Raw genomic sequence first — 57,671 nt, 5'->3', positions numbered from 1 at the left:
CGCCTGGCAGCGCTTCGCCGAAAAGTTACCGTCCCATCTCCAGTCCCGCTTTGTGTACACCTCTAAAAAAGTGACGGTGCGGGGTTTGGGGGCGATGAAACCTCAGCAACAGTTGGATAGTCTTATCGAGTGGCTCGGCAGAATGCAGGGGGTGTTAGAGGAAGCCAAGGTATAACGGAACCATCAAAGAAAGCTAAATTTTCAAGCGCAATGGAGAAAATCAATGGTATTTCATAAATGCTTCATCCATGGCTGTAGAGCGCTGGTTTTACTCGGATTAATCTGGTTTTGTCTGACCCCAGCGGCGATCGCCTTACCAGTCCCCGCTCAACAGCCCCTCCAGGAAATGCAGATCCATCTGGGTACAACCAGTGGCGCCCTACGATTTGTCCCTGATCAGTTAGAATTTGTCGCTGGCCAACGCTACAAATTACTCCTCGACAATCCCAGCAATCAAAAACACTACTTCACGGCCAAGGATTTTGCCGATACCAGTTGGACTCAAAAAGTCGAAGCGGGCAAGGTGGAAGTAAAAGGAGCGATTCACGAACTCGAACTCAAACCAGGGGCGATCGCCGAATGGATCCTGATTCCCCAAAAGACAGGCAAATTTGAACTGCATTGTTCTGTCCCTGGCCATGCCGCAGCAGGGATGGTTGGCACCATTCAAGTCATTGCTGATTCGTAAAAAAACTCCCTCAAATCAAGAGGGAGCTGTGGGGGATAGTTGTGGACAATTTTAAAAAACTTAACTGAGCACCAGGGGCGATTTTAGACAGCTTCGAGGTCTTTTTCGCCAGTCCGGATCCGCACAATTTGATCCACAGGAGAAATAAAGATTTTCCCGTCGCCGATTTCCCCAGTCCGGGCCGCCGCAACAATTTTGTCAACGACTGCATCTACTTGATCATCATCGATGACAATCTCAATCTTGAGCTTTTGGAGGAATTCAACGGTGTACTCAGAACCGCGATATCTTTCTGTTTGTCCTTTTTGGCGACCGAAACCGCGAACTTCAGAAACGGTCATGCCGACGATGCCTGCATTGACGAGGGCGATTTTGACTTCATCGAGTTTGAAGGGGCGAATAATGGCTTCTACTTTTTTCATTGAAGTGATGACTCCTCTTAAATAGTCTGAAAATAATGAAAAATAATGAATTAAGTGCGTGAGCTACCTTGTTTTAGCATCACAGGTAAAAAGATATCGTTAGATTCAAGACAATTGTACAGGCTAAATTTTGCTGTCCTCGATTTTCGGTGCATTCCTTAACCATGTTTCGACTACCGGAGGTAGGCTACAACGCTGACGAGTTCTGGGATTGATCGCCACATGGCGGGTAAGGGCTGTGGCCAGGGGCGATTCTGGGGGGGAGTCTTGATTTTCCTTAAAAATCCGGTAAGAAATCTTAAATTGGCGAGAATTTTCAAGTTCTGGGTAAAGCTGAATGTCTAGGCGATCGCCCCAGGTAATTGGCCGAAAAAAATCGATGGCACTATGGACAATGGGCAGGGCAACGGTTCCCTCCCGGAGTAACCCAGACCAATCCATACCGTTCTCTGTGAGACATATTTCATAGGCCTCGTGGCAAATATGGAGAAGCTGGGCAAAATAGACCACCCCGGCGGCATCAGTATCCGCCAAATGAATGGTTCGTCGATAAGCGTAAGCCATAAACTTCGATTCCGAAATCTCTATGGGACAATAAAAGCGTTGTGCCGCAAAAATGACGATGTCTGCTCCAGGCCCCTACCAAAGTAAACTCTTTAACTTTCTCAATCGTCAATCGATCCAGTGGGGAAGCCGACTGACCCAGGCCGCCCGCCGCCTCAAAATTACGGTGGAGTGGGGTAGCCAAATCGCTCTGTATCCGCTGTATCTACTGGCGCAAACCAGCCGCGTTGCGGTGCGTCAAATTGCCGCCGCCCAAACAGAACGCAAACGCCTTGCCCTCGCGGAGGCAGCGACCCAAACATCGGATTTTCCCATCAGCATTTCTGGAGGTGACGGTACAACTCAGCCCCCCCTCCAAGGCATTGCCTGCGACCTCAAAACCCAGGACATTTTATTTGTCGATCAAGACAATCACACCGTTGAACCCCAGCAATCCCAAACGGAGCTACAGCGACAAATCAGTTTTCACCTCGGCAGCGTTAACTATCAAAAAAGACAGCAGGATCTCGCGAGCCAAACCCCAAATCCTCGGATTCTCCCGCCCGTGCATCACCACAATCCCCGGCTTCTCGCTCCGGTACGTTGGTTGATGCAGGGTTTAAGTTGGCTTGAACAAAGTCCGGTGGCGATCGCCATTGATCTCTTCGGTGAATCCCATTGGCACACGGCGGTGGTTCCCCCCGAAATTTATTCGCCCCAGCTTTTACCCCCGTTGCCCCTCGCCCCAGTGCTTAAGCCCCTGGATCAACGGCTAGCCCAGTTAGAACAGCGGGTTTTGGCGCCCACGGTTCCCGCCGAAGCCTTACCACCTCTGCAACGTTTTTTTCGCAACTGGTTTAAGATTCAACCCGCCACCAGTGCCATCACGGCCCCTGACCCCGTTGTTACCCCCAAGCCTTGGCTAACCTGGGCCGACCTCTTCCAAGCCAAAACAAAGTCTGCTGAGGCTATTGATCAAGCTAATCTTAATTCGCCTCAGGCTCAACTGAGTCCACTGCCGCCATTGATCACAACTTTAGACCAACCAATTTCTCGCCCTGAATCGGGGGCGATCGCCACAGTTGAATCCCAGACCCAGAGCCTCACCCAGCCGGATGCCCCCCCCAATGCGACGGAGATCGAGGCGAAACCGGAGTGGATAGAAGCGGAGGCCCTCAGCGTTGGTTACGAGCAACATTTTTTGGAGCGGCTTTTAAAGGCGGTGGATCACCTTTTGGCTTGGGTTGAACATACGGCCAGCCAACTCTTTAAAAAACTAAATCAGCTTAGGAAATAAACAAAACCAGTCAATAGCGCTGCGACAAGTAAATGTCATCAGGATCGGTAGCCCAGCAAGCTAAAATTGGAGTGTTTTCAAAAACCTTAGCACTCTCGGATTATGGTGGCGATCGCACTTGTGGGTAAAGGACTAAAAAGTCTAGGGCTAGGCGCGTTAGCATTGGCTTCTGGAGCCGCAATTATTACCCTGCAACAGTTCCGTCTCAATAATTTGAAGCAAGCCACCGACTTAACCCCAGAAATTGTCGAGCGTCAGGCACAAACGGAAGCGGCCAGTTTAGACCTGTGGCAACAACTGCCCACCTACGGTTACGACAATTTAATTTCTGATTGGATTTTTCTGCGATTTTTACAATACTTTGGGGATGATGAGGCGCGAAAATTGGGGAATTATCGCCTCAGTGCGGATTATTTTGAGGTCATCGTCGATCTCGATCCTTGGTTTAAGGAAGGCTATTACTATCTATCGGGGAGCAGTTCCCTCTACGCTGGTACCCCAGACCGCACCGTCGAGTTGTTAAATCGTGGCCTGGCCGAGATGACCCCTACTGTCCCGGATCAAAGTTTTTATCTCTGGCGCATGAAAGCCATTGACGAGCATCTTTTCCTCGGTGATATCCCCGCCGCTATTCAATCCTATAAAACGGCGGCAGCTTGGGCGGCCTACTATGATGACCCCGAAAGTCAAAATGCCCAACAACGCTCTGAGGCCAGTGTTGCCTTTTTGGAACGGGATCCCCGCAGTATTATGGCGCGGGTAACGGCTTGGTCGTCGATTTTGGGGCAGGCGCGGGATGTGGAAACCCAGAGACGGGCGATCGCCGAGCTAGAGGCGATGGGGGTCATTGTTCGCATTGATGAAAATGGCAGACCCCGCTTTCAGGTGCCGCCGGAGATCCTAGAGGCGGAAAAAGAAGCGTTCCAAATTGAGGAAAATTAAAGATTTGATGACCCAGAAAATTCCGCAAAGCACCGCTGGAATATTTCGATAAATCCTTGGATCTGTTGGGGGCTGTGGGTCGCCATCACCGACACGCGAATGCGGCTGGTAGGGACTGTTGGCGGGCGAATGGCGGGAGCAAAAAAACCTGCGGCTAAAAGGCGATCGCCCATGGCTAGTGCTTGCTGGGGATTAGCGAGACCAAAACAAAGTACCGCCGACTCAGAAGGCACCAATTCATGGTTCCCAAGGGCGCTTTTTAACTGACGAATGTTTTCCCAGAGTTGCTGCCGCCGTTGGGGTTCTGCCTGCAAAATATGAATCGCGGCGAGGGCGGCCGCCGTATCCGCTGGGGAGAGTCCGGTGGTGTAAATCCAAGTCGAAGCACGGTTACGGAGAAAATCAATCAGAGCTTTACTGCCCGCCACATAGCCGCCGAGACTGCCCAGGGCTTTGCTGAGGGTGCCCACTTGAATAAGCGGTTGCTGGGTACAGTGAAAATGTTCTACGACTCCGGCACCTTTTTGGCCCAAAACCCCAGTTCCGTGGGCCTCGTCCACAAGTAACATGGCGGAAAATTCCTTGGCGATCGCCAACAGTTCGGGCAGTAAACAAAGATCGCCATCCATACTAAAAACGCTATCGGTGGTGATCAGGCAACGGCGGTAGTTTTGCCGATGGGTTTCGAGGAGCTGACGTAATGCGTCTAAATTGTTGTGGTCATATTCCAGCACCGTCGCACCGCTTAATTTTGCCCCATTTTTTAAACTCGAATGGTTGTACTGATCCCCTAAAATCAGGTCTTTTTTGTTGGTAATGGCGCTAATGGTGCCGAGGTTGGCTAGGTAACCGGAGCTAAATACCAGGGCATCTTCGGTTTGTTTGAGATTGGCGATCGCCTGCTCCAAATCCCGGTGGAGTTGTCGGTGGCCACTGGTAAGCCGAGAGCCTGTACTCCCCGTCCCCAGCGTCTTGGTGGCCGCTATGGCAGCATCAATTAAGCGGCGATCGCCCGCTAAACCCAGATAGTCATTGCTGGCAAAATTAACCACCGATTGACCATTTAAGGTGACCGTCGCCCCCGATTGACTGGTGATTGTTTTCGGTTGTCGATACCAATTTGCTTTTTTGATAGTGGCCAAAGCGGTCTCTAGCCAGCCATAAATAGGATCAGAATTCGCCATGATTACTTCGCGTCGAGCCAATTTTTACCGCAGTGAATATCAACCACTAAAGGAATAGATAAAGGTATCGCTTGCTCCATTGTGGTTTTAATTTTAGGGCCTAATTCTTCCCATTCTTCTGGGGGCATTTCAAAAACTAATTCATCGTGAACTTGGAGTAACAAACGAGCCTGATAATCCTTTAATAATTCGTGAATTTGGATCATCGCCACTTTGATAATATCAGCACTGGAACCCTGGATCGGTGCATTAGCCGCTGCCCGTAATAATTGGGCATCGTTGTAGGCATAATCGAGGCTATCTAAATCAATCGCTTTGGGATCGCTGCCTTTTAGTTCAATTAAACAGTTACTGATAAAGTCAAAGTTGCGTCGTCGCTGCAAAATTGTACTCACGTAACCCTGGGCGATCGCCTGCTTTTTAACCAGTTCTAAATACTCAAAGACCTTAGCATAGCGTTCATGGTAGCGGTCAATAAAAGCCCGTCCTTCTTCCTTAGAAACGCCCGCTTCCCGGGCAAACCGCTGGGCACCCATTCCGTAGATCACACCAAAATTGATAATCTTACCAATCCGTCGTTCTGCAGCAGTGACGGCCTGGGGCGAGTCCCGATCAAAAATCATTTGTGCCGTGACCCGGTGGACATCTTCTCCGGCTTGGTAGGCCTGTAATAAAATGGGTTCTTGACTTAAGTGGGTCAGGATTCTGAGTTCAATTTGTGAATAATCTGCCGCAACAAGTACCCAGTTTTCCTTAGGGATAAATGCCCGCCGAATCCGTTGGGAAAATTCAGTGCGTACCGGAATATTTTGCAAGTTTGGATTTGATGAAGAAAGTCGCCCTGTACTGGTCAAAGTTTGATTGAAATCTGTATGGATTCTGTTCGTTTTTGGGCTAACAAGAGTCGGCAAAGCATCAATATAGGTGGATTTTAATTTTGCAAGGGTACGATATTCAAGAATGTAATCAATGATTGGGTGATCCCCTTGTAATTTTTCGAGGACAGCATGGTTTGTTGAATAGCCTGTTTTAGTTTTTCGTGTTTTCTTTGTGTTTAAACCCAACTTTTCAAAAAGGATTTCTCCTAATTGCTTGGTAGAATTGAGATTAAATCGTTCATCTGCTGCGTTGTAAGCTTTGGTTTCTAGGTCTGTTAAATCAGCCCCCAATTCTTCGGCTAATTGCTGAAGATAGTCTTGATCAATGCGAATACCTGTATTCTCCATGGCACAGAGTACTGGTTCTAGGGGCATTTCAACTTCTTCTAGAAGTTTTTCTAAATCGGGGTAATCTTTAAGCTCGACTTTTAATTTTTGGCAGACTAAATAAGTTGTATAAACATCTAAGCCACAGTATTCTGCTGCAACGGAAATCTCTAAATCTGCAATGGTTTGTTTTTTGGTTAACCCTAAATCTTTATAGCTTTTAGCAATGATATTTCCCAGATAACGTAGGCTCAAATCCGTTAAATTATGTTTCATCTCTGGATGTAAAACATAACTTGCTAACATCGTATCGAACACTACCCCAGCTAGAGTGATTCCCTGGTGGGTAAAAATAGCGCGGTCAAACTTCGCATTTTGAAAAACTTTTGGATATTTTTCTGTTTCCAAAATCGGTTTTAGGGCCTGAAAAATTTGTGTTTTCTCTAGTTGATTTCCGTCATGGTGGGCGATGGGAATGTAGGCAATATTGCCTGGGTCTCTACCCCAACAGCACCCAATACCCACGAGATCGACTTCCCGGGGATCTAAACCAGTGGTTTCTGTATCCCAGGCCACGGGGTGATTGACATCGGTTTGGGTTTTGAGTTGATCAACCAACTGGGCGAGCTTTTCTGTCGTGTCAATAATCAGGGGCTGGATCGGCGAGATAGTTGCAGTTGGGGGCGTCTGGGCTTGATTTTGGTCGGGATCTGAGGGAGCAAAAATAGATAATTGTGCGTTACCTGCTTCGTCAACGATTGTATTATTGGACTGGACAGATTCTAGGGTAAGAATTTCAATTGTTTCTGCGCCAAAAATTTGCTGGATTCTACCAATATCTTGAATAAATTTTTTGAGTTCTAATTTCGTTAAAATCCCGATTGCTTGCTCTAGATTAAAGCCAGTTAAATGAAGCTCATTTAAGAGAATATCAAGGGGCGCATCCTGGGCAATTTTTGCTAATTTTTGACAATGATAGGCGGCGTCTTTGTCGGCTTCTAGGCGTTTTTTAGTGGCGCCTTTAATATTATCGAGGTTGGCATAAATATTATCTAAACTGCCAAATTCATGGATGAGCTTAATGGCAGTTTTCTCACCAATGCCCTGGACACCTTTGTAATTATCGGAGGAATCACCCGCGAGGGCTTTGAAGTCTACGACTTGCTCTGGTTTTACACCTAATTTTGCTTCGACAAGCTCTGGGGTGAATTCTTCATAGCTACCGCTTTTGACGCCCTTGGTATCGAGGTAAAGAATGCTGATTTTTTTGTCAGGGTTTACCAACTGAAAAAGATCGCGATCGCCTGTCAAAATTTTTACCTGTTGGCCCGCTTCACTGGCTTGTCGGGCGAGGGTCGCAAGCACATCATCGGCTTCATAACCCACGGCAGTCACCCGGGACACATTTAAGCTATCGAGCAGGTCGAGGAGATTTTCAAAATCGGGCCGGAAATCGTCTGGGGCAGGCTTACGTTGGGCCTTGTAGTTCTCGTCGGCGGTGTGGCGAAAGGTGGGTTCTGGTCGGTCAAAGGCGATCGCCACCGCATCGGGTTTTTGGCGTTCGATCACCTGCACAAGGGCATTGAGAAAGCCAAAGCAAATACTCGTTGGAATTCCCGTTGAAGTCCGCAGCGCCCCTTGTCTAGACTTGGCAAAGGCGTAGTAGCAGCGAAAGGCGAGGGAGTGACCATCAATTAGAAGCAGCAGCGGCGTTGTCATTAATACTTACGGAACAATTCAAGGAGCAATCGACTATGATGATCTTCCCATAATCCCGCCATTTCATCACCCCAGGGATTTGTTTTATTGTAAAAAGGAGGTTGGTTTTTTACTTCCTTAATTTCAATCATCAAGAAAATAACTAATATTAAATAACCGAAAATACTGTTCTTTTAAGCTTTTAAAATATGAAAAATTTTGACGCCTTTTTTCAAGAAATTTATTCCCAACCCATCGAAGCTCGGCAACATTGGTATGCAGAGGCAACCCAGGCCTATGACCAATATCGTGCCCCCTATGTGCCGGAAATTATTGATTTAATCTGCGAAAAAATCAAGCCGGAAAGTGTCATTCTAGAAATTGGCAGCGGCCCAGGCAATGCAACGCAACATTTTGCCCAACGGGGTTTTTCATTAATCTGTTTAGAGCCGAACCCACGAGCCTGTAAATTTGCCGCCCAACGCTTCCAAAATTACCCAATTCAAATTATTAATACCACCTTTGAAGAATGGGAACCGACCCTAGAAAAATTTGAGACAATCCTTGCCAGTACTTCTTTTCACTGGCTGCAACCAGACACCAGATGCCAAGCGATCGCCAATTTACTCAAGCCCCAGGGCAACATAGTCTTACTTTGGAATACCGTGCCCCAACCCGATCCCAGCATTTTTCAGGATCTCTTGCCTCTCTATGAAAAATATATGCCCAGCTTTGCCAGCTTTGAAAATATCGCTGTCCAAGAACAAAATCTCAAGAACATCAGCCAAGGTTTGCTTGATTCAAATTGTTTTCAAAACTTAGAACTAACCCAGGTCATTGAAACAAAAGATTATTCCCCCAACGATTACCTCAAATTACTCACAACTCTTTCTCCCTACATTGCCCTAGATTCCACCGTTCGTAGGCAACTCTTCGATGAACTAAAGGCTGTTTTTCAAGCTCGAAAAATTCAGACGATTCCCACCCAATATATTTGCGCTGCCCACATTGCCCAAGTGAAACCGCCCAATTAAGAAAAAAGGTGAGAATCACTGACTCTCACCTAATCGGTTTAACTTAATATTGTTGTTAGATATTAAATCAATCTAATTTCTCGATTAGCTTTCCTTCAACCAGCTAAACATTGCCCGCAGATCCTTACCCACAACTTCAATGGGATGTTCTGCTTCACGGCGACGAATAGCCGTAAATTGCGCTTGACCCGACTGATTTTCGAGGATGAAATTTCGTGCAAACTCACCCGTTTGGATTTCCGTCAGAATTTCCTTCATTGCGGCTTTGGTTTCAGCAGTGATCACCCGTGGCCCACTGACATAATCACCATACTCAGCGGTGGTAGAAATGCTATCCCGCATTTTCGCCAGACCACCTTCCACAACGAGGTCAACAATGAGCTTCACTTCATGGAGACACTCAAAGTAAGCCAACTCCGGCTGGTAACCCGCTTCGACGAGGGTTTCAAAACCAGCTTTAATCAGAGCACTCAGACCACCACAGAGAACTGCCTGTTCACCAAATAGATCCGTTTCAGTTTCTTCTCGGAACGTGGTTTCAAGGATGCCACCGCGAGTACCGCCGATGCCTTTCGCATAGGCCATCGCCAAATCACGGGCTTGACCTGTGGCGTCTTGGTAAACTGCGAATAATGCGGGCACCCCTTGGCCTTGTTCGTAGGTACGGCGCACGAGGTGACCAGGGCCTTTAGGGGCAACCATTACAACGTCTACATCAGCGGGGGGAACGATTTGACCGAAGTTGATATTGAAGCCGTGGGCAAAGGAAAGTACATTACCCGCTTGGAGGTTGGGGAGAATATCTTTGGTGTAGACAGATTTTTGGACATCGTCGGGTAACAAAATCATGATCCAGTCCGCCACTTTTGCTGCTTCCGCAACAGGTAAAACCTTTAGACCTTCTGCTTCGGCTTTGGCTGTGGACTTACTTCCGGCATACAGGCCGATAACGACGTTAATCCCACTGTCTTTGAGGTTGAGGGCATGGGCATGGCCCTGGGAACCATAGCCGATGATGGCAACGGTTTTGCCGTTTAACAGATCTAAGTTTGCGTCCGCATCATAATACATGCGAGCCATAGGACAATTCTCCGACGGAAATTACAAAGTTAAGAATATGTGTTAATGCATACTGCAGACTTCGTATTATAGGAGATTGTTGTCAACTGAACTTTTGCTGGGCAGGCTCCTCAGAAATTTTTAATAACTTATAGGAAAAACAACCAACCGACATCTTTGATTTCGGCAAACTCTGCTGATCATTGCGTCGAAATTTTGGCGATCGCCGAGGATCTCAGTCGCCCTCCCTGGGAACTTGACAGGCGCAGCAATGATTCGCCGAAGGCTTTTGGGGCTGTTACAATAAACCTCTGATAATTCTGTTGGTCTTACAAGCAATAAACTCCCATGGGTAAAGGTATCGTTCTGCTATCAAAACGAGAAATTGAAAAAATGCGCAATGCGGGACGGCTAGCGGCGCAACTCCTTGATTACCTAGAGCCTCTGGTTAAACCGGGAGTGACGACCCTCGAATTGAACGATGCGGCGGAGGAATGGACCCAAAAACACGGTGCAAAAAGTGCCCCCCTCGGTTATGGCAAGAGCAATCCTTACCCAAAATCCATTTGTACCAGTGTCAATGAAGTAATTTGTCACGGCATTCCCAGTAAGAAAAAAGTGCTCAAAGACGGCGACATCATCAATATCGATGTGACCCCCATTCTCGATGGCTACCATGGTGATACGTCCCGGACTTTTTTTGTGGGCACCCCAGCACCCAGGGTTAAAAAATTAGTCGAAGTAACGGAAAAATGTCTGTACATCGGCATTGAAGCGGCTCAACCCAACGGTCGCATCGGTGATATTGGGGCGGCGATCCAAGAATATGCCGAATCCCAAGGCTATTCAGTCGTGCGTGATTTTGTCGGCCATGGCATTAGTAATGTCTTCCACACAGAGCCTCAGGTTCCCCACTATGGTAAACGCGGCAAGGGCACCAAAATTCGTCCGGGGATGGTTTTTACCATTGAACCGATGATTAATGAAGGCACCTACGAGAGCCAGCTACTCGGTGATGGTTGGACAGCGGTAACTAAGGACGGTAAGCTCTCGGCCCAGTTTGAACATACCATTGCGATCACCCCAGAAGGGCCAGAAATTTTAACCCTGTCGGCATAAAGGGTGTGATGGGATAGCTTGAAAACCTGAGATACCAACAAAAAAGACCCCACTTGGGGTCTTTTCACAATTAGTTTTAGAGTTTAAACGTAAGCGTCTAAAGCTCTATTCTTCTTCGTCTGCTGCTTCAGCCTCTTCTGCTTCGAGGGTTCCGGCAGGGACAAATTCGATCTCAGACTGTTCTTCGAGCCAATCGAGGGTAGCATCAATGGTCAACTCTTCTTTGATGGCTTCCTGGAGACGCTCTTCATCAAAGCCTTCCTGGAGTTCTGCCTTAGCTTCCTCTAGGCGCTCGTTGAATTTGTCGGTATCAATTTCGATCTTCTCGACCTTGGCAATTTCCGTGAGAATCAAGGAGTTGCTGAGCCGTTGTTCTGCTTCTGGGCGAGCCGTTTCTCGCAGTTTAGGAATCATATCCTTGGTAAAGATGCGATTCACATCGATGCCCATGCGGCTAAATTCCATCATCTGCTGGGTGAGGACTGCGGTAATTTCTTCGTTGACGCTCACTTCTGGCAGTTCGGCGCTGTTGTTGGCAGCGAGTTGCTCTAGCAGATAACGACGCACGCTGTTTTTGGTGCTGATTTCAGCGTTTTCTTTTAGCTGGGCTTCTAGACTTTCTTGCCAAGCCGCGAGGGTTTCAAATTCTTCGTTGGTGGCTTCGCTGGCAAACTCATCATCGAGTTTCGGTAGTTCGCGGCTCTTGAGTTCCTTGAGGGTGACGGTGAAGGAGACTTGTTTCCCGGCCATTTCTTCGTTGCCGTAGTCTTCGGGGAAGGTAACGGTGAATTTCTTGGTTTCTTCGGGTTTCATGCCGACAAAACCATCCACAAAGCCTGGGATAAATTTGCCTTCTTCGAGGTCGAGGGAAAAGTCTTCGGCTTGGGTGCCGGGGATAATGTCTGCTTCTTCTTCACCAGCGTCGTTTACATAGCGACCTTCGTAATCGGCGATCGCCACATCTCCCATTTGGGCAGCCCGGTCTTCGACGGGGACAAGGGTAGCAAGCTCGCGTTGTTTCTGGGTGAGAAATTCATCGAGATCCGCCGGATCATATTCGCTCTTTTCGGCCTTGAAGCTGAGGCCCTTGTAGCTGTTGAGGCTGACGGTGGCGGGGACATCCACGGCGGCCTTGAAAGTGAAGGCTTCACCGGGTTTGTAGGCGCTGATCAGGTCATCGAAGGAAGATTTGAGTTGGAAATTTCCTAGGGCCTCAATGTTTTCTTGGGCGATCGCCGCTTTTAAGCTGTCGTCGATCAAATCCTCAAGGACAGACGCCTTAATGCGATTGGGGCCTAACCGTTGGATCAAAATCTGCTTAGGCACTTTCCCTTTCCGGAAACCAGGGAGGTTCACGGTACGGGCGAGTTTCCGCACTGTGTCATCATAGGCTTTTTGGGTGACGTCAGCGGGGACTTCGATTTCTAGCCCAACTTGGCTGGCAGGAAGCTTTTCCTGGATAACTTTCATCGATGTTTAAAGGTTCTAATATATAAGTTACAACTAAGGGTCTTAGGATAGTTTTGTTCGTTGGCGATCGCCCCTTTAGGGGTCTGAATTGAGCGCTCCATGATATCCTAAGGTCAGTAACCCAAACGCAGGATTACCCAGAGTATGTTTGGGTCGGTCTATTGCGTTTTTACGAGGGGTTAACCTATCTGATAATAGTATAATTAGAGCTTCGATATACAAAGTCTTGCGAAAGGGATGTCCCAGCACAGAACGACAAAAGCGGCCCTGCTTATCCTAGCCAAACCCTCGCCTCTGGGGTGATCAAGCCAGCCCCGCCACAGTGAAAAATTCCCCCTAGGCGATCGCCCCAACCAGATTTTTACTTTTTAATTTCATTACCCTTAACCCAAAGTCATTAGGAGGTTTATTCTTTGTCAAAATTAGTCAATGTCGCCATTCTTGGTGCTACCGGAGCCGTTGGCGCAGAACTCTTACAGTTGTTAGAAGAACGGGATTTCCCCCTCAACAACCTAAAACTTTTGGCCTCGCCCCGTTCTGCCGGGAAAACCCTCACCTTTAAAGGCCAACCCATTACCGTCGAAGCCGTCAGCCCAGAAGCCTTTGAAGGGATCGATATTGTCCTCGCCTCCGCCGGGGGAAGCACCTCGAAAAAATGGGCCAAGGCGATCGTCGAAGCCGGTGCCGTGATGATCGACAACTCCAGCGCCTTCCGCATGGATCCTGATGTGCCCCTCGTGGTGCCAGAAATTAACCCAGCGGCAGCCCAAAAACACCAGGGTATTATCGCGAACCCCAACTGCACAACCATTCTCATGGGGGTGGCAATTTATCCTCTCCATCAAATGCAACCCATCCAGCGGATTGTGGTTTCCACCTATCAATCTGCCAGTGGTGCTGGGGCCATGGCCATGGAAGAAGTCAAACAACAAACCCAAGCGATCTTGGCGGGTGAAGAACCCCCCACAGAATCTTTTCCTTATCCCCTCGCCTTTAATCTTTTCCCCCACAATACCCCCATCGATGACGCGGGCTATTGCGAAGAAGAGATGAAAATGGTGAACGAAACCCGGAAGATCTTTGGGGCGCCTGACCTGCGGATTAGTGCTACCTGTGTCCGGGTGCCGGTGCTGCGGGCCCATTCTGAAGCGGTTAACCTAGAGTTTGCGCAGCCCTTCGAGCCAGCCCAAGCCAAAGACATCCTCACCACGGCTCCTGGTGTTACCGTAGTAGAAGATTGGGAGAATAACTATTTCCCGATGCCCGTGGATGCAACGGGGAAAGATCCGGTGCTGGTGGGTCGTATTCGCCGGGATATTTCCCAAGACAATGGCCTGGAATTGTGGCTCTGTGGCGATCAAATTCGGAAAGGAGCAGCCCTTAATGCCGTCCAGATTGCGGAACTGCTTTGGGAAAAAGATTGGCTCCAACCAGCGGCGATCGCAACGGCGGTCTAGTCCAGTAAGATTTATGTGTGTTGTGTCGATTCGTTTATGACAAGTACAAGATTTGGTCGAGTGATCACCGCAATGGTGACCCCCTTTACGGAAGAGGGGCAGGTGGATTACGCGATGGCGGAAAAATTAGCGGCCCATCTCATTGACCAAGGGAGTGACGCCCTTGTTGTCTGCGGCACCACCGGAGAATCACCCACCCTGACTTGGGATGAGGAGTATGAGCTATTCCGGGCTGTGCAAAATGCTGCCACTGGACGGGCTAAGGTGATCGCGGGTACGGGTTCTAATTCCACCAGTGAGGCGATCGCCGCCACCCAAAAAGCCGCTAAACTGAACTTGGACGGTTCGCTGCAAGTTGTTCCTTATTACAATAAGCCCCCCCAGGAAGGACTTTATCAGCATTTCAAGGCGATCGCCGAGGCCTGCCCTGATATCCCGTTGATGCTTTACAACGTGCCGGGGCGCACCAGTTGTAATCTGTTACCCGAAACCGTGATTCGCCTCGCCACAGTGGACAACATCGTGGCCATCAAAGAAGCCAGCGGTAACCTCGACCAGGCCGCCCAAATTCGTTGTGGTGTGGATTCTACCTTTGAAATTTACTCAGGGGATGATAGTCTAACCCTACCTTTGATGAGTGTAGGAGCCCAGGGCGTTGTGAGCGTTGCCAGTCACCTTGTCGGGCCGCAGATGCAGGCGATGATCCAAGCCTTTCTTGCTGGCCGTACCCAGGAGGCGATCGCCCTCCACCTGAAGCTTTTCCCCCTATTCCGTGTCCTATTCTGTGATACCAACCCCCTCCCCGTGAAAACCGCTCTCATTCTTCAGGGATGGCGTTTAGGTAGCTTTCGTCCGCCCCTCTGTCCCCTCAGCCCTGATCGCACGAAACAACTCACCCAGGTATTGAAGGATCTGTCCCTCCTCTAAAACAAAGCATGGGACGAACAGCCCACTGCCATGGCTTTTGACAACTGAACAGTATTGCGCCAATTACCAGCACCCTGGCGATCGCTGGTCATATCTAGCCGTTGGTCTTCAAATACCAGCCTAAAAGTTTTCTATTTCAACCTTTTCTCTAGTTTTAACCACAAGCAAATCTAAGGAGTTTTATGAACAAGAGCAAACCCCAACCCACAACCCGTAGAAGAACTCGCACCAGTCAAAAACAAACGACAAAGCCAGAAAATCTCAACCCCCAGGACAGTATTAAAATTATTCCCCTGGGTGGTCTCCACGAAATTGGTAAAAACACCTGTGTTTTTGAATATGACGATGAAATCGTGCTGCTTGATGCGGGACTAGCCTTTCCGACGGATGGGATGCACGGGGTCAACATTGTTCTGCCAGATACAACCTATCTCCGGGAAAACCGCCACAAAATTAAGGGGATGATTGTCACCCACGGCCACGAAGATCACATTGGTGGCATTTCCCATCACCTCAAGCAGTTTGATATTCCCGTCATCTATGGCCCCCGCCTAGCCATGTCTCTGTTGTCCGACAAACTAGATGAAGCAGGCGTAAGCGATCGCACCAAACTCCACAGCGTTATGCCACGGGACATGGTGCGCATTGGTAAAAATTTCCTCGTAGAATACATCCGCAATACCCACTCCATTGCCGATAGCTTTACCGTGGCGATCCATACCCCCATCGGCGTGATTATTCACACAGGGGACTTCAAAGTAGACTTTACCCCCGTTGACGGTGAACAGTTTGATTTCCAACGGCTCGCTGAGCATGGCGAAAAAGGCGTTCTCTGTCTTTTAAGTGATTCGACGAACGCCGAAGTTCCTGGTCGCACCCCTTCGGAAGCCTCAGTGAAGCCGAATTTAGACCGTATCTTTGGTCAGGCCCAAGGACGACTCTTTGTGACGACCTTCGCCTCTTCTGTCCACCGGGTCAGCATTATTTTAGAACTGGCGCAAAAACACAACCGTAAGGTGGCTGTGGTAGGCCGTTCCATGCTAAACGTCATTTCCCATGCCCGCAATTTAGGCTACATGAAATGTTTGGATGAGCTGTTTATTCCCCTGCGGCAGCTGAAAAGCATGAAGGATGAGGATGTCTTGATCCTGACAACGGGTTCCCAAGGTGAAACCCTATCGGCCATGACCCGGATCTCCCACGATGCCCACCGCCACATCAAAATTAAGGAAGGGGATACGGTAGTCTTTTCGGCCAATCCAATCCCTGGGAATACGATCGCCGTGGTAAATACCATTGATCGTTTGATGATGCGCGGCGCGAAAGTCATCTACGGTAAAGGGGAAGGAATCCACGTTTCTGGTCACGGCGCCCAAGACGATCACAAGTTGATGTTGGCCTTGACGAAGCCGAAGTTCTTTATTCCGTTCCACGGGGAACACCGGATGTTGGTGAAGCACGCCCAAACGGCCCAATCAATGGGGGTACCAGAAGAAAATATTGTGATTATCGATAACGGTGACATTGTGGAACTCACAGAAAATTCCATTGGTGTTACCGGGAAAGTGCCTTCGGGAATTGAATTAGTAGACCGTTCTGGTATTGTCCATGATTCGGTACTCCAGGAACGGCAACAGTTGGCCGAGGAAGGGGTGATTACGGTGGCCGTGGCGATCGCCCAGGACGGTAATCTAATTGCGCCGCCAGAAATTCATCTCCGGGGTGTGGTTACCGCAGCAAACAATAAGTTGCTCCACCAGTTAATCCAACGGAATGTCGAGAATGTGTTGGAAGACCGCCTCGCAGAGTACAAAGAACATGGCAAGCGCAGCAATGAAGACATTGATTGGACTGACATTCGTCTAGAGATTGAAGCATCCTTACAACGCCTTGCCCGTCGAGAATTACAAGGGGAACCCCTGGTGGTCTTTTTGATGCAGGTCAGCGAACAGACTGCCGTTAGAACCCAGCGCCGTCGTCGTCGTCCCACAGCATCCCTTGCTTCCTAATGAAGGAAAAGGATTTGGGATCTACTCTAAGTCTCTTGTAAGCATTTGAATTCAGAGAAATACACGAAAGGGAGCCATAATGACTCCCTTTTTTGTTTACGGATTTAGAGCATTAAAAAAATTCGAGAAAATGTTTAGCTGATAGCCAAGCTCTTAGAAAAATTAATTTTCGCTATTTTGAGCCTGGGCCGGATCTACCCAGATAATGCGCTGTTGTTTGGGATCGACTTTTATGGTGTACTCCTGCATTAGTCGATGGCTCTCGTAGGCATCGAAGTGACGGTTAAATTCTTGGCGTAGTTTGGCGACCCGTTGTTCTGCTTCGGTGACTTCGCCCTTGAGAACAGATAACTGCTGCTGTTGGGATAGTTGGGCTGGTAACAATTGGGCAATGGAGGCGATCGCCACCCCACCGAGGAGACAATTTACAGAAATCTGCGCCGCCAATTCCCAGCAGGCGAACCGATGCTGCTTATTTGCTGCTGTTGATGGGCCAGCGCTTTTTTGATCTTGCTTATGGCGACGTTTCTGGAGAGAAATGGGGGTCTGTTGCCGGGGTGATTGTGGAGGGGAGAAGCCGTACATGAACACAGGATCCAACACTAAAAAAACAAGAAATCGCGTAACCTGAAGTTATCAAAGCATTTTTCTTTGATTGATAATGCTTATAACAAGCCTTTTTAGAAAAAATGATCGATAATTTTGCCGATGTTTAAATGACAGTAGATGCGCTGAAAATGGATCGAGGCGATCGCCCAAATCATTAAGATGTAAAAAATTTCAAGACCGAAATTCACCACAATTTTTTGGAGAATTTTGATCAAGCTTTGGCCTTGATGCTAGCAGCATCTTAGCATTTGCGTTTTAAAAAATTAGAATCTCTTCAAAAAGAAGCTCTGATCCCCAAAATTCAGGCAGATATGGCCGCTATTGATAAATAAAATAAATCATAGTCACGCAGATTTTGTTGAATTCTAATAGGTTTCTGCATAGGGGCTGGGACTCTGGGCCAGATTCAAAAACTTTGTTAGCTCCGGCTGGAAAATCAGCTTAACCGTCCCGGTGGGGCCATTACGGTGTTTCGCAATAATCACCTCGGCAATATCTCGCTCCGGAGTATCTGGATTGTAATAACTGTCGCGGTAGAGCATTAAAACCAGGTCGGCATCCTGCTCGATGGAACCTGATTCGCGCAGGTCAGACATCATCGGGCGTTTGCTGTTGCGGGCCTCAACCCCTCGACTTAACTGGGATAGGGCAAAAATGGGTACATCTAATTCCCTGGCGAGCCCTTTGAGCGATCGCGTAATTTTTGAGAGTTCTTGGACACGATTGTCTCCACCGCCTTCCATGAGTTGCAGATAGTCAATGAGGATTAACCCTAACTTTCCCCCCTGTTCTGCCTGAAGTTTCCGGGCCTGCGATCGCATCTGACCTACCGTGATATTCGCCGTATCATCGATAAATAAAGGCACATCCGACAAAAATTCCACCGCTTTGAGGAGAGGACGCATATCAACCTCATCGAGGCGTCCGGCCCGGAGACGATTACTTTCAATCTGAGCCTCCCCAGCCAAGAGGCGCTGCACCAATTGCTCCTTCGACATTTCTAAACTAAAAATGGCCACGGGAAGCCGTTCCTTTTTAGCGATATTAGTGGCCACATTGAGCGAAAAACTGGTTTTCCCCATGGCGGGACGTCCGGCAATAATCACCAGATCAGAGCGTTGGAAGCCATTGGTCATCGCATCGAGATCATAAAACCCACTCGAAAGCCCCGACAGCATCTCTTTTTCCTGCTGCTTGGCCTGGCGTTCTTCGATATTGCTAAAGGCTTCGGCAATGGTTTCGGCAATGGCGGTTAGGCCATCCTGGGGACGGGTCTGGGTGAGCCGAAAGATTTTTTGCTCAGATTCATCGAGGACATCGGGTAGAGTTTTAACGGTGTCATAGCCCAGATCAATAATTTCATGGCCCCCGGCAATGAGTTGTCGCCGCACGTATTTATCCATGACCAGTTCCGCATAGTGGTCAATATTCACCGCGGATACGGTGCGATCCACCAATTGGGAAAGCTTGGGAATACCGCCGACTTTTTCGAGACGTTCGTTGTCCTGGAGCCAGGTACTCAGGGCCAATAAATCCGTCGGTTTGCCTTGGTTATGGAGCACCAACAAACCTTGATAAATATCCCGGTGGGCCTGGACATAAAAAGCATTGATCACCAGAACATCCACCACCCGGCCCATGGCCTCTGGGTCCATTAAAATCCCCCCTAGAATAAATTCTTCGGCTTCGATATTTTGGGGCGGAAGGGCGTTACCGGGAAAAGCGGGAGTTGAATCGGCCATGGTTGGGGAGGAAGTGGGGCGTAAGGAAACGCTTTCTTAATAGTCTAAACGTACTGATTGAAAATGAAAATAGCGATCGCCGCTGGGACTTGCTGGAATGTCAGAGGCAATGGGAAGATCGCAGTCATTAGGCAGAGGGGATTTCATGTTTAGTTATCTTAAGGGAGAGGCGATCGCCATCCACCGGAATTTGCAGGGGCGTTTTTTTCTAATTCTCGAAGTAAGGGACATTGGCTACGAGATCCAAGTGCCAGGACGCCTCGCCCAGGAGTTGGAAGCAGTGATCGGCCAGCCCCAACACATTTTTGTCCACAGTCAGCAACGGGAGGACGGCACCTATCTCTACGGCTTTGCCAGCGGTGCCACGCGGGATTTGTTTCGGCAACTGATTAGTGTCAGTGGCATTGGTGCCCAAGGGGCGATCGCCCTCCTCGATACCCTAACCTTGCCGGAATTGGTACAGGCCATTGTCACCGCCGATCATCGCCAGCTAGCCAAAGCGCCGGGCATTGGCAAAAAAACCGCCGAACGGCTTGCCCTCGAACTGCGCAGCAAACTCAGCCAATGGCGGGATCAGTTTTCGCTTCCCGACACAGCCGCTCAACCCAATGCTGCCGTCCACGAAGATTTGGAGTTAACCTTGTTGGCCTTGGGATACCAAGAAACCGAAATCCGTGGGGCGATCGCCACCCTCAGTCAAGACTCGATTCTGTTGCAAAATGACAATGCCGACGAATGGATCCGGCGGGCCATCACTCTCTTGAGCCAGACATAACAAGACAAAAACCCCCTGCAATGAGGAGGCCCAGGCTCACCTGTTCAACAAAAAAACGCTATTGAATTTCCCGGACATGGGGTTGTCCGTCAATAATTTCGCCGACCAAAATCACATCAGCCACCCCAACAAACAGACCGTTTTCCAGGACGCCAGGGATATTATTAATCTTTTGCTCTAGGGTTGCCGGGTCGTCGATGCCAGCAAATTTAAGATCCACGACTAAATTTCCTTCATCGGTCACCACGGGGCCAGCTTTTTTGACTCCCATTCGGAGTTCCGGCTTACCACCCAATGCTTCTAGTTGGCGCATCACTGGCGTAATGGCCATGGGAATAACTTCCACGGGTAATAAAAAGGTTGAACCCAAGCGATCAACCAGCTTGCCGCTATCTACCACGACGATAAACTTGTTGGCGAGGGCATCCACAACTTTTTCCCGGGTGTGGGCCGCACCGCCCCCTTTAATTAAATTTTTCTGGGGATCGACCTCATCGGCCCCATCAATGGCCACATCAATGTGATCGACGGCATCCAAACTGCTTAGGGGAATGTTGTACTGTTTTGCGAGAACTTCTGCCTGGAAGGAGGTGGGAATCCCGACAATATTCTCCAGTTCACCTGCGGCTAAACGCTCACCAATGTATTGAATTGCATAGGCCGTTGTTGACCCAGTGCCTAAACCAACCACTGAGTTGGACTGGACTAGGGCGGCGGCGGCTTTGCCCACTTCCTGTTTCATGACCGTGACGGCATCCATTGTGTATCCCTCCGAGAAAAAAGTTGAATAAAAAAATTAATGCTGAAAAATTTTTTGGCGTAAACAAAACAAATCCTGCCACACGATCTGCAGCAGGAAAATCAATGACCCAAGGCCTAAACGTTAGCGGTTTGCTGTTGGAGCATGTCTTTGAGCTTCTCCAATTCGCTGGCCCAGCGGGGGTCGGGTTGAGCGGAAGTTGCATCGCCATAGCTGGATTGCTTCTTGCTGCCACCACCACTGCGCTTGCGCTTGCCGCCTTTGGCATTACTGGCTTCGGCTGGTTTGTCATCGCCTTTGCTACGGGGGAGAGCCTTCTCAATTTTGAGGGGACTGTCCATGAAGGATTGGCCATTGTACTTTTCGATGAAAGCATCGGCTTCTTCGTCGGTGGGGACGGTAACGAAGGCGAAACCACGGCATTTGCCTGTTTTCCGGTCTTTGATCACTTTGGTGGTTGCGTTTTCGCCTGCTTCAGCAAAGAAATCAACCAGGGCTTGTTTTTCGACGACGTCTTTGGGCAGATTGCCGACATACAAACGTACGGACATAGGGAACCTCCTAGATGTTGGTTGGGTTAGATGAAAAACTGGTTTGGGGACAAACTCGTCCAGGGATCAAGTGCTGATAATGTGGCGATCGCCTTTGACCTTGCATACAAAAAAATTTAACTGTAAAAAGACTGATCATCCAGTATTGTTGTGCCCTAGGGCCTTCGGTGAAAACTGATCGGTTTGTCTGTCACAGGAGCAGTGGTGGCATACTTCACATCGTGCGGTTGCTCTGGAATTTTTACTTTACCGTGAACGTTACAGAATGTATAGCACCATCGAGTGACCCATTATGGGGTAAATGGTGCGGAAAGACAAGTCACTTAACGTTTTTTCCGTTTTCCCCAGGGGATTTATGCTATGGTGATCGCCTGAAATTTTCTCGATGCCGTGGCTTTGGTGAACGATAATCCATCGTAAACCTTGGGGGAAAAAATTGCCCCTAAACGTAACAGAGATGACGGCACCACACAACGGAATGTGAAAGATCGATCAGAAAAGTCGGTAGGATTTGCTAGAGTGGATCACCGATTTTCCAAAACATCTATGGAAAGCGAATTGTGTTTTAAGTTCGGGAGAGTGAGGCAGGTTCCATGGCAATGATCGTTCAAAAATACGGCGGTACCTCCGTCGGCTCGGTGGAAAGAATCCAAGCAGTGGCCAAGCGGGTACAGCAACGGGCCCAGGCGGGCAATCAAATTGTCGTGGTGGTCTCTGCCATGGGAAAAACCACCGATGGTTTAGTGAAATTAGCCCACGAAATTAGTGATAATCCCAACCGGCGGGAAATGGATATGCTCCTCTCCACGGGGGAACAGGTCTCGATTTCTCTGCTCAGTATGGCCCTCCAGGAACTGGGACAACCGGCAATTTCTCTCACTGGTGCTCAGGTGGGAATCGTTACTGAAGCGGAACATAGCCGTGCCCGCATCCTCGAAATTAAAACCGACCGCCTCCAACGACACCTGCAAAAGGGAGAGGTGATCGTCGTGGCGGGTTTCCAGGGCATTTCCAAAACCGAAGATCTAGAAATTACTACCCTGGGTCGGGGCGGATCGGATACTTCTGCGGTGGCGATCGCCGCCGCCCTCAAGGCCTCCTGCTGTGAAATTTATACCGATGTGCCAGGAATTTTAACCACCGACCCGCGTATCGTCCCCGAAGCGCAACTGATGGCCGAAGTCACGTCCGATGAAATGCTAGAGCTTGCCAGTTTAGGGGCGAAGGTGCTTCATCCCCGAGCTGTCGAAATTGCGAAAAATTATGGGGTGCCTTTGGTGGTACGTTCCAGTTGGACGGAGGATCCGGGGACTTGGGTGACCTCTGCCCCGGTGAGCGATCGCCCCTTGATTAACCTCGAAATTGCCAAAGCCGTCGATGCGGTGGAGTTTGATACTAACCAGGCCCGCATTGCGATGCTGCACATCCCTGATCGCCCTGGCGTCGCCGCCAAATTATTTGGGGAAATCGCCACCCACAATGTCGATGTGGATTTAATTATCCAGTCGATCCACGATGGCAATAGCAATGACATTGCCTTCACCGTGACCGAAAATGCTGCTACCCAGGCCCAGGCGATCGCCGAAGCCATTGCCCCCACCCTCTGCGCTGGCACAGACCAAGATTTAAGCGATGTTGCGGTGATGAGCGCCAATGACATTGCCAAAATCACCATCTCTGGGGCTGGGATGATCGGCCGTCCCGGAATTGCCGCGACTATGTTCCAAAGCCTAGCCGATGCAGGGATTAATATCGAGATGATTTCTACCTCGGAAGTGAAGGTGAGTTGCGTTATCCAGCAGACGGATTGTGACCGGGCGATCGCCACCCTCTGCGATGTTTTTGACATTGCCTCTTCCCCGATGAATGCGACCCCGGCGGCTCTCAATCCCGAAGATCACCCCCCCGTCCGGGGTGTCGCCCTTGACCTCAAACAAGCGCAACTGGCCATTCGTCACGTGCCGGATAGCCCCGGCATGGCCGCCCAAATTTTTTCGCTGTTGGCCCACCAAAACATCAGCGTCGATATGATTATCCAATCCCAACGGTGCCGTGTCCTCAATGGAATCAAAACCCGTGACATTGCCTTTACCGTCGCCCAGGGGGATGCTGAAGCGGCTCGCCTCGCCCTCTCTAGCATGGCGGAACAGCTAAACTTTGGGGAAATCGAAGTAGATCCGGCGATCGCCAAAGTCAGTATTGTCGGTTCTGGGATGATTGGCGCACCAGGGGTTGCGGCTCGTTTCTTCCAAGCCCTCGCCACGGCAAAAATCAATATTCAGATGATTACCACTTCTGAAATTAAAATTAGTTGCGTCGTCCCGGAAACCCAAGGCCAGGCCGCCCTGAAACTCGTCCATGAAGCCTTTGCCCTCGGTGGTGAAGCAAAGGTGGAAGTCCCCGCCTAATCATTGCCCAAACCCAGGATTAGCCCGCCGAGGAGAATTAGGAGCAAAAGCCCCAGGATCATAAGTACGCCCATACAAATTCCCTAAAAATACAATCTGCATTCAAACCCAGCCTAGCCCGGTTGGGTTTCTTTGTGGCGGAAACAACTTGATTCTAAAAATATTTTTCACACAAAAAAAGAGCCCACCGAGGTGAACTCTCTTTATGCAGTGCCGGGAGGCGGAATTGAACCGCCGACACGAGGATTTTCAGTCCTCTGCTCTACCAACTGAGCTATCCTGGCGTTTTGCGCACAAGTTCTAATTTAGCAAAGCAATTTTAAATTGGCAACCCCTAAGCCTAGATTTTTCTCAAAAAAAGTTTTTTACGGGGTTTTTTCCATTATTCTTCGATGGCAATGCGGCCCTGACGTCCCAAACGGAACACCAAAAACGTCAGTAAATACACGACATAAATCACCAGGCCGACAATTCCTAAGAAGCCGAGAAAACCGGGTGTCGAGTTGGCGTGCAAAATTTGTTGGTAACGGCTGGGTGCTTCTAGCCACACTTGGCAATAGGTTCCTTGGCGCATCGCCGTCGAAAAGGCACAGCCCAAAAATGGTAGATTGGCGATCGCCCCGAGCGCACAGTAAACTGTCACCGCCCAACGCCAAGCCGTAAACGCGAGTTTTAGACGACTACCCGGCTGATCGCGAATTTCTTCATTGAGATCAATCCAAAACCATAACCCAATGGGGATCAAAATCCGTGACAATAGCCCTGTCAGATAGCCCACTGACCAACTGGGAATCAACAAATACACCGTCACCATTAACAAGCTGGCCACTTTCCAGTAAATGCCCAGGAGCCGCTGCATCGATTCCACCTTCGCGACGAAACTCCAGATCAACAGTGCAATCGGCACCATCACCGTAAAAATGACCGCCAAACGGTAGTCCATCCAGGCCAATTGCTGTAGTAACGTTTCATCCATGGTTTATGTGGGGTTTGAGACAAATTAAGATTGATTTTTCACAGTATACACAAGTCAAAGCAGTGGCACTACGGAGAGAAACCACTGCTTTGGGGGTTAGCCTCTAGCACATTTTTTGACCTTACCGAAGCCAAGATCAATGACTAAAAGCGCATCAACTAATTTTTTTAACAAAAATAAAGGCGATCGCCGACAAAATTAGTCTTCGTAGAGACGGCATTCATCCGCGTCGGGGTTATCATCACAAAACTTTTCTAGGGGACTTTTTTCCGGCTCTTTTTCCCGTTGGTGGGCGGCTTCCGCCTGGAGTTCTTCAACGGCGTCCCAAGCAGCTGCACATTCAGCGGAAGTGGAGTCAGTACTACAAGCTTCCCGAGCCGCATCACGTTCTTGTTCAATTTTTTGATGAATATTTGTCATGAATCCTCGTTTTATCTTGCTATCTTTTTTAATTAAGGGCTCCAGTGACGAATGTTGCAATGTTTGCTTAAGCTCAGCAAAAAGAAAAGACAACAGCCACTGGCGTAGGAACGAAACTCTTTGCTTTTCTTGGCAGTGATTGGCATTCACCGATGGAGATTAGCGCAGGATTAAATTCGAAAAATAAAAAGTCCCTACTGTTCCCCATTGTACCGTAGGAAACCTGGTGGGTCGGTTTATTTTAGATCGGGTATTGCGCCATCGCCGCCCCAGAAAAAATCCCGCCGGCTAGGGGATGTTGTAGTAGAATCTATCTGCTCTGCTTGGAGATCTCCGGAAAAAGCCATGAAGTTTGTTTGCAGTCAAAGTGATCTAAATAGCCAACTGTCCCTCGTCGGTCGGGCGGTGCCCTCGCGGCCTACCCACCCTATTTTGGGAAATGTGCTGTTGACTGCGGATGCGAACCGCCACCAGATTCAACTCACCGCTTTTGATCTCAGCCTCGGCATTCGCACGAGTTTTCCGGCCCAAGTCATCGAAGGGGGCACCCTAACCCTGCCAGCGAAGTTGCTCAATGATATTGTGTCGCGTCTGCCTGAGGGGGAAGTGACCTTGAGTTGTCCGTCGGATACTTTGATGAAAGGCGATGCCCAGGCGACCCTAACTGCTGCTACGGGACGGTTTCAGATTCGAGGGATGGGGGCCGAGGAATTCCCAGAATTACCAACGATCCAGGACGGTAAAAAATTAATGTTGCCGGCGATCGCCTTGAGTGAAGGCCTAGGAGGTGTACTATTCGCCGCAAGCCCCGATGAAACCAAGCAAGTTCTCACGGGCGTCCATCTCACCCATCACCAGGATTGCCTTGAGTTTGCCGCGACCGATGGCCATCGTCTTGCCCTCGTCGAAACCAGTGATCAGGTCAGTCCAGAACCAGAATCCAGCGAAACTGGTAAACTTCCCACCTCAACCCTGGAAGATTTTGCCCTAACCATCCCCGCCCGGGCGCTCCGAGAACTAGAACGAATGTTGACCACCGCCAATGAAGCGGATTTAATTGCCCTGCATTTAGACGATAGCCAAGTTATTTTTGAAGTCAATCACCAGCGCCTCACCAGCCGTAAACTAGACGGTGCCTACCCCGCTTACCACCAGTTAATCCCCCGGCAGTTTAGCCGTGATGTCACCCTAGAGCGACGGGCTTTGATTAGCAGCATTGAACGGGTGGCGGTTCTGGCCGATCAAAAAAATAATATTGTCAAATTCCGCCTCAATAGTGCCGAACAAAAACTTCACCTCGCTGTGGAAGCCCAGGATGTGGGCAGTGGTGAAGAAGCCTTGCCCGCCCAGGTTTCAGGGACAGACCTAGAGATCGCCTTTAACGTGAGGTATCTCATCGATGGTTTGAAGGCTTTACCGAGTAATGAGATCAAGATGCAGTTGAATGAGAATAACCAGCCAGTCATTTTTACGCCCCTGGGTGCAGTGCAAATGACTTATTTGATTATGCCCGTGCAGATCCGCAGTTAAGGCGTTGGGGCTGGGGCTGTCTCTGGGGCGACTGGTTGGCTAGGCGCTTGGATAATCTCTTTTTTAGCCATGTGGTCATAGAATTGACGGCTGATTTTGTGGAGTAGCTCTTTTCCTTTAGGGTCGTTGTAGGGACGCTCGACAAAAATTGCGGCAACGTAACGCTTGCCATTGGGCAGATCAACAATTCCCGCATCGCCGATGATACTGCCGATGTCTCCGGTTTTATGGACGATGTCGGCTCCCTGGCCCAAACTCTGGGGTAAAAGGCGATCATTACTCGTGGCTCCCATGATCCGAAACAGGCGATCGCGGGAGCGGACAGACAAGATTTCGCCTTGGTTAACGCGGGCCAGGAGATGGGCAAGATCCTTAGCGCTGGTGAGGTTTGTGCCTTCGAGATCTGGCAGGGGGTTGTTTAATTGGGTTTGGGTCATACCCCACTGCTGAAATTTGGCGTTGAGGACGGCATTCCCCCCCAACAATTCGGTGATCATGTTGGTGGCGGTGTTGTCACTGTTGACGCTCATTTCCGTGGCGGTGTAGAGGGCGGTGTAGGTGCTGCCTGGGGTTTTGTATTGCATGCCGCCAGATCCGCCCCCGATGACCTCTTGAGTGAGGGTGAGGGAATCATCGAGGTTGACTTTGCCACTGTCAACGGCTTCAAAGAAGGCCACAAGAATGGGAATTTTGATCGTACTGGCGGCGGAGAGGGGGCGATCGCCAGCCACATCTAAATATTCCCCGGTGTCTAAATCCACAAAGAGCAAAGACGCATCCAGGGTAGAGTCAGCGGCGATCGCCGCTTGGGTCGTTTCTGCCAGTTGGGTGAGGGGCGTTTTTAGGGGGAGTGGCGCCGGGGCTGGGGGAGGAGAAACTTGTTCAGAGAGGAGCTGTTGGCTCGTTATGTTGTCGGGGGGAGTAACCGTGGGGACGGAGCGTAGGTTTGCGGCGCTGAGAATGGTGCCAATACAAGCACTAACACCAACACCCACGATGAGTAAACGGAGAGGATACAGGAGGGGCCGGGGTAGTTTGAGGCGTGCTTGGCGAACTGGGCGGCGGGAACGGCGATTTGTCCTTGGGGAGTTGGGGGAAGCCTGGAGCGCGATCGCCTGGGGGGAATTCCCTTGCCGATGACGGGCTTCAAAGGCGATCACTTTAGTATTGGTCGCAGCATTCAATGATCGTGGCGCTGGGGATTTTCTGCGTTTAGAACGACGGGACTTACCAACCACTGACGACTCCTACCTTGACTTTGGGGTAACTGAAATAGATTTTTTTCATTATGCCTGAAGACTTTAGCGATCGCTTCCCCTTTCTCAAAATTTTGTCAGCTCGCTGCAGCCTAAGGGAAAACCCAGAGAATCATGGCCAGCCTCTGCAATGCCATTGAGCCAAAAGCAGGAACAGATCGTGGTGTTGCGCCTTGGAGAAGGCAATTTAAATTAAATTTGTATCCTATTTTTCAATCAGGATAAATTTTTGAGCTTTGGGGAGAATCTAAATTGATTTAGTAATTTGGCGATCGCCTTTTTGCGAGAAAACATAGCTTTCATGCTTAAAAATCAAGGTTGAAAAATGATCGCTTTATGCTGAATTTCACTTTAGGTCAGTAAAAGGACTGTTAAAATTTGCTTAAATACTCAAGCCAATTTAGGGGAAATAATTAAGGCAATTCTCCCCTCCAAAATAACTGACAACAATGCTACAAAAATAATTCGGGGTGTTGTGTATGGTGAGTTTTTCTGGTGCTTTGACCTGGGAAAGTCTGCGGGGCTTTTTGACGGGGCGGATGTATATGCCCCACGGAAGCTGCTATCTATGGCAAACCCCTCTAGTCGGTCTACATCTGATGGCGAATTTGCTTACGGCGATCGCCTACTTTTCGATCCCGATTATGCTGGTTTATTTTGTCAAAAAGCGGCAGGATATGCCTTTTTCACGGGTGTTTATCCTATTCAGTACTTTCATTACTGCCTGTGGAATTGGTCACTTTTTAGATATGTTGACCCTCTGGTTTCCCATTTATTGGATTGATGGGATCGAAGGCAGTTTTACGGCTTTGATTTCCTGCTATACCGCCATAGAATTGTATACTCTTCTACCAAAATTTTTAGCGCTCAAAAGCCCGGAAGAGTTGGCAATTATCAACCAAAAATTACAACTCGAAGTGCAGGAACGCCAGAAAGCAGAAAGCATTTTGAGTCGTATTGTGGCGGGCACGGCTGCGGTTACAGGACGTGATTTTTTCTCGGCCCTAGCGGAAAATTTGGCGATCGCCCTTGATGTTTGTTATGTCGCCATTCGTGAAATCCTCGACAACGACACTCATTCGCCACAAACCCTTGCCACCTGGAAAAATCCTAAATTTCCCTCGATCCCAGCAGTGGCGATCGCCTCCCCTGCTGCGGAATCCGACACCAGTCAAACGCTCCAGTTCCCGATCCAAGACCGCAATTCTCGCACCATCGGCACCCTCCATGTGCAGCACTATCAACCCACCATTGACCAAGAGCTAGCCACAAAATTAACCCGTATTTTTGCTGCCCGGGCCGCCGCAGAAATTGAGCGCAAACGCGCCCTAGACGAACTTGCCTGGGCCAATAATCAACTCGAAACCATTAATAACCAACTCGAAGAAAAGGTCGCCGCCCGCACCCAAGCGCTCAAAACAGTGAACGAAACGCTCCGGAGCAGTGAAGCCCGTTACCGTAGTTTAGTGCTCAATATTCCCGGCGCTGTGTACCGTTGTCTCCCCGACGCACAATGGACAATGCAGTTTCTTTCCAATGGCATTGAACCAATTACTGGCTACCCGGCAACGGATTTTTTACATAATCAAATTCGTGCCTTCGGAGATATTATCCACCCCGAAGATTACCCACGGGTTCTTGCTTCTTTGGGCACACTCACCCCCGATAATCCCACCTATACCGATGAATACCGTCTTGTGCGCGTTGACCAAAACATTTGTTGGGTCTTTGAACAGGGACGGGGAATTTTTGATGAAACCGGTCATTTAATTCGCCTAGAAGGGGTGATGATCGAAGTCACTGACCGCAAACTGGCTAGCCAAGCCCTTGATCAAGAGCGGCGGCAACTGCGGCAACTGATCCAAAATATGCCCGTGGCGATGGCGATGTTAGACAAAAAGCTATGTTACGTGGCCCATAGCCATCAGTGGCTTGTTGACTATCAACTTGGGGAAGAAACCCTCGTGGGGCGATCGCACCGTGAAGTTTTTGTGAATCTCCAGGAAGACTACCAACAGCATCTCCAAACAGCCCTAAGCGGTCAGGTGATCACCTGCGAAGAAGATTGCTACGTCCAGCATGATGGCAAAAAACAGTATCTCAAATGGACAGTCCAACCCTGGTATCACCGAGAAAATCAAGTGGGTGGGGTAGTGATTGTCACCCAAAATATCAATGATCTTGTCGAAGGTCGTGAGGCTGCCCTCGCTGCATCCCGCCTTAAATCGAGCTTTTTGGCGAATATGAGCCACGAAATTCGCACTCCCATGAACGGCATTCTCGGCATTGCGGAGCTTTTACAAACGACTCAACTGAATCCCCAGCAACAGGATTTTATAAAAACCCTCAGCCAAAGCGCGAACCATTTACTTTATGTGATCAACGATATCCTGGACTTTTCTAAGTTAGAAGCCGGGGAAATGCGCCTCGAATCCGTGCCTCTACAGATTATTGACTGTGTGGAGTCGGTGGCAGAGCTACTGGCCATTCAGGCCCAAACGAAACAGGTGGAATTGATCACCACCATTGATCCGCAACTGGGAGGGACAGTTACGGGAGATTCGATGCGGTTGCGGCAGATATTGACGAATTTAGTTGGTAATGCGATTAAGTTTACCCATCGGGGTTCTGTGGTGATCCGCGCTCTACCCATGACCGAAGACGAGGCTTCTGTTTTGGTGAAGTTCGAGGTCATTGATACTGGGATTGGCATTGACAAAGCAGATCAAGCAAAATTATTCCGGTCTTTTTCCCAGGTTGATCCGTCTACGACAAGGGAATATGGGGGAACAGGTCTCGGTTTGGCGATCGCCAAACATTTGGTCAGTCTCATGGCCGGAGATATTGGTTTAGAAAGTAGTCCTGGCCAAGGTTCAACCTTTTGGTTTACGGCCCGTTTCCAACGATTAGAAATGCCCTCTCCCCTGCCCCAACTGGCTCCCTACCGCGTTCTCCTCATTGACTCCCAGCCCTTGTCTTTAGAAGCGACGCGTCGGCAGCTCAGTCACTACGGGGTCAGTGTCACGGCCTATGGGGATTTTATGGGGGGAATCCTCGCCCTCGAACAGCAGGATAGTTTTGATCTGATGCTCTTGGCTTTACCCATTATTGGTAATCAGGCAGGCATCGAAACGGTTCTAGATAAAGTAAAAACGCTCCTCCCCCGGGAAAATTTAGTGCTGCTGCTATCGGCGGTGGATTATCCTCGCTTAAAAAATTGGCTGCAGCCCCAAGGACTCCGTTATCTTCTCCGCCCTCTCCAACAGGAAGCGCTACTACGTTGCCTCCAAGCGGAAAAAAGGCTGGATCAGACAATGGCAGATGACCCAGATTTGGATTGGACTTTAGCAGAAATTTTGGGTGATCAGGGGGAGCGATCGCCAGATATTCAAATCCTCGTGGTCGAAGATACGCCCATTAACCAAACGGTTATTCTCAATCAGCTTGAAATTATTGGTTTTCGCAGCATCGATTGTGTGAGTAATGGCCGCGAAGCCCTCACTCAGCTCCAACAGCGGACCTATGACCTGATTTTGATGGATTGTCTGATGCCGGAACTAGATGGCTATACGACCACGGAAATGATCCGTCAACAAGAACAGGAGGATACCCACCAATTGATTATCGCGATGACGGCCAATGCGATGAAAGGCGATCGCGAAAAATGTCTAGCGGCGGGGATGGATGGCTACATTGCCAAACCCACCAGTATTAAGACCCTCCGTCAGGTCATTGATAAGTGTTTACAAAAGGCAGAAAAAAGTCGATCCGCAGGGGCGATCGCCGCGCCAACGATCCAGGAAAACCCAGAAATGGCAACAGATCCTGACACGCCTGTAGATTTAACACAATTGGTGCATTTTTATGGCAATAATCCCAATTTCCACCGGGAAGTGTTCGTACAATTCCTCGAATTTGCGCCCGGTTATCTACAAGCACTCCAAGGGGCGATCGCCAATCGGGATGCCAAAAAAATTTCCTACGAAGCCCATCGCCTCAAGGGAGCCGCCAGTAGCGTGAGTGTTCGTAAAATTCCAGACTGGTGCATTGCCATCGAATTCGCCCTCGCCACCGAAAACTACGCCACGATCCAGACGCTTTCCCAGCAGATCGAAACCCATTTCCAGGCGGCCCATCAGTTTATCCAGACCTACCTCGAATCCCCCGACTGATGGCCGAACAACCCTTGATCTCAGAGTTCTGAGCGGCGAATATCTTGCTCGGCTTGCTTTCTCAAAAGGCGATCGCGGCGGCTATGGTAGAGCTTCGTTTCCTCTGGGGTCATCTGGGTCGGATCGAGGATAATCAACCCATGGAAATTTAACGCCGGATAAACCTTTAAATGGGGTAAACATTCCTCCAGAGCTTGCAACACAAGGCCATAGACATCCGCTAAAAAATAATCAAAGGCCTCTGGCTGATCCCGTTGCCGATAGCCCACTGCCTGCTCCAGGTCTTTTTGGGAAATAATATAGCCCGCCTCAAATTGTGAAAACTCCAACATTGCTGCCCATACTTAAATTGATCCAAGGAAAAACATAAAACAAAAAATCCCCCAATGAGGGGGAGCCATTCGGTATTTAAAGAGATATCTATACCGCTTGGGGTTGTTGGGGTTGCCGTTGGGGCTGGAATTGGAACAAGGAGTAAACCACGTTCCGGCGGATGTCGATCATCATTTCCAGGAACATTTCGTAACCCTCTTGTTTGTATTCAATCAAAGGATCTTTTTGACCATAGCCCCGTAAGCCGACAGATTCCCGTAGGGCATCAATGGCCTGGAGGTGTTCCCGCCAGAGGGTGTCGATCTGCTGGAGGATAAAGAACCGTTCTGCCTGGCGCATCAAACCGGGTTGACTTTTCTCCACCTGGGCTTCCTTGAGGTCGTAGGCTTTACGCACTTCCTCATGGAGGAAGGTTTTGATTTCGGGGACGGTCATATCCTCAATATCTTTGGGTTCTAGATCTTCGAGGAGGTAGATAAATTCCTTTGCTTTATCGAGGAGCTTATCGAGTTTCCACTCTTCGGGGGGCAGTTCGGGGTTAACGTAGGCCTCGACGATTTCGCTCATGGTCTTTTCGGCGTATTGGATAACCTGCTCTTTGAGATCTTGCCCTTCTAAGACCCGACGGCGTTCAGCGTAAATGGCCCGCCGTTGATTGTTCATTACTTCGTCGTACTCGAATACCTGTTTCCGGGCGTCGTAGTAGAATGTTTCGACTTTCTTCTGGGCACCTTCGAGGGAGTTAGTAAGCATTTTTGATTCGATGGGCATGTCTTCTTCGACCCGGAAGGCATTCATCAAACCAGCCACGCGATCGCCACCGAAAATACGCAGGAGATTATCTTCGAGACTGAGGAAAAATCGTGTCGAACCGGGGTCCCCTTGACGACCGGCCCGGCCCCGCAGTTGGTTATCGATCCGGCGGGATTCGTGGCGTTCCGTCCCAATGACATGGAGGCCGCCGTTTTGAATCACCTCGTCATGCTCCACGCTGGTGAGGTCATGGTAGGTTTTTTCGATGGCATGGTATACCGTCCGTAACTTTTGCACCACGGGATCGGCGGTGGGGGCATTTTCCGAGGCGATCGCCAACTTTTCCTCGGCCTCTAGTTCCGTCAAACTTTGGTTGCCATATTGATCGACGGCGAACTTTACCGCTTCCTTAAGCTGCTGTTCTAAGTCTGTGGGCAGTTCCGTTGGATAAATGTCGAGGGTGGTTTTCCAGGTTTTTTTCTTCTGTTTATTGTTGGTATCAAAACCCTGGCCGCCGCTGTTTTTACCACTGCCGGCGATCGCAAAACTGCCTTCATCCTCTGGTTTGACAATCTGGGGCATGAAATATTCGCGCATCTTGAGGCGGGCCATATATTCCGAGTTCCCGCCGAGGATAATGTCCGTACCCCGACCAGCCATGTTTGTGGCGATCGTCACGGCCCCTTTGCGACCCGCCTGGGCGACGATTTCTGATTCCTTCTCGACATTTTCAGGTCGCGCATTCAACAGGTTATGGGGAATACCCAACTCATGGAGATAGGCTGAAATAATTTCCGACTTTTCCACACTGGTAGTCCCGACTAGCACCGGCCGCCCTGTTTCGTGCATCTGGGCGCATTCTTCGGCGACGGCTCGCCACTTCGCTTTCTCATTTTTGTAGACCACATCCGCGAGATCTTGCCGCTTGGTGGGGCGATTGGTGGGGATGATCGTCACCTCAAGGTTATAGACCTTTTCAAATTCTGTTTCTTCGGTTTTGGCTGTCCCTGTCATCCCAGAAAGTTTGGGATAAAGCAAGAAAAAGTTTTGGTAGGTAATATTGGCGAGGGTCTGGGTTTCTTTTTGGATCGTGACCCCTTCTTGGGCTTCGATCGCCTGGTGGAGGCCATCACTCCAGCGTCGTCCTGGCATAATCCGGCCCGTAAATTCATCGACGATTACTACCTCATCGCCGCGTACGATGTAGTTCACATCTTTCTTAAACAGTTCCTTGGCTTTAACGGCATTGAAAATATAGTGGGCCCAAGGATTTTGCTCGTCGTATAAATCCGTCACTCCTAGCAATTGTTCTGCTTTGGCAAACCCTTCGTCGGTCATTAAAACGTTGCGCGCTTTTTCATCGACTTCGTAGTCACCGGGGCCATCTTCTTCGACTTGGGGCACCAACTGTTTCGCAATTTCCGCCGCTTGGAGATATTTTTCGGTGGGGCGTTCGATCTGCCCAGAAATAATCAGAGGTGTTCTGGCTTCATCAACGAGGATTGAATCCACTTCGTCAATGATGCAGTAGTTAAAGGGACGCTGCACCACTTCTTGGATCGTGGTGGCCATATTGTCCCGCAAATAATCAAACCCTAGTTCAGAGTTGGTGGTGTAGGTAATATCGCAGCGGTAGTTTTCAATCTTTTCGGCTGGCCCCATGCTGGACTGGATTAGCCCCACAGTAAGGCCCAAGAAACGGTGTACCTGCCCCATCCATTCGGCGTCCCGGCGGGCGAGGTAATCGTTCACAGTGACCACATGAACCCCTTTCCCCGTGAGACCGTTGAGATAGGCGGGCAGGGTGGCAACAAGGGTTTTACCTTCCCCGGTTCTCATCTCGGCGATTTGCCCTTTATGGAGGACGATCCCCCCCAAAAGCTGGACATCGTAGTGGCGCATCTGGAGTACCCGCCAAGCGGCTTCGCGAACGACGGCAAAGGCTTCGGGGAGGATTTCGTCTAAAATTTCTTCGGTTTCTTCGTCGCTATTGGCTTTATCGAGCTTGGCGCGAAATTCTACGGTTTTTTGGGCTAGGGCTTCGTCTGTAAGGTTGGCAAAATCCTCTGCGAGCAGGTTGATTTCAGCGACGAGGGGCTGAAACCTTTTGAGTTTGCGGGCGTTGGGGTCACCGAATAGCTTCTTAAACATAGGATTTTGATTACAAACGGAGGATTAGGGGAAAAATATACTCATTGCGCTGGCACTGACTAGACGCCATTTTTCCAATTTTGGGTCTGGCGTTGGGCGATCGCAAATATTAATTTAATAACTTTTTTTTAATTATGGTATCACTCCCGTTTTCGGTGAGAGAGTGGGGAAAATACGCCAGGCCATAGAATTCTATCGGCGATTAAAAGGCGATCGCCCCTGGCATTTGGCTCGTGAATACCAAATCAGGCCACAATCTGACGCATCATAATTTGCGCAACCGTGACAGGAAATATTCGTGGAGCAGGCAACCGAATACCAAGGACGGAGAGACGTTTGGCCGGGCCTAGGCTTTAGTAAATTCGAGGCCGTTTTCCGCTGCATAACGTTCCATAAACCGCATAAAACGATCCCATTCAGCGGTTGAGCGCATCACCAAGCGCGCTTCAATAATGCGTGGTTTCCCATCATAAAATTTTGCTTTGACTTCGCGGGTGACAATTTCGCCTTCTTCGTCGATGAGGTACATACCCGTAATTTCATCGGTACTTTCTTGGGCGAGGGCGGCGGGATCTTCAAAAGAAAATACAGCGGTGCCGGTACTACCATCGGGGGAACGGGTTAAGCGGATACCGGGAACTTCGGGTTCATTAACGCCTTGGGAAAACTGAATAACGGCCATAATAATTTAATTTTTCTTCATATATTTGTGCCCCTATCTTCTCATACTCCCATCGGTTTGTTGATGGCCTGGGTCGGGAAAAGCGGGACTTTTTTGACAAAAGCCTGGGGGAAAATCAGGGATTAATCGAGGTTATTTGTTTCTAATTCCCAGGGCTGTTGGGCGTTCACGGTTTTCAAAATCTGTTCAAAGATCGACCGACAATGGTTATCGGTATGGAGGGGGAGTTCTTGGTTTTTCGCCACAAAATCCACTTGCAGTTTGCCATCTTGAACTTTGTTGCGGTCAAATAGGACTTCAAGCTCCACAAGTTTGGTGAAAGAGACGTTGCCGGGTTTTTCTTTGGCCATGATGTAACCTCCCGTCTCATAGGTGAGGTTGAGGTCGCATTCCTGGATGATATCCCTGAGGGAAGCGAGCATCTCTGGTTCGGAGAGTCCAACGAAGTAGGAGCAAGTATAACGCGCCATAAAAAATATCTTTCAACCATGCTGAAGCATTCTTTTTTATCTTACCGAACGGGAGGCCCCTAACCGAATGATTTCTCTCGATCAGGTTCTTGGTCAACCCCAAGCCGTCTCACTCTTGCGTCAGGCGATCGCCCAGGATCGTCTGGCTCCTGCCTACCTATTTGCGGGGCCAGAGGGCATTGGTCGCAGTTTGACAGCTAGGGGCTTTACGACGGCCCTCATGACCCAAGGAGTGCCAGAAGCAGCCCAACGTCTGATTCGTTATAAGCTCCTGAAAAATAATCATCCCGATTTGTTATGGGTAGAGCCCACCTACCAGCACCAAGGCAAACTCTACACCCCAGCCCAGGCCCAGGAAGCTGGCTTAAAACGGAAGGCGCCGCCCCAGATTCGCATTGAACAGATCCGCCAATTGGGGGAATTTCTCAGTCGTCCGGCCCTGGAAGCCCCCCGTTGTGTGGTGGTGATCGAGGCCGCCCAGACCATGGCAGAGGCTCCGGCCAATGCTCTTTTAAAAACCCTAGAGGAACCCGGCAACGCGACGTTAATTTTGTTAGCCCCCAGCAGCGATAGTTTGTTGCCGACCCTCGTTTCCCGCTGCCAAAAGATCCCCTTTTATCGCCTTTCCCAGGAGGATGTGGCGCAAATTTTAACGGCCCAAGGTTATCAACACATTTTGGCCGATGAAACGATTTTGGCGATCGCCCAGGGGAGTCCCGGTGCCGCGATCCAGATTTATGAGCTACTGAGTAATGTCCCCCAGGATTTATTACAAAGCCTCCAGCAACTCCCCCAAAACCCCCTTGGCGCTTTTAGCCTCGCGAAGGAAATTCACAATGCCCTTGACATAGAAGTGCAGTTGCAACTTATTGACTACCTGCAGTATCAGTACTGGCAACGGTTTCACAATGATCAACTGATCCAGCGCCTTGAAACCACCCGAAAATACCTCCGTAATTATGTTCAGCCCCGTCTCGTGTGGGAAACTTTCTTCTTAGAATTTTGCAAAACTAGCCCTTAACACCACTGCTGCTGTCACTGGGGATGATGTAGCGCTGGAGGAAAACAAACAGGATCATCACTGGCAAGATAGAAATCATCGAACCCGCCGCGATCAAGCGCCAATCGAGGGAAAATTGGCCCGCCAAGGTCGCTACTCCCAGGGGCAAAGTATAAAATTCCGGACGGTCAATGACGATCAGCGGCCAGAGAAAATCGCTCCAGGCACCGATAAAGACAAAAATTGCCAGGGTAATCAAAGCCGGACGCACGGCAGGCACCATAATGTGCCACCAAATGCCCAGTTCCGAACAGCCATCAATGCGGCCCGCTTCTTCTAATTCCTTGGGCACCCCTTGAAACGCCTGTCGCAGCAAGAAAATCCCAAAGGCAGAGGCCAGATTGGGAAAAATAATCCCCAAGTAAGTATTACGCAGACCAAGCTGTACCGTCAGGACATACAGGGGAATCATCACGATCTGAAAGGGGATCATGATCGTCGAGACGATGGTGGCAAAAATAGCATCCCGGCCCCGGAAGTCCAGACGTGCTAGGGGATAGGCGGCCAAGGCACAAAACAGAAGATTGAAGCCCACGGTAAGAACCGCAACGAGGGTGCTATTGAAGAGGTAGCGGCCAAAGGGATGTTGTTGCCAGACGGTGATGAAATTACTCAGGGTCGGCGCTTGGGGAATGAGTTGGGGTGGAAAGCTAAAGACGTTTTCGGTGGGGGATTTGAGGGCGGTGCTCAACAACCAGAGCAGGGGAAAAAGCATCACTAGGGCGATCGCCCCCAGAAGGAGATAAGTGGCAGCGGTTTTCAGGCGATTCATGGAGGGCCGACATGGAGAAGATTGCAGCCTTATTTTGTCATATCTAGTTGGAGATCTCGGCAAGGAAAACGTTAGGCAAAGTGTTGAAAGGTTTGAATTTGGCTTAAGGGCATGGTTTGGCCTGCTGCATTGGCGATCGCCACCGTTTGCTCGGCGGTAATCTGGCCGATAATCGCCCCTTGACCTGAAAGCTTGACCAGGAGCTGTTCCGCCGCCGTCGGGGGGAGACAAAGCACCAGTTCAAAATCCTCGCCACCATACAAAGCCCACCGTAAAGCCGTTTCTAGATCTTGATAACGCCGGAGGGCCGGGGACAAGGGGATTTTCTCTGCTTCCACTACGGCACCGACACCACTGCGTTGACAAATTTGCAGCACGGCATCGGCCAAACCATCGCTACTATCCATCCCTGCTGGGGGCAAATCTGAGGGGTTTAAATACGACAGTACATCCAGGCGGGGTTGGGGCGTTTGGTGGGCGCGGATCAAAGCTTGGCGATCGCCTGTCGATAGAGTTTGGGCGCGAGAATCACCATGAAGCAGCAATTCCAGACCCGCACGGGAATCCCCGTGGCAACCTGTGACGAGAATCACGTCGCCTACTTTTGCGGTACTACGTTGAATTGCGCGGTGCGGCGACACGACCCCAAAGGCCGTAATACCAATGGTTTTTACTGGCGATCGCGTCAAATCTCCACCGACTAGAGGCGTACTATAACGACTCAAACAGGCGGCCAGTCCTTGATAGAGCTGATCGAGCCAAAGGATTGGTGTTTCCGGCGGCAAAGATAAACCCACGGTAATGCCGATTGGCGTTGCTCCCATCGCCGCTAAATCCGATAAATTCGCCGCCACTGCGCGCCAGCCCACTTTCTCTGGAGGCATTGTGCGATCGCCAAAGTGCACCTCATCCACCAGCACATCCGTCGTCACGACCAAATTCTGACCAGGGGGAAACCCTAAAACCGCTCCATCATCGCCGATAATTTCTGCCGGACAAAACCGCTGCAACCGCTGGAGAATCTCCGCTTCCCCAAAATCCTTGAGACATTTCATTTCTGCCATGGTTCTTTAGCCAAGCCCTCCATCATGAACCGTTTACCCCTCGAAAAAGTATAGTAATTGACTAAATCCATTACTTGTTCTGTAAAATCGAGGAAAGAGTAATGGACTATGACAACATGGGTACCAAAAATAAAGCCGTCACCGCCTATCTCCCCGAGGAAATTGAAGCACGTCTGACCGCTTTTTGTTTGGAAAATGGTCTGTCCCGCCAAGGCAAAAAAAGCGGCAAAGAGAAGCCCGCCCTGGGCACAGGCATTATCGAAGTGCTGCGGATCTTTTTTAGTGCTGACCTTAATGGCAATAGCTCTACCCCTGTTTTAGACAAAGATGAACTCCAGGCCATTGTCTCTAAAACCCTCCCCAGTAATGTACCAACCCAGGAATGGGTACAAACGGAAATTCAACAGGCGATCGCCCAGCTCAAGTCCGAATTAAACAGCCCGGCCCAAACCACCGAAACCCAGCCCAGCCCCGAAAAAAAAAGTCCTCTTGTCCTGAAACAAGCTGATCTAGCCCGCCGCCTCCGTTCCAATCCCTCGACCCTGAGTCGCCACAATCAAAAAGGGGGCCAACATTTTGCCCAGTGGTCGAAGGCCAAAGATCCCGAATCTGTCGCCTGGCAATACCGTGGCGTCGAAGAAAATAGCAAAATGTATGAAACAATCGAGCTTTGAACTAGGTGTTTTTCGCGTTTTGATGTTTTTCTAAGCGATAACTTTGGACTTTCCAAGGTTCAATCGGTATGTCAATTGTTTGTGAAATCGTATCTTCTAAGCCATTTACTTGCTCTGTGATGGTTAATCCCAAAGTATTACGACAATTCAATTCAGTTGTTTGGCCACAAGCTTCGTAAAAACGAAGGATATAACCTTGATTTGATTCCGCCTGTTTTAATGCCAATAAAACCAAATTATCTGAGCCTAATGTCAAAAAAGAATGGTGGGGCAACAAATCGTTTTGGGTGGTCGTAATGTCAGGAACCACTGCCCGTAAAGGTGAATTGAAATTCCGTGCTAAATTAACGGTTTTTGCCCTTTGCCATGGGCCACTATGGGGATACAGAGCATAGGCTAGATGATGCGTTCCTCGATCTGCTTGAGGGTCAGGCCAAAGGGGACTTTTGAGTAACGTTAAGCGCAATTGACCGGATTTTGTATCGTAGCCATGGTGATTTTTGGTGAGAATACTGACGCCATACTTCTCATTGTGAAAATCAGCCCAGCGTAAGGCTGGCACTTCCCATTTTACGGAATCAATTTCCGGTTTTCGTTCAATGGCCCCGCAGGGAGTTTCATAGGTACAAGTAGCCCCGTCAATGGCCAAGGGAAATGCCACTTTTAAGACAACTTGGTCTTCCTGCCAATCCACAGTGCTGTAAATCTTTAGCATTTTTCCCTGGCAATCGAGTTGATAATCCTGGCTAAAAGTGGATTGATTTAATTGCTTTTTCACACGGATAATTGAGCGCACAGCATTTTTTTCTCGCCAGTAAATTGAAACTACTTCAGGAGAATGGAGAGGTTTGGTTTCATAATCAGGGGCAATATCCCAGGCGTCCCAGTATTGGCCTTTATCTTCAAAGGCTTGCAGTTGATTGCCCGCATCAGAAAAGATATTTTTTTCATTTATTTTGTCAAAACATTGGGCAAGATTTCCCGTTTTCGGGTCGATTTCGATACGGAGAAAATCATTCTCTAAAATAAAGTCTGGTTCATTCTGTAAATCGTCTTCTCTTTGGGTTGGTGCTTGCGGATCGGGACACAACCAGTAAAGGGAATAACCGACGGATGGCACTGTCGCGAGAAAAGATAAATATTTTTTGTCGTTGTGATCTGCCTGTAAATCTTCAACAATGATTTGTGGCTCGACTTTGTTGCCGTTCCAGTCGTAAACTGTCACTAAATCTGGAATAGTTAAACTAACAACCTCTGTGCGCTCCCAGTTGAGGTCATTAAAAAGAAGTAGTGGTTTAGCCGCCTTTGCTAAGGGGCAATCATAGGTGATTTGCGAGGCGATCGCCTTAAAACTTTGGGATAACATCGCTTCCCCAGCATTAATCACTTCCTGCCATTGTTGGTTAGCTTCTGTAAAGACTTCAGGAATCGAGGTGCCGGGCAAAATATCGTGAAATTGGTTAAATAAAACTTTTTTCCAAAGGTCTTTTAATTGTTTTTGAGATATCTTTAAGCTAGAGGAATCCTTGTTGGATAAATTGTTGGCGATCGCCGACCAAATTTCAACTTGACGTAGTAAGGTTTCACAGCGATTATTAAAGATTTTTTGATCCCGGTGCACGCTATAGTACCCACGATGCAATTCTAAATAAAGTTCATCCTGCCAAACTGGTAAATTGGGAGTTTCTTTAACGTGGTTGAGGTAACTTTCTGCGGTAGAAAATTCTAATTTAGGAAAAAATGGCGACTGTTGCCACTTGCGGGCCACCTGCAACATATCCTTTGTGGGGCCACCACCATGATCACCCACGCCCGGCAACCAAAAAATATCTTTTAAATGGGTTTGTGCTTCCCATTTTTGGGCATAACTGGCCATCGTCAGCGGATTGGTATCCATGATTCCGGTGACATTGGGAGGCGTCATGAAGGTTAACAGGTCGGTGCCATCGGGCGATCGCCACCAAAATAAACCATGGGGAAAAGGAGCCGTATCATTCCAGTGGAGCTTTCCGGTGCCAAATGCTTTAATATCGCAATGCTGGGCCAATTGGGGAAATTGATTGGGAAACCCAAAGGAATCTGGCAACCAAGCAATGGTTGAACGTCGGCCAAATTTTTCAAAAAAGTATTGTTGACCATAAAGAAATTGGCGGATAATAGATTCCCCAGAAACCAAATTTACATCGGGCTCAACCCACATCCCCCCCAATAATTCCCAACAATTATGATTAACTGCCTGTTGAATTTTCTCCCAAAGATCAGGACGATTTTTTTCAATCCAATCATAGAGGGCTGGGGTGCTATGGCCAAAAATCAATTCAGGAAATTCCCCTTGGAGATTTAAAACCGATTGAAATGTGCGTTGTCCCATTTCCCAGGTTTCAGCAGTTGTCCAGAGCCAAGCCATATCTAAGTGGGCGTGACCCAAAATATGAAATTTTCGTGTTTTAAGGCAACTGGCAACTGGTATTAGTGCTGTCCGAATTTCTGCTAACGTTTGATTAAACGCTTGTGTATCTGTGACTTGTGCCCAAGGGATACGATTTAAGTGCGCTTCTACAAAAGTTATTTTTTCTGGGTCATGACGCGCTAAATAGTCGGTCAAAATTTGTAATTCTGTGGCAAAACTCCCCGCTTCTAAAATATCTAAGGTAGGTGATTCAAAAATCAATTCAGATTTCATTAATGCGCCAATGTCATGGCCCGGACTAACAAGGGCGATCGCCACCTCAAAAATCTGATTCGCTTGGGCCTGATCCGTTAATAGTAGCCGCGTTGAAGAATCAAATAAATCGCCTTCACAAACTAATTTACCGTTGACAAAAATTGCGGCAATTTCGGCCCACCAAGTAAGATTTAAGCGGGTATTTAATCCGGAGATACAATAGTCATTAATACTTTCGGGGAGCGTAATTTTTTGGTAAAACCAAGCGAGCTTTAATCCCTTTTCAAAAACGAGATAACCATTATTATTTGGTTGAATTGCTGCGAGCTGAGTGGATTGAAAGGTTGCTAAATCTGGCCGAAATGTTTTCGGAACATCGGTCTCAGCTTGGTAAAATTGCCATGTCGTTTGGGTCGGCAATGTAACAAAACTTTTTAGGCGCTCGATGGTCGCTTGGATAACAGGGGATGCCATGGGGGATTTTCAGCCAGAGAACTGACTTTTATCTTAAACCCCAAGGGATACTGGCGTTTTCGATGAAATTGAGCAAGTGTTACCAGAATGGAGTTGGGCGATCGCCTGCCAGTTGATCACATCTTGAAAGAGCATCGCATAGCCTCCGCTGTTGGGGTGGAGACCGTCGGCGCTGAGGTGCTCATTGACCCAGTGGGTGCCACGACTGAGCCACAAATCAAAAATATCTAGGTATAAAATTTGGCGATCGCCACACAGTTTTTTCGTCAATTCTTTGTAACGATACTGTTCGCTGTGACTGTAATATAGGCAGTCGAGAAAAGGCATTTTGGCTTCATTAACGGGCACTTGACCGATAAAAATCACCGGACAAAATTGTTGCGCCTGTTCTAACAAATTGTCTAACTGGCTTTGGAAAAGGTCAAAATCCGTAAAACTTTTCCCATCGGGACGCCCCAGGCGCGGCGAATCATTGACCCCGACGGACAACAAAATTAAATCCGGCTGTTTATTACGCAATTCACCCCGTTGTTGGTACTCGGCTCCGAGGCGATCGCCTACCAATTTCACCGTATCACCCCGCACACCGAGGTTATAGAGCACATGGCCTTGGGGATTGCCCATCCAGTGGAGCCGTAATTGCTCGACCCAACCACCCCGGACTGGATCGCCAAACCCATACACCAAACTATCCCCGAAAGCGACCACCCGCAGCGGATGACGTTGGGCGTAGCTGGGGTTGATGTGGGTAGGACTAAGGGCAGTCATGGCAGATGTATTGGCAAAATTAAGCTTGCTTCATAAATCTACATCAAAAATGCGACTTCCTCCTTTACTGATAGCGATTTTCAATCATTTGACGGAGTTTGATTCGGTTTAACTTTCCCTGGGCATTGCGCGGCAATTGTTCAACCAGCAACCAATATTTTGGCTGTTTATAAGGGCTTAATTGCTTGGCGATCGCCTTTTTAATTTTGTCTAAATCACCCAGATTGTCTAAACTCAGCACAGCAATGACAACTTCTCCCCAGTAAGGATCCGGCAAACCCAAAACTACCGCATCTTTAACGAATTTCGTTCCTAGAATTGCCGCTTCAATTTCCGCTGGATAAATATTTTCACCACCACTAATAATCTTCTGGCTTTGACGTCCCAATAAATGTAAATAGCCAGCTTGATCAAAGTATCCTACATCATCGGTTTCTAAGATTTTAGGATGATCAAACTTGGGATAATAACCGAGAAATAACGATTGGGCCGCAATGGAAATTAAACCCGTTTCTGATAAAGATAAATTGGCATGGGGCAAAACTTGGCCCGCACAATCTTTGCCGTCTAAAAAGTCTGCTGATTTTAGGGCCACCACCTGGGAAGCGGTTTCCGTCATGCCGTAGGTCAGAGCAATCCGGAGCTGCGATTGCCGGGCTTGCTCAAGGAGCGATCGCCAAGGCGGAGCACCACCGAGTAAGATTAAGCGGAACTGGGCTAACCATTGGGGGCAAATTTGAAGTAATACTTGTAATTGGGTCGGCACTAGGGATAGACAAAAATTACTCATATCCCCCTCCGGTAAAATGCCACGTTTTAACGCTGGATAATCGCCGAGTTTAAAGTCACCCCCACTCAAATGCGATCGCCACCATTGCATCAAGCCGCTGACATGGTAGAAGGGCAAAATACAAAAACAATTTACCCGTTCTAAAGCGAAGAAACGTTGGAAAGCCTGGGCCGAAGCAGACAAGGTTTCAGGGGTATGAATTGCTAACTTTAGTTGTCCTGATGTGCCGCCGGTGGGAATTAAAATGTGGGATTTTTTTGTTAGAAGTTCTGGCCTTTGATCTTGCCCTAAGAGTGATTTAATTTGTGTCCGTTCTGAAGTTTGCCAAGTAGAATTGACTAGCAACACGGATTCGTGACGGGCGATCGCCTTTTGAAACGCTTCAATAAAGAAGGCTGGATTTTTTTGATCAATAATTTGGAGCGACGACATCGAAGCAAATAGGCAGAATCCTTTAAAATACGGAGACAAACGCCCCTTGGTTGCTGATTATTCCATAATGTTCTCCAAAGAAACTTTTTTTGCCCTGTCCCTGTTTCCCTATCTCGGTTTTTTATGGTTCCTGACCAAATCCGGGAAAACGCCAAAACTGGCCCTGATCGGCTTTTACGTCCTCCTCGTTTTTGTGGCGATCTCCATTCCCGCCGGCATTTACGCCCAGGTGCAATATGGCGAAGAGTTGGCAAATGTGGACTGGCTCCATGGCAGCGCTGAATCTTTTTTGACCCTCTCCAACGTGCTGGTAGTCTTGGGTTTTGTCGGGGCGATCGCCAAACTCAAACAGACAAAATCCGAATAGTTTTTAGATTTTAAAAACCCCCTCCGGATTCACCGAGAGAATCGGCCGCCGCTGTATCCCTTCCCGTTGGAGAACGCTATTGGCAGCGAGCAAACCGCTACTGATCGCCCGTTCCATCAAGCCACAGGGGAACGGCATTTTTACCCAATCCCCGGCATACATGAGATTGCTAATTTCGCTTTCGGTGGTGGGGCGATCGCCATAGCTATTGGGGGGATAGCCAGAGAAATTCTTTTGGTTCACCAGTTGCCGATGGAGCACCGTCGCTCCCTTGAGTTCCGGTACAATTTCGTATAGTTCCTGCTCAAAGGTGGCCAACAGTGCCTCTTGGGTCGGAAATTCTTTTTCTTTATAACAGTAAGCATGGAGCTCCACCACACTACCCCCGGTACGGGCGGCCCAATCCTTAAACTGGGTCTGGATTTGGTGATATAGGGTAATGCTATCGGTCAAGGCATAGCCCGACAATGATGCAAACTTACTGTGCTCCCAGGGGAAATCTCGATCCAACCAGAACCGTCCCACCGCAAAGGGATCAGACACCACCAATTGATCAACTTTACGTTCTGCCTCTGGATCCCGGTCTCCCACTAAGCGGGTAAACAAATGGCGAGTTCCGGGCACGTCCGTCGCCAGCACCACATAATCGGCGGCAAGGGTGCCCCGCTGGAGTTCATCACTGGGATTTTCAGCCACCAACCGTACTTGATCAGCTTCACGGGCTTGGACTTTAAATGGAGCTAAATCCCGTTGGGCGGGGCCACTCAAGCGTTTACCGTTGGCATCATAGCGAGCGCCATGGCAGGGACAGAGGAAAGATCCATCCGGTTGCCGACCGACGGTACAACCCTGGTGGGTGCAAGTTAAGGACAAGCCTTCCTCTGTTTCTGGATTGACCGCATACATCGCATCCCCAGCGCCGTAGTATTCCAGACTGTCATCGGTAATCAATTCATTCTGCTTCGTCCAGAAAGGTACATCCGTTTGCTCGTCTCCCTGTTGGTAGGCGATCGCCAGGATTTTGTTGTCCTGACATTGAATTTCGCTGACGGACACATCGGTCAAAATTTGGCCCCCTTTCGCGCGGATGGCGTCGGCAATGGGTTGAACGAGGCTCGTGCCCATGTCATCCACGGTGCCGTTAAACGCTAGGCCCTCTGGGTTCCCAAAAAAGTAGAAGTGGAAAAATTGCAGCAATTCCCCTGTGCTCAAGGTATCGGGGGCATTTAGGCTAGATTTAGCGAAGGGTAAAAAGTAGAGGTCATAAAGGCCCTGGGGAAATTCACCCCGGACCCAATCCGCCACGGTAATAGTGTCGTAGGTGTCGTAGGTGCGGGGGATTTTAAAGCCCGTGATCGCGTGAAAAACCTCTAAATGCTTAATTTTTGTGAGGTTAATGCCCCAACGGAGTCGGTTCGGCGAAGAAATGGCGAGATCCACGATATTCCAAGGAAATGCGGTATTACTGGGACGAAATACCTCTGGGCGATAGCGGTCTGGATCTTTGAAAACGAGGGAATAAAAATCTAAGGATTGAAAATTGTCGTTGATGCTCAGTTCACTGACCAAGCTCTTGAGGTTGTAATACTGGGGAAAAAAGCCGTGGAAGCCGTGTTCCATCATGAACTCATCTTCACCGACATTAATTTTCCAACTGGCGACCTTGCCACCGAGTTGGGGGGCTTTTTCTAACAGCGTGACCTGAAAACCCCGTTGGCTTAATTCGTAGGCAGCGGCCAGCCCTGCTAAACCACCCCCAATGACAACGACTTTTTTCCCCTGGGTGTGATAGTGGGGTAAATCCAAGGATTCTTGCTGGTGGATCGTCGGGTGGGGTTTGGCGAAGCGGGTGTACCCGACCATCGATCCGGCGGCTCCCACCCCAAGGAGTTTGAGGGCGCTACGGCGGGAAATGGGGGGAAGGGAAGTGTTGTCACTCATGCCATTCAGTTTAATTGCACATCTAGTGTCAATTATTATGAACTGATTTGCTGGGGGTGGGTTGTTTTTTTCGGCACTTTGTCACATTTGCGCAAAAAGACTTAGTTTCGGCGGATATTGAAGCAACACCATTCGTCTTTCTTCCAGAGGGCGGCGATCGCCCAGCCATTTTGCTCGAGGGTATCGGCGATGGGTTGAATTTGTTCGATCAGAATGCCGCTGAGGATTCCCCAGGTGTCCGGTTTGGCGATCGCCGACATCTTGGGGATCAGCTCAATAATAATTTCCGCCAAGATATTACAAACAATCCCGTCAAAGGGCTCCGGGTACATTTTGGGAAGGGTATCGATGCTGCCCTGGGCGACGACCATGCGCTCTGGTTCGATGTTATTGAGCGCCCGATTACTGTTGGAGGCAGTCACCGCCAAAATATCCGTATCCACCCCAAAGGTTTGCTTCGCCCCCAAAAGGAGAGACCCGATGGAAAGAATCCCCGAACCACAGCCAATATCCGCGATTACCTGGGTTTCTGGTTGCTGCCCTAAACGCATTTCTAGGGCTTCGAGGCACAGTTGGGTGGTCTGGTGAGCGCCAGTCCCAAAGGCAGAACCCGGATCGAGGCGCAATAGGAGGCGTTCTGAATGGGTGGGCACTTCTAACCAGGCTGGGTAAATCAACAGGCGATCGCCAATTTCTTGGGGTTGCCAATGGCTCTTCCAGCTACTTGACCAATCTTCCTCATCAATGAGATGCCACTTAACCGCGGGTTTAGGCAAACGGGCAAGTAAAGCATCCTGTTTCAGTAGCAGCGCTAAGGCCGCAAGATCCAAATGATCAAACTCCGCCTGGGGACTGTAGGCACGAATCAGGTAGGACTGCCCCTTCTGCTCCCCCGCCATTCCCCGACAGCCAAAATCATCTAAGCGCCAGAAAATCGTCTCTTCTAAACTCGGGTCGCAGAGGATCTGTAATTCCCACCAAGTTGTTGTCATCTTTTTCCCCTTGTCATTGGCCAGGGGAAAGTATCCAGAGACCTTTCCCCCGTAGCTTAACCTTACAGCTTAACCGTATAGGCATCCCGGATGCCGGTTACCTTCGTAATCTCACTCAGAACGCCTTCTGGCAGCGGATCATCCAAGCTCAGTACCATCACGGCATCACCCCGGACAATCTTGCGGCCCACCTGCATACTGGCAATGTTCACATTAAAGCTGCCCAGCAGAGAACCGATTTTTCCGATAATCCCCGGCACATCCCGGTGGAGCGTAAAGAGCATATAGCCCGTCGGCGGCACATTGATGGGGAAACCATTGATACTGGTAATGCGGATATCCCCATCACTCAACAGCGCCCCATTGACGGAGTGTTCCCCATCGGCCCCAGTGGCTTCTAGGTGAATAGCCCCGGTGTAATCACGTACCGATTCATCACGGGTTTCAATGATCCGGATGCCCCGTTCCTTCGCTTCAATTTCTGCGTTTACATAGTTGACCCGTTCCCGCAATGCTGGAGAAAGTAAGCCTTTAAGAGCAGCTACAACCAAGGGCTTGGCTTCTTTTTCGGCTAAATCCCCTTGGAGGGTCACATTTAATTTTTCGATGCGGCCCCCGGCCAACTGACCGACCATGTTCCCTAGGGTCTCCGCCAACTGGAGATAGGGACGCAGTTTTTCCATGACGTTGGCATTGAGGCCAGGAATATTCACCGCAGAGCGTGCTGGCAACCCTAAAATGACATCCCGAATTTGCTCGGCAACATCAACGGCAACATTTACCTGGGCTTCAGCGGTAGAAGCACCCAAGTGGGGCGTAAGGACGACGTTATCCAAGGCCCGGAGTTCGGATTCACCCAGGGGTTCTTCTTCAAAAACATCCAAAGCGGCCCCACCAAGGCGACCTTCTTGGATCGCTTTAGCAACGGCGGCTTCGTCAACAACGCCACCGCGAGCACAGTTAACAATGCGGGTGGTGGGCTTCATTTTGGCGATGGACTCTTCGCCAATCAAGTGAGTGGTTTCGGGGGTTTTGGGGACGTGGAGGGTAATGTAGTCGGCTTCCCGGAACAGGTAATCGAGATCGACGAGGCGACAACCCAATTGTCCGGCCCGTTCTTCGGAGATAAATGGATCGTAGGCGAGGAGCTTCATGCCTAGGGCTTTACCGACGCTAGCTACGTGGGCACCAATTTTGCCGAGACCGACAACGCCGAGGGTCTTTTTGTAAACTTCTGCGCCGATGAATTTTTTCCGGTTCCATTCTTTGGCTTTGACGGACTGGTTGGCATCGGGGATGTGGCGAGAGAGGGACAACATCATCGCGAGGGCATGTTCTGCGGCGGCAATGGTGTTTCCTTCGGGGGAGTTGACGACGATGATCCCTTGGCGGGTGGCGGCGGGAATATCGACATTATCAACACCGACTCCGGCACGGCCAATGATTTTGAGGTTTTTACCGGCTTCGATCACTTCTTTGGTGACTTTGGTTCCGGAGCGAATCATCAGGGCATCGTATTCGGGAATAATGCTGATGAGTTCTTCGAGGGGTAATCCGACTTTAACGTCTACTTGGGCGACCTGGGAGAGGATATCGATTCCGGCTTGGTCGATAGAGTCGGAAACAAGAACTTTAGCCATAACAATTCGATTAAATATAAATGTTTCGTTTGGGTCGGATACTGCGGGTCGTGTCGCCGGGGGCGGGGTTTGGGGGAAGTTCCCGTGGGCACGAGGGCTACAGATCCTTAAGTTTTTGTATAGAACAAAGGATTATTCTATCCTGACTGCTCACCCTGGACGGATTTTTCCCTGGGGGCGATCGCCTTTTTTCTAGATTTACAGGCGGAGTTTTGGTACTTAAATCTCAAAAAGTCCGGGAGGGGCATCCACTTCCAGGCGATTTTCTACTAGATCAACGACGGGGACAATGGCCTTCACGAAGGGGACAAGGTGCTTTTTCTGGTTGGCATCGGTGACTTCGAGGACGTCCTGGGCCGCCATGTAGAGATCGCTGACAATCCCTAGTTTGGCTTGGGTGTTGTAATCAAATACCTCAAGGCCAATCAGGTCGCTGACATGGTATTCGTCGGCTTCAAGTTCGGGGCGATCGCCTGCCCGCACCAGGACTTTGGCACCCCGGATATTTTCTGCTTGGGTGCGGTCTTGGATATGTTCAAATTTCACGACAAATAAATTTTTACCAGGGATTTGTCGGCCCCGTTCGAGTTCTACCGACTGGGGGTCTTGGTTGGGCAGTTGTAACCACCGTTGGCCGGGCACTTCGAAGCGTTCGGGAAAATCAGTGCTGGGATTAATCCGCACTTCTCCTTTAAGACCCTGGGCGGCCACCACCTGGCCAATGATGATCCAATCCTGTTCTGCCATGTTGCGCCTCGATGCCTTTTTTTAGAGCAATGTGAAAAATGTGGGTTAAAAACTCAGGCTTCTTACTTTATCGGATTTTTCTGACGGAACGCGCCCTTTACAATACTTATAAGTTTTACTTAGAATCTGGCCCTTAGCTATGACTGACACAAATTCTGGACAAAATAAACTCAAAGGTCTCGTAATTGGTTTGGTGGCGATCGCCCTGGCGGTATCCCTCGCCCTGGGGATCAAATTCCAGCCCCCTGCCGCTACCCTCGAAGCCCAGGCCGCCGAAGCTGTGCCCCTCACCGTCGCCCTCGACAATGGTCGCCCGACTTTGATGGAATTTTATGCGGATTGGTGTACCAGTTGTCAGGCCATGGCCCCGGATCTTCGGCAAATCAAACAAACCTACGGCGATCGCCTTAATTTTGTGATGCTCAATGTCGATAACGGCAAATGGCTCCCGGAAGTGCTGAAATACCGCGTTGATGGGATTCCCCACTTTGTTTTCCTTGATGAAACTGGTGAGGCGATCGCCGAAACCATTGGCGAACAACCGCGCAGTATTTTAGAAGCCGACCTCAATGCCCTCCTCGCCCACAACGACTTACCCTACACCTACGACCAAGGCCAAGTTTCTAAACTCGATCGCCCCAATCAACAACCCCGCCAGAGTGATCCCCGTAGCCACGGCGCCCAGGTTAAGTCCTAGGTTTTGGGCGAAAAACTTGCCTCACAAATTTTCCCAGAAAGGTTGGCTATAATTGAAGCCAATTTTAAGGCCCTGGCCCGTTCGTGCTGGTGCCTCAGTTTTCTAAATACCCTAGGTTTCAGGTTACGCCCTGTTTCAGTAAAGTACCTATGAATATTAAGTCTCTCCTCACCACCATCACTTGCTTGTCAGTCGGCTGTCTCGCCCCCAAAGCAGCCCTGGCCCACGCCATTGAAACGAATTTCCAAGTGCGCTTCGATAACTTTGAGCTCCAAAGCACCTTTGGTGATGGCGAAGTTTTCCCCAATGCCCCCGTTACGGTTTACTCTCCAGAAAATCCTGACCAACCGATCATGATTGGTCGCACCGATGAAAACGGGAAATTTAGCTTCAAAGCCGACACTACCAAAGCCGGAGACTGGGCCGTAGAAATTGGTTCCGCCGACGATAGCCACTGGGATCGCCTGATTGTGCCCGTCCAAGCAGAGGGGATCGACGCCAACGCCATTAGCGAACTGCCCCAACCGGAACACAGCCATGATTACTTTGCCTATTCATTCCTAGCGGGAATCGTCGGCTTGGGCCTCGTCTTTGGGATGCGCCAAAACCAAGACCGCGCTTAAACACAAATTATTTTTTACAAATTAAGGCTCACTGCCCCTTGACGGAGAATGCGCCAGCCGGAGCCTGTCCACTGGGCCACCGTCGAGGGCTGTCCACTGCCAATCTTGCTTGTTCGTTCCTGGGTTGTGCAATCAAGCACTGGGATTTCGGGAAATTCTTTGGCGATCGCCGCCATCCATTCGAGGGGGTCGCTACCGGAACGGTTGGCGCTGGTGGTGGCGAGGGGGCCTGTTTCTCGCAAAATCCCTTGGGCCAAGGCCAAATCGGGGACACGCACGCCAATGGTACCGGAATTAGTCGGATTCATTGCCGCTGAAACCTTTTCAGAAGCGGGCAGGACAAGGGTCAACGCCCCTGGCCAATATTGCTGGGCGATCGCCTGCCATTGTGCTTTTTCTGTTTCACTACCCACCACATAGTCCCAAATCTCCGGCAGGGAAGCCGTCATCAGGATCAGCGGTTTGTCGGGCGATCGCCGTTTCAATTGATAGATCAGGGGGGCGGCGTCGGGTTGTGCCGCGAGGGCAGGCACGGTATCCGTGGGGAAGCTCACCACTTGGCCATTATTTGCCTGGTCAACCAGGGCAGCAGCAGTAACGAGGGGCATTAATTATTGGGTTTGTTTGAGATGGTCAAATACACTTTTATCACCAATATCATCGGCGGGCTTTTGTGTAAATTTTCGGGCTGCAAAAATGATGAATAAAACGCTCCACAGACTGAACCCAATTTGGGCAACTGCTAGCGGTAAAAGCTGGGTTAGATGACCGAGTAACAGGAATGGCACCAAAGGCGTCAGAAGCATTGTTTCCAAACGCCGAAAACAAAAACCCTCCTTAAAGAAAATTCCCGTCAAGGCGGCAAAAAGAAAGCCAATGCCCCAGAGGGTCTGGGGTTTTTCTAAAACGGTGACGAATAGCGGTTCTGGAAAAATGAGACCAAAGGCGATCGCCGCGCCACAGCCCACGAACCAAAAGCCCTGGAGCAGTCGGTGTAAAGGAATGAGATAAATATGAATCTTGGTCAAACTGAGACCCAGACCACCACAAAAGGCGACGAATAGTCCAGAAATTAATCCCTGCGACCAACCCTGATCGCCTAAAGCAATAGCTAAAGCAGTACCAAAGCTAAAGGCACCAGCGGCGATCGCCAACCCCAGACGATAAAGAAAAACTTCCTGGCGATCGGCAGCGGTGATCGTAAATTCGCCGTAGTAACCGGCATACACTTCTGGGGGTTGGGGTGATAAAGAGGCATCAGACATTACTCTTTCCAGTTATCCATTTCCAAAACATCTACGTTTATCGTAAACCAGTCAATCAAACATTTACCCAGGGTTTTAATGATGAACCGCTAGGGGAAAGTTTGGAGGCGATCGCCCAGCGTTATCCCAACAGTCTTGTCCTGGTTTCCGGCAGTGTCACCATTGGTTTTCCCGATGAGTTGCCCAGTTCCTTACCGCCAGAGTTTTAGGCTTATGGCACCAGGGTCAGCCTCACCTATGCTGACCTGAACCAGGCGATTTCACTTCTCCAAGACCAATAGGCGATCGGACAGCTTGATTGTAAGGTTTTTACTCCCGCCCCTATTTTTACCCCTTTTTCTGAATCAAATTAACCGAATGGCAGACAGTATTTTATATCTGCAATGACAGAAGCCAGCAGCGGCAGGTGATTTCAAAAAACAGCAGCAATTTTTAGCTATTCACTGTGCTGTCAGAAATTTTATTTTTATAGATACACAGGAAATTTTCTGCATGGGTAGCTCCTAATAATTGAATTTCTTTTGGAAATAAACTCAGTGGGGCACTATGTCCTTTAATCCCAAATTTTTTTGCTCCATCAGCAGTTCCCGCATGCAAATAAACTACAGTTGGTTCTAGCCCTAACCAAGCCCCTAACCGTTGCGCAACATCGTAGGCTGTTGTGTTTGCCAAGCCTTTAACACGAATAACAATCGATTGCACCCAATCATAGACACTCTGGAAGTCCTTAAAGTCTTCTGGTTGCGTCTTGTCAGCTAATGCAATTCTTAATCCTTCAGGTAATTTATGAGCAACCCGACATTGATGACTATGCATTTTTTCATTTGAAAGACGAGACTTCCAGGCTCTTTCAATTGCTTTTTTCCAAGTTAATTCTTTATCACCCCACCACTTACTCTCTAACTTGTAATAATTTCCCCATTTCTGGATATATTCATCAGTTAACAATTGCAGACTACTCTTGTTTGGATCAAGAGCCGGTTTGGTGGCTCTGCAATTTTTGGAAACTGTTTTGCAGCTTTGGAGAACTGGACGCATAGAATTTAAGACTCACTGATAAATGCTTCAAGTCAGGTCGCGCTTATTTTTATTGCAACCATCTAACCTTAATGAGTTGTCAGACTAAAAATAGTGGATTTCTAAAAATCGTCATTAACGACAAATTCGGTGTCAGCATAAGCTAGATTTATTGAAAAATTACCCTAGACTTTTACTACTAATGCTGCTAAAGCTAACAAGAACGTCCTTGAATGCTAGTAAAACTACATATTTTATGGATAGCAAACAAGAGATCTACTTTTCTTGTTACACAAAAATTAGGATGATTAATTGAAGTTACCATGTGAAATTAGTGTACGATAAAACATAACATAAGTCAAGAGCAGACTAGATGCAGCAAAATCATGATGCCAAAAGACAGCAACATACACTTAGTCGAGTATTTTTGTCTGTGTATTTCTTTGGCAATCTTTTGTACCAGCAGAATACTATAGAAGCATCCACTTCCGTACCACGCAGTCACCGAAGAAGAATTAAAGCGTATGGGACAGCCATCACTAATTGCTAACCGCTACGAAATTCTCCAAGAGTTAGGCAGTGGCGGTTTCGGCGACACCTACCTAGCGAAAGATTTATACTCTCCGTCCCAGAAACGATGTGTCATTAAACAGTTACGACGGATTGATGATGATCCGAGCTCCTATGAGCTGGTAAAAGAGCGCTTTAATCGAGAAGCCTTAATCCTTGAATCATTAGGGGAAAATTATTCTCACATTCCATCACTATATGCCTATTTTGAAGAGGAAGGGTTGTTTTATTTAGTACAAGAGTACGTTGAAGGGAAAACATTAACAGAAATTGTCTTGCAAGACGGTCCGCAGTCAGCAGTATTTACCACCAAAATTCTGCAGCAGGTACTAAAGATCCTTAAATATGTGCATGGTCAAGGGATTATTCATCGGGATATTAAGCCAGATAATATCCTGCTACGCAAAGGAGGTCAATCGGCTGTTTTGATTGATTTCGGGGCAATTAAGGAGATTCTCAATACTCAAGTAACGACTAAAGGTAGTCTAAAAAGCTCAATTATCATTGGTACGCCTGGTTTTATGTCCCCTGAGCAAGGAATAGGGAGACCGAGTTTTAGTAGTGATTTGTATAGTTTGGGATTGGTAGGCATATATCTCTTAACAGGGAAGCTGCCCAATGACTTCATCGTTAATCCGGCGAATGGCGAATTGAATTGGGAAAATGATGTACCCATGATCGATTCGTCACTCAAAAACATTCTGACTCAGGCCATTGCTTCCCATCCAAGAGATCGCTTTGACAATGCTGAAGCAATGTTTGTTGCGTTAAATAACGTCGAAGCACCTTTACTGACGCCAAGACAGAGAAATAACTATGCAGCTTCTGCCAATACCAATGCTGATACCTTTGTCATATCTCAGGCCAAGTCACAGGGAATGTCAGGGCAACCAATGCACGAGTCAAAAAATAAACTGACTTATTTAAGCTGGTTGATTGGTAGTGGTTGTGCTGTGTTCATCACAGGAGCCCTATTATCGCAACAAGAATTTTTAACAAGTCTCTTTCAATCCAATGAACAATCTACTGCTGATACGATAGAAAATACCCAAACAGTAGAGGTAGACCAAACACCACAAGATATTCCACCAGAACCTCCAGAAACAGAACCATTGTTAGGATACAAGGATAGTTGTGGTGATTCATTATCTGGCAAAAGCGTATGGTATCGAGTAATTGGTGAATCATCCATTTTGGAGAAGATTAAAAGCAATTATTGTGGGGATGCTTTTCTGCGAGAAGACAATACTGCTCAGGTAGCTAGCTTTGGTTCTAGGGAAAATGCTCAAACATTCATCAATAAATTAACGCAAGAAACTGACTCTGAGTTTTGGATTCAAAAAAAGAAAGCTTGACAGCTATTGATCCAGAAAACGCAGCACCACAACTGTTTCCGATAGAGCTTGCCAACATACCAGTTGAAGGATGTGGTCTTTATGTCAGTGACTTATCCACAGAGCAATTATTACTAGCTTCTGATTGGCAAACGCTTTATGGAAATATAAATCAAAGTGTGCAAGCCTTTAATTATGAAAACCAAGCAGACCTTTCCGAATATGGCTTCGATTTTTACTTTACAGCATATAATGATCAATACTCCATTACAATGGAACAGCCTCGATGGACTGAAGAAGGATGGGAATGGCGAACGGGTGAAGGAAATTTAACTATTAGAAACTTAGTCAATTCCCAAGAAAATATTATTAAAGTTTCTCTTTATGATGGATGTTAGTAACTCATTTGGCAGGATTAATTTTTAAAGAAAACTCTGCCTTTTTAAATTGGCAAAAAATCTATAAAAATTTTGATGAGACTAATATAAGAAGCTACTTTATAATTCAATTAAAAACCTCTGAAGAGAACTTCAAAGAAAAATTAGATTTTTAGCAGCACTTTCTCATTATTTCGACCATTAAAATCAAGAAATAAAAAAGGATTAGTCGAGGTTCCCATAAATGAGCTGTCCTTGTTTATTAATATAACCCCATTTGTCGTTGATAATGACTGTTGCAAGCCCTTCTGAAAATGAATAAGCATCATCAAAAGTAGGCGGAATGACAAACTGCCCTTGTTTGTTAATAAAACCCCATTTATCGTTGATCTCGACTGTTGCAAGCCCTTCTGAAAATGAATAAGCATCATCAAAAGTAGGCGGAATGACAAACTGCCCTTGTTTGTTAATAAAACCCCATTTATCGTTGATCATGACTGCTGCAAGCCCTTCTGAAAATGAACTAGCAAAATCAAAAGTAGGCGGAATGACAAACTGTCCTTGTCTGTTAATAAAACCCCATTTATCGTTGATCGCGACTTCTGCAAGCCCTTCTAAAAATAAATAAGCAGAATCAAAAGTAGGTGGAATAACAATCTGCCCTTGTTTATTAATATAACCCAATTTATCGTTGATCATGACTGCTGCAAGCCCTTCTGAAAAATGAACTAGTAAAATCAAAAGTAGGTGGAATAACAAT

At 48.7% G+C, this 57,671-nt stretch carries 52 protein-coding genes and 1 tRNA gene (1 of these 53 running past the window's edge); 22 read left to right on the top strand and 31 right to left on the bottom strand.

Going from position 1 to position 57,671, the window contains the following annotated elements; all coding sequences use genetic code 11:
* Both mfd and AACR41_RS11345 read left to right on the top strand, forming a co-directional pair.
* Positions 1–175, top strand: the final stretch of a protein-coding gene (gene mfd / locus AACR41_RS11350; protein WP_030006505.1) for a transcription-repair coupling factor. Its footprint begins 3,314 nt before the window's first position; only the last 175 of its 3,489 coding nucleotides appear in the window; its start codon lies off the left edge, out of view; its stop codon occupies positions 173–175.
* 48 nt (positions 176–223) lie between these two features.
* Positions 224–688, top strand: coding sequence for a plastocyanin/azurin family copper-binding protein (locus AACR41_RS11345; protein ID WP_030006504.1), 465 nt, complete (start codon positions 224–226; stop codon positions 686–688).
* A gap of 83 nt (positions 689–771) precedes the next feature.
* Here the strand turns inward: AACR41_RS11345 and AACR41_RS11340 are convergent, their stop codons facing one another.
* Both AACR41_RS11340 and AACR41_RS11335 read right to left on the bottom strand, forming a co-directional pair.
* On the bottom strand, positions 772–1,110 hold the full coding sequence (locus AACR41_RS11340) for a P-II family nitrogen regulator (protein WP_012306905.1): 339 nt from the start codon (positions 1,108–1,110) through the stop codon (positions 772–774).
* 123 nt (positions 1,111–1,233) lie between these two features.
* Complete coding sequence (locus AACR41_RS11335; protein ID WP_030006503.1) at positions 1,234–1,674, bottom strand: acyl-CoA thioesterase; 441 nt, start codon at positions 1,672–1,674, stop codon at positions 1,234–1,236.
* A gap of 52 nt (positions 1,675–1,726) precedes the next feature.
* Between AACR41_RS11335 and AACR41_RS11330 the strand changes: the two genes are divergently transcribed.
* Positions 1,727–2,950 carry a hypothetical protein gene (locus AACR41_RS11330; RefSeq protein WP_030006502.1) on the top strand — a complete coding sequence of 408 codons (1,224 nt, stop codon included), beginning with the start codon at positions 1,727–1,729 and terminating at the stop codon, positions 2,948–2,950.
* A 102-nt stretch (positions 2,951–3,052) separates the two neighbouring features.
* Positions 3,053–3,892: a hypothetical protein gene (locus tag AACR41_RS11325; protein WP_030006501.1), complete on the top strand. Its 840-nt coding sequence runs from the start codon at positions 3,053–3,055 to the stop codon at positions 3,890–3,892.
* Here the strand turns inward: AACR41_RS11325 and bioF are convergent.
* Positions 3,889–5,076, bottom strand: coding sequence for an 8-amino-7-oxononanoate synthase (gene bioF, locus AACR41_RS11320; protein ID WP_030006500.1), 1,188 nt, complete (start codon positions 5,074–5,076; stop codon positions 3,889–3,891). The two genes, AACR41_RS11325 and bioF, sit on opposite strands and share 4 nt — an antisense overlap.
* A 2-nt stretch (positions 5,077–5,078) precedes the next feature.
* On the bottom strand, positions 5,079–8,000 hold the full coding sequence (polA, locus tag AACR41_RS11315) for a DNA polymerase I (RefSeq protein WP_030006499.1): 2,922 nt from the start codon (positions 7,998–8,000) through the stop codon (positions 5,079–5,081).
* A gap of 188 nt (positions 8,001–8,188) precedes the next feature.
* On the opposite strand from polA, the gene AACR41_RS11310 reads away from it, so the two are divergent.
* Positions 8,189–9,013, top strand: coding sequence for a class I SAM-dependent methyltransferase (locus AACR41_RS11310; protein WP_030006498.1), 825 nt, complete (start codon positions 8,189–8,191; stop codon positions 9,011–9,013).
* An 84-nt stretch (positions 9,014–9,097) separates the two neighbouring features.
* Here AACR41_RS11310 and ilvC read toward each other — a convergent pair whose 3' ends face one another.
* Positions 9,098–10,093, bottom strand: coding sequence for a ketol-acid reductoisomerase (gene ilvC / locus AACR41_RS11305; RefSeq protein WP_012306898.1), 996 nt, complete (start codon positions 10,091–10,093; stop codon positions 9,098–9,100).
* Positions 10,094–10,249: 156 nt separating this feature from the next.
* Here ilvC and AACR41_RS11300 point away from each other — a divergent pair, with 156 nt between their 5' ends.
* Both AACR41_RS11300 and map read left to right on the top strand, forming a co-directional pair.
* On the top strand, positions 10,250–10,387 hold the full coding sequence (locus AACR41_RS11300; protein ID WP_161768733.1) for a hypothetical protein: 138 nt from the start codon (positions 10,250–10,252) through the stop codon (positions 10,385–10,387).
* A gap of 33 nt (positions 10,388–10,420) precedes the next feature.
* Complete coding sequence (map, locus tag AACR41_RS11295; RefSeq protein WP_030006497.1) at positions 10,421–11,191, top strand: type I methionyl aminopeptidase; 771 nt, start codon at positions 10,421–10,423, stop codon at positions 11,189–11,191.
* Positions 11,192–11,296: 105 nt separating this feature from the next.
* Here map and tig read toward each other — a convergent pair whose 3' ends face one another.
* Positions 11,297–12,661, bottom strand: a complete 1,365-nt coding sequence (gene tig, locus AACR41_RS11290; protein WP_030006496.1) for a trigger factor — start codon at positions 12,659–12,661, stop codon at positions 11,297–11,299.
* Between the two features lie 413 nt (positions 12,662–13,074).
* Here tig and AACR41_RS11285 point away from each other — a divergent pair, with 413 nt between their 5' ends.
* The 3 genes from AACR41_RS11285 to AACR41_RS11275 all read left to right on the top strand — a co-directional run bounded on the left by AACR41_RS11285 (position 13,075) and on the right by AACR41_RS11275 (position 17,054).
* Positions 13,075–14,118, top strand: coding sequence for an aspartate-semialdehyde dehydrogenase (locus AACR41_RS11285; protein WP_030006495.1), 1,044 nt, complete (start codon positions 13,075–13,077; stop codon positions 14,116–14,118).
* Positions 14,119–14,154: 36 nt separating this feature from the next.
* Positions 14,155–15,045, top strand: a complete 891-nt coding sequence (dapA, locus tag AACR41_RS11280) for a 4-hydroxy-tetrahydrodipicolinate synthase (RefSeq protein WP_030006494.1) — start codon at positions 14,155–14,157, stop codon at positions 15,043–15,045.
* A 182-nt stretch (positions 15,046–15,227) separates the two neighbouring features.
* Positions 15,228–17,054 carry a ribonuclease J gene (locus AACR41_RS11275; protein ID WP_012306893.1) on the top strand — a complete coding sequence of 609 codons (1,827 nt, stop codon included), beginning with the start codon at positions 15,228–15,230 and terminating at the stop codon, positions 17,052–17,054.
* A gap of 162 nt (positions 17,055–17,216) precedes the next feature.
* Here AACR41_RS11275 and AACR41_RS11270 read toward each other — a convergent pair whose 3' ends face one another.
* Together AACR41_RS11270 and dnaB are read right to left on the bottom strand one after the other, a co-directional pair.
* Complete coding sequence (locus AACR41_RS11270) at positions 17,217–17,639, bottom strand: slr1601 family putative cell division protein (protein WP_045441673.1); 423 nt, start codon at positions 17,637–17,639, stop codon at positions 17,217–17,219.
* Between the two features lie 389 nt (positions 17,640–18,028).
* A complete protein-coding gene (gene dnaB / locus AACR41_RS11265; RefSeq protein WP_030006491.1) occupies positions 18,029–19,405 on the bottom strand; it encodes a replicative DNA helicase in 1,377 nt (458 codons plus the stop codon).
* A gap of 145 nt (positions 19,406–19,550) precedes the next feature.
* Here dnaB and ruvA point away from each other — a divergent pair, with 145 nt between their 5' ends.
* Positions 19,551–20,180 (top strand): Holliday junction branch migration protein RuvA, encoded by a 630-nt coding sequence (gene ruvA / locus AACR41_RS11260; protein ID WP_030006490.1) that lies wholly within the window; start codon positions 19,551–19,553, stop codon positions 20,178–20,180.
* Positions 20,181–20,238: 58 nt separating this feature from the next.
* Here ruvA and rpiA read toward each other — a convergent pair whose 3' ends face one another.
* Together rpiA and AACR41_RS11250 are read right to left on the bottom strand one after the other, a co-directional pair.
* Positions 20,239–20,940: a ribose-5-phosphate isomerase RpiA gene (rpiA, locus tag AACR41_RS11255; RefSeq protein WP_030006489.1), complete on the bottom strand. Its 702-nt coding sequence runs from the start codon at positions 20,938–20,940 to the stop codon at positions 20,239–20,241.
* Positions 20,941–21,056: 116 nt separating this feature from the next.
* Positions 21,057–21,491 (bottom strand): RNA recognition motif domain-containing protein, encoded by a 435-nt coding sequence (locus AACR41_RS11250; protein WP_030006488.1) that lies wholly within the window; start codon positions 21,489–21,491, stop codon positions 21,057–21,059.
* A gap of 593 nt (positions 21,492–22,084) precedes the next feature.
* Here AACR41_RS11250 and AACR41_RS11245 point away from each other — a divergent pair.
* Positions 22,085–23,899 carry an aspartate kinase gene (locus AACR41_RS11245; protein ID WP_030006487.1) on the top strand — a complete coding sequence of 605 codons (1,815 nt, stop codon included), beginning with the start codon at positions 22,085–22,087 and terminating at the stop codon, positions 23,897–23,899.
* Between the two features lie 211 nt (positions 23,900–24,110).
* Here the strand turns inward: AACR41_RS11245 and AACR41_RS11240 are convergent.
* The 3 genes from AACR41_RS11240 to AACR41_RS11230 all read right to left on the bottom strand — a co-directional run bounded on the left by AACR41_RS11240 (position 24,111) and on the right by AACR41_RS11230 (position 25,295).
* A tRNA-Phe gene (locus AACR41_RS11240) sits at positions 24,111–24,183 on the bottom strand.
* A 98-nt stretch (positions 24,184–24,281) separates the two neighbouring features.
* Positions 24,282–24,875, bottom strand: coding sequence for a DUF3177 family protein (locus AACR41_RS11235; RefSeq protein ID WP_030006486.1), 594 nt, complete (start codon positions 24,873–24,875; stop codon positions 24,282–24,284).
* 198 nt (positions 24,876–25,073) lie between these two features.
* The gene (locus AACR41_RS11230) at positions 25,074–25,295 is read right to left on the bottom strand and encodes a Calvin cycle protein CP12 (protein ID WP_012306885.1); all 222 of its coding nucleotides are present in this window, start codon (positions 25,293–25,295) and stop codon (positions 25,074–25,076) included.
* 345 nt (positions 25,296–25,640) lie between these two features.
* On the opposite strand from AACR41_RS11230, the gene dnaN reads away from it, so the two are divergent.
* Positions 25,641–26,825 carry a DNA polymerase III subunit beta gene (gene dnaN, locus AACR41_RS11225; protein WP_030006485.1) on the top strand — a complete coding sequence of 395 codons (1,185 nt, stop codon included), beginning with the start codon at positions 25,641–25,643 and terminating at the stop codon, positions 26,823–26,825.
* Here dnaN and AACR41_RS11220 read toward each other — a convergent pair.
* Positions 26,822–28,009, bottom strand: coding sequence for a serine hydrolase (locus tag AACR41_RS11220; protein WP_223209878.1), 1,188 nt, complete (start codon positions 28,007–28,009; stop codon positions 26,822–26,824). The genes dnaN and AACR41_RS11220 overlap by 4 nt on opposite strands.
* A 551-nt stretch (positions 28,010–28,560) precedes the next feature.
* Here AACR41_RS11220 and AACR41_RS11215 point away from each other — a divergent pair.
* Positions 28,561–32,253 carry a response regulator gene (locus AACR41_RS11215; protein WP_030006483.1) on the top strand — a complete coding sequence of 1,231 codons (3,693 nt, stop codon included), beginning with the start codon at positions 28,561–28,563 and terminating at the stop codon, positions 32,251–32,253.
* Positions 32,254–32,273: 20 nt separating this feature from the next.
* Here AACR41_RS11215 and AACR41_RS11210 read toward each other — a convergent pair whose 3' ends face one another.
* From AACR41_RS11210 to AACR41_RS11195, 4 genes are all read right to left on the bottom strand, one after another.
* The gene (locus tag AACR41_RS11210) at positions 32,274–32,585 is read right to left on the bottom strand and encodes a hypothetical protein (protein ID WP_030006482.1); all 312 of its coding nucleotides are present in this window, start codon (positions 32,583–32,585) and stop codon (positions 32,274–32,276) included.
* Between the two features lie 88 nt (positions 32,586–32,673).
* Positions 32,674–35,490, bottom strand: a complete 2,817-nt coding sequence (gene secA / locus AACR41_RS11205; protein ID WP_030006481.1) for a preprotein translocase subunit SecA — start codon at positions 35,488–35,490, stop codon at positions 32,674–32,676.
* 346 nt (positions 35,491–35,836) lie between these two features.
* A complete protein-coding gene (gene psb28, locus AACR41_RS11200; protein WP_012306879.1) occupies positions 35,837–36,172 on the bottom strand; it encodes a photosystem II reaction center protein Psb28 in 336 nt (111 codons plus the stop codon).
* A 122-nt stretch (positions 36,173–36,294) separates the two neighbouring features.
* The gene (locus tag AACR41_RS11195) at positions 36,295–36,642 is read right to left on the bottom strand and encodes a hypothetical protein (RefSeq protein WP_012306878.1); all 348 of its coding nucleotides are present in this window, start codon (positions 36,640–36,642) and stop codon (positions 36,295–36,297) included.
* A 67-nt stretch (positions 36,643–36,709) separates the two neighbouring features.
* Between AACR41_RS11195 and AACR41_RS11190 the strand changes: the two genes are divergently transcribed.
* Positions 36,710–37,663: a DNA polymerase III subunit delta' gene (locus tag AACR41_RS11190; protein ID WP_030006480.1), complete on the top strand. Its 954-nt coding sequence runs from the start codon at positions 36,710–36,712 to the stop codon at positions 37,661–37,663.
* On the opposite strand, the gene AACR41_RS11185 is transcribed toward AACR41_RS11190, so the two are convergent.
* Both AACR41_RS11185 and thiL read right to left on the bottom strand, forming a co-directional pair.
* Positions 37,653–38,474: a carbohydrate ABC transporter permease gene (locus AACR41_RS11185; RefSeq protein WP_030006479.1), complete on the bottom strand. Its 822-nt coding sequence runs from the start codon at positions 38,472–38,474 to the stop codon at positions 37,653–37,655. The genes AACR41_RS11190 and AACR41_RS11185 overlap by 11 nt on opposite strands.
* A 71-nt stretch (positions 38,475–38,545) precedes the next feature.
* Positions 38,546–39,538 (bottom strand): thiamine-phosphate kinase, encoded by a 993-nt coding sequence (gene thiL / locus AACR41_RS11180; protein WP_030006478.1) that lies wholly within the window; start codon positions 39,536–39,538, stop codon positions 38,546–38,548.
* 101 nt (positions 39,539–39,639) lie between these two features.
* Between thiL and AACR41_RS11175 the strand changes: the two genes are divergently transcribed.
* On the top strand, positions 39,640–40,212 hold the full coding sequence (locus tag AACR41_RS11175; protein ID WP_030006477.1) for a hypothetical protein: 573 nt from the start codon (positions 39,640–39,642) through the stop codon (positions 40,210–40,212).
* A gap of 1 nt (position 40,213) precedes the next feature.
* Here AACR41_RS11175 and AACR41_RS11170 read toward each other — a convergent pair whose 3' ends face one another.
* The 3 genes from AACR41_RS11170 to AACR41_RS11160 form a co-directional block, all read right to left on the bottom strand.
* Positions 40,214–43,351, bottom strand: coding sequence for an alpha-mannosidase (locus AACR41_RS11170; protein WP_030006476.1), 3,138 nt, complete (start codon positions 43,349–43,351; stop codon positions 40,214–40,216).
* Between the two features lie 33 nt (positions 43,352–43,384).
* The gene (locus AACR41_RS11165) at positions 43,385–44,119 is read right to left on the bottom strand and encodes a GDSL-type esterase/lipase family protein (RefSeq protein ID WP_030006475.1); all 735 of its coding nucleotides are present in this window, start codon (positions 44,117–44,119) and stop codon (positions 43,385–43,387) included.
* A gap of 64 nt (positions 44,120–44,183) precedes the next feature.
* Positions 44,184–45,341, bottom strand: coding sequence for a 2-succinylbenzoate--CoA ligase (locus tag AACR41_RS11160; RefSeq protein WP_030006474.1), 1,158 nt, complete (start codon positions 45,339–45,341; stop codon positions 44,184–44,186).
* A 67-nt stretch (positions 45,342–45,408) separates the two neighbouring features.
* Here AACR41_RS11160 and AACR41_RS11155 point away from each other — a divergent pair, with 67 nt between their 5' ends.
* A complete protein-coding gene (locus tag AACR41_RS11155; protein ID WP_030006473.1) occupies positions 45,409–45,708 on the top strand; it encodes a DUF3593 domain-containing protein in 300 nt (99 codons plus the stop codon).
* 3 nt (positions 45,709–45,711) lie between these two features.
* Here the strand turns inward: AACR41_RS11155 and AACR41_RS11150 are convergent, their stop codons facing one another.
* From AACR41_RS11150 to rimM, 4 genes are all read right to left on the bottom strand, one after another.
* Entirely contained in the window at positions 45,712–47,649 is a 1,938-nt protein-coding gene (locus tag AACR41_RS11150) for an FAD-dependent oxidoreductase (protein ID WP_030006472.1), read from the bottom strand.
* 101 nt (positions 47,650–47,750) lie between these two features.
* A complete protein-coding gene (prmA, locus tag AACR41_RS11145; RefSeq protein ID WP_030006471.1) occupies positions 47,751–48,641 on the bottom strand; it encodes a 50S ribosomal protein L11 methyltransferase in 891 nt (296 codons plus the stop codon).
* A 62-nt stretch (positions 48,642–48,703) separates the two neighbouring features.
* Positions 48,704–50,281, bottom strand: coding sequence for a phosphoglycerate dehydrogenase (serA, locus tag AACR41_RS11140; RefSeq protein ID WP_012306867.1), 1,578 nt, complete (start codon positions 50,279–50,281; stop codon positions 48,704–48,706).
* Between the two features lie 219 nt (positions 50,282–50,500).
* Positions 50,501–51,028 carry a ribosome maturation factor RimM gene (rimM, locus tag AACR41_RS11135; protein WP_030006470.1) on the bottom strand — a complete coding sequence of 176 codons (528 nt, stop codon included), beginning with the start codon at positions 51,026–51,028 and terminating at the stop codon, positions 50,501–50,503.
* A gap of 139 nt (positions 51,029–51,167) precedes the next feature.
* Between rimM and AACR41_RS11130 the strand changes: the two genes are divergently transcribed.
* Positions 51,168–51,725 (top strand): thioredoxin family protein, encoded by a 558-nt coding sequence (locus AACR41_RS11130; RefSeq protein WP_030006469.1) that lies wholly within the window; start codon positions 51,168–51,170, stop codon positions 51,723–51,725.
* A 149-nt stretch (positions 51,726–51,874) separates the two neighbouring features.
* Positions 51,875–52,348: a hypothetical protein gene (locus AACR41_RS11125; RefSeq protein ID WP_012306864.1), complete on the top strand. Its 474-nt coding sequence runs from the start codon at positions 51,875–51,877 to the stop codon at positions 52,346–52,348.
* Between the two features lie 14 nt (positions 52,349–52,362).
* Here AACR41_RS11125 and AACR41_RS11120 read toward each other — a convergent pair whose 3' ends face one another.
* Together AACR41_RS11120 and AACR41_RS11115 are read right to left on the bottom strand one after the other, a co-directional pair.
* Entirely contained in the window at positions 52,363–52,956 is a 594-nt protein-coding gene (locus AACR41_RS11120) for an L-threonylcarbamoyladenylate synthase (protein WP_030006468.1), read from the bottom strand.
* 3 nt (positions 52,957–52,959) lie between these two features.
* Positions 52,960–53,613 (bottom strand): DUF2301 domain-containing membrane protein, encoded by a 654-nt coding sequence (locus tag AACR41_RS11115; protein WP_030006467.1) that lies wholly within the window; start codon positions 53,611–53,613, stop codon positions 52,960–52,962.
* On the opposite strand from AACR41_RS11115, the gene AACR41_RS11110 reads away from it, so the two are divergent.
* On the top strand, positions 53,592–53,822 hold the full coding sequence (locus tag AACR41_RS11110) for a hypothetical protein (RefSeq protein ID WP_152550979.1): 231 nt from the start codon (positions 53,592–53,594) through the stop codon (positions 53,820–53,822). The genes AACR41_RS11115 and AACR41_RS11110 overlap by 22 nt on opposite strands.
* 223 nt (positions 53,823–54,045) lie before the next feature.
* Here AACR41_RS11110 and AACR41_RS11105 read toward each other — a convergent pair whose 3' ends face one another.
* Complete coding sequence (locus AACR41_RS11105; protein ID WP_030006466.1) at positions 54,046–54,651, bottom strand: hypothetical protein; 606 nt, start codon at positions 54,649–54,651, stop codon at positions 54,046–54,048.
* A gap of 503 nt (positions 54,652–55,154) precedes the next feature.
* Between AACR41_RS11105 and AACR41_RS11100 the strand changes: the two genes are divergently transcribed.
* Complete coding sequence (locus AACR41_RS11100) at positions 55,155–56,555, top strand: serine/threonine protein kinase (protein WP_052349624.1); 1,401 nt, start codon at positions 55,155–55,157, stop codon at positions 56,553–56,555.
* Positions 56,552–56,932, top strand: a complete 381-nt coding sequence (locus tag AACR41_RS11095) for a hypothetical protein (RefSeq protein WP_030006464.1) — start codon at positions 56,552–56,554, stop codon at positions 56,930–56,932. Before AACR41_RS11100 ends, AACR41_RS11095 begins: the two co-directional genes overlap by 4 nt.
* A gap of 204 nt (positions 56,933–57,136) precedes the next feature.
* On the opposite strand, the gene AACR41_RS11090 is transcribed toward AACR41_RS11095, so the two are convergent.
* A partial coding sequence (locus tag AACR41_RS11090; RefSeq protein ID WP_045441668.1) for a WG repeat-containing protein occupies positions 57,137–57,671 on the bottom strand: 535 nt, incomplete at its 5' end.

It is taken from the genome of Picosynechococcus sp. NKBG042902 (genome assembly GCF_963864045.1).
GTDB lineage: Bacteria > Cyanobacteriota > Cyanobacteriia > Cyanobacteriales > MRBY01 > MRBY01.
This window is presented reverse-complemented; position numbering and strand designations above follow the sequence as displayed.

Excerpts from the sequence above, each read along its gene's own strand:
- AACR41_RS11345 (WP_030006504.1), top strand. The coding sequence starts at position 224 with ATGGTATTTCATAAATGCTTCATCCATGGCTGTAGAGCGCTGGTTTTA.
- AACR41_RS11340 (WP_012306905.1), bottom strand. The coding sequence starts at position 1,110 with ATGAAAAAAGTAGAAGCCATTATTCGCCCCTTCAAACTCGATGAAGTC.
- AACR41_RS11335 (WP_030006503.1), bottom strand. The coding sequence starts at position 1,674 with ATGGCTTACGCTTATCGACGAACCATTCATTTGGCGGATACTGATGCC.
- AACR41_RS11330 (WP_030006502.1), top strand. The coding sequence starts at position 1,727 with ATGACGATGTCTGCTCCAGGCCCCTACCAAAGTAAACTCTTTAACTTT.
- AACR41_RS11325 (WP_030006501.1), top strand. The coding sequence starts at position 3,053 with ATGGTGGCGATCGCACTTGTGGGTAAAGGACTAAAAAGTCTAGGGCTA.
- bioF (WP_030006500.1), bottom strand. The coding sequence starts at position 5,076 with ATGGCGAATTCTGATCCTATTTATGGCTGGCTAGAGACCGCTTTGGCC.
- polA (WP_030006499.1), bottom strand. The coding sequence starts at position 8,000 with ATGACAACGCCGCTGCTGCTTCTAATTGATGGTCACTCCCTCGCCTTT.
- AACR41_RS11310 (WP_030006498.1), top strand. The coding sequence starts at position 8,189 with ATGAAAAATTTTGACGCCTTTTTTCAAGAAATTTATTCCCAACCCATC.
- ilvC (WP_012306898.1), bottom strand. The coding sequence starts at position 10,093 with ATGGCTCGCATGTATTATGATGCGGACGCAAACTTAGATCTGTTAAAC.
- map (WP_030006497.1), top strand. The coding sequence starts at position 10,421 with ATGGGTAAAGGTATCGTTCTGCTATCAAAACGAGAAATTGAAAAAATG.
- tig (WP_030006496.1), bottom strand. The coding sequence starts at position 12,661 with ATGAAAGTTATCCAGGAAAAGCTTCCTGCCAGCCAAGTTGGGCTAGAA.
- dapA (WP_030006494.1), top strand. The coding sequence starts at position 14,155 with ATGACAAGTACAAGATTTGGTCGAGTGATCACCGCAATGGTGACCCCC.
- AACR41_RS11275 (WP_012306893.1), top strand. The coding sequence starts at position 15,228 with ATGAACAAGAGCAAACCCCAACCCACAACCCGTAGAAGAACTCGCACC.
- AACR41_RS11270 (WP_045441673.1), bottom strand. The coding sequence starts at position 17,639 with ATGTACGGCTTCTCCCCTCCACAATCACCCCGGCAACAGACCCCCATT.
- dnaB (WP_030006491.1), bottom strand. The coding sequence starts at position 19,405 with ATGGCCGATTCAACTCCCGCTTTTCCCGGTAACGCCCTTCCGCCCCAA.
- ruvA (WP_030006490.1), top strand. The coding sequence starts at position 19,551 with ATGTTTAGTTATCTTAAGGGAGAGGCGATCGCCATCCACCGGAATTTG.
- rpiA (WP_030006489.1), bottom strand. The coding sequence starts at position 20,940 with ATGGATGCCGTCACGGTCATGAAACAGGAAGTGGGCAAAGCCGCCGCC.
- AACR41_RS11250 (WP_030006488.1), bottom strand. The coding sequence starts at position 21,491 with ATGTCCGTACGTTTGTATGTCGGCAATCTGCCCAAAGACGTCGTCGAA.
- AACR41_RS11245 (WP_030006487.1), top strand. The coding sequence starts at position 22,085 with ATGGCAATGATCGTTCAAAAATACGGCGGTACCTCCGTCGGCTCGGTG.
- AACR41_RS11235 (WP_030006486.1), bottom strand. The coding sequence starts at position 24,875 with ATGGATGAAACGTTACTACAGCAATTGGCCTGGATGGACTACCGTTTG.
- AACR41_RS11230 (WP_012306885.1), bottom strand. The coding sequence starts at position 25,295 with ATGACAAATATTCATCAAAAAATTGAACAAGAACGTGATGCGGCTCGG.
- dnaN (WP_030006485.1), top strand. The coding sequence starts at position 25,641 with ATGAAGTTTGTTTGCAGTCAAAGTGATCTAAATAGCCAACTGTCCCTC.
- AACR41_RS11215 (WP_030006483.1), top strand. The coding sequence starts at position 28,561 with ATGGTGAGTTTTTCTGGTGCTTTGACCTGGGAAAGTCTGCGGGGCTTT.
- AACR41_RS11210 (WP_030006482.1), bottom strand. The coding sequence starts at position 32,585 with ATGTTGGAGTTTTCACAATTTGAGGCGGGCTATATTATTTCCCAAAAA.
- secA (WP_030006481.1), bottom strand. The coding sequence starts at position 35,490 with ATGTTTAAGAAGCTATTCGGTGACCCCAACGCCCGCAAACTCAAAAGG.
- psb28 (WP_012306879.1), bottom strand. The coding sequence starts at position 36,172 with ATGGCCGTTATTCAGTTTTCCCAAGGCGTTAATGAACCCGAAGTTCCC.
- AACR41_RS11195 (WP_012306878.1), bottom strand. The coding sequence starts at position 36,642 with ATGGCGCGTTATACTTGCTCCTACTTCGTTGGACTCTCCGAACCAGAG.
- AACR41_RS11190 (WP_030006480.1), top strand. The coding sequence starts at position 36,710 with ATGATTTCTCTCGATCAGGTTCTTGGTCAACCCCAAGCCGTCTCACTC.
- AACR41_RS11185 (WP_030006479.1), bottom strand. The coding sequence starts at position 38,474 with ATGAATCGCCTGAAAACCGCTGCCACTTATCTCCTTCTGGGGGCGATC.
- thiL (WP_030006478.1), bottom strand. The coding sequence starts at position 39,538 with ATGGCAGAAATGAAATGTCTCAAGGATTTTGGGGAAGCGGAGATTCTC.
- AACR41_RS11175 (WP_030006477.1), top strand. The coding sequence starts at position 39,640 with ATGGACTATGACAACATGGGTACCAAAAATAAAGCCGTCACCGCCTAT.
- AACR41_RS11170 (WP_030006476.1), bottom strand. The coding sequence starts at position 43,351 with ATGGCATCCCCTGTTATCCAAGCGACCATCGAGCGCCTAAAAAGTTTT.
- AACR41_RS11165 (WP_030006475.1), bottom strand. The coding sequence starts at position 44,119 with ATGACTGCCCTTAGTCCTACCCACATCAACCCCAGCTACGCCCAACGT.
- AACR41_RS11160 (WP_030006474.1), bottom strand. The coding sequence starts at position 45,341 with ATGTCGTCGCTCCAAATTATTGATCAAAAAAATCCAGCCTTCTTTATT.
- AACR41_RS11155 (WP_030006473.1), top strand. The coding sequence starts at position 45,409 with ATGTTCTCCAAAGAAACTTTTTTTGCCCTGTCCCTGTTTCCCTATCTC.
- AACR41_RS11150 (WP_030006472.1), bottom strand. The coding sequence starts at position 47,649 with ATGAGTGACAACACTTCCCTTCCCCCCATTTCCCGCCGTAGCGCCCTC.
- prmA (WP_030006471.1), bottom strand. The coding sequence starts at position 48,641 with ATGACAACAACTTGGTGGGAATTACAGATCCTCTGCGACCCGAGTTTA.
- serA (WP_012306867.1), bottom strand. The coding sequence starts at position 50,281 with ATGGCTAAAGTTCTTGTTTCCGACTCTATCGACCAAGCCGGAATCGAT.
- rimM (WP_030006470.1), bottom strand. The coding sequence starts at position 51,028 with ATGGCAGAACAGGATTGGATCATCATTGGCCAGGTGGTGGCCGCCCAG.
- AACR41_RS11130 (WP_030006469.1), top strand. The coding sequence starts at position 51,168 with ATGACTGACACAAATTCTGGACAAAATAAACTCAAAGGTCTCGTAATT.
- AACR41_RS11125 (WP_012306864.1), top strand. The coding sequence starts at position 51,875 with ATGAATATTAAGTCTCTCCTCACCACCATCACTTGCTTGTCAGTCGGC.
- AACR41_RS11120 (WP_030006468.1), bottom strand. The coding sequence starts at position 52,956 with ATGCCCCTCGTTACTGCTGCTGCCCTGGTTGACCAGGCAAATAATGGC.
- AACR41_RS11115 (WP_030006467.1), bottom strand. The coding sequence starts at position 53,613 with ATGTCTGATGCCTCTTTATCACCCCAACCCCCAGAAGTGTATGCCGGT.
- AACR41_RS11105 (WP_030006466.1), bottom strand. The coding sequence starts at position 54,651 with ATGCGTCCAGTTCTCCAAAGCTGCAAAACAGTTTCCAAAAATTGCAGA.
- AACR41_RS11100 (WP_052349624.1), top strand. The coding sequence starts at position 55,155 with ATGGGACAGCCATCACTAATTGCTAACCGCTACGAAATTCTCCAAGAG.